The 55492-nt window shown below is 59.5% G+C and carries 55 protein-coding genes and 2 pseudogenes (1 of these 57 cut by a window edge); 29 read left to right on the top strand and 28 right to left on the bottom strand.

Annotated elements, in window-relative coordinates; genetic code table 11:
* The 7 genes and pseudogenes from ACK6BI_RS19115 to ACK6BI_RS19085 form a co-directional block, all read right to left on the bottom strand.
* Nucleotides 1–786, bottom strand: partial view of an efflux transporter outer membrane subunit gene (locus tag ACK6BI_RS19115; RefSeq protein WP_409318284.1) — the 5' portion only. 699 nt of this gene lie to the left of the window's left edge; only the first 786 of its 1485 coding nucleotides appear in the window; the start codon lies at nucleotides 784–786; its stop codon lies beyond the left edge, outside the window.
* Entirely contained in the window at nucleotides 786–1673 is an 888-nt protein-coding gene (locus ACK6BI_RS19110) for an efflux RND transporter periplasmic adaptor subunit (RefSeq protein ID WP_409318283.1), read from the bottom strand. Before ACK6BI_RS19110 ends, ACK6BI_RS19115 begins: the two co-directional genes overlap by 1 nt.
* Entirely contained in the window at nucleotides 1670–2302 is a 633-nt protein-coding gene (locus ACK6BI_RS19105) for an ABC transporter ATP-binding protein (RefSeq protein ID WP_409318282.1), read from the bottom strand. Before ACK6BI_RS19105 ends, ACK6BI_RS19110 begins: the two co-directional genes overlap by 4 nt.
* Before the next feature lie 65 nt (nucleotides 2303–2367).
* Nucleotides 2368–2622 (bottom strand): Lpp/OprI family alanine-zipper lipoprotein, encoded by a 255-nt coding sequence (locus tag ACK6BI_RS19100; protein WP_085702072.1) that lies wholly within the window; start codon nucleotides 2620–2622, stop codon nucleotides 2368–2370.
* 175 nt (nucleotides 2623–2797) lie between these two features.
* A complete protein-coding gene (locus tag ACK6BI_RS19095; protein ID WP_409318281.1) occupies nucleotides 2798–3358 on the bottom strand; it encodes a nitroreductase family protein in 561 nt (186 codons plus the stop codon).
* A gap of 36 nt (nucleotides 3359–3394) precedes the next feature.
* Nucleotides 3395–4282 (bottom strand): universal stress protein, encoded by an 888-nt coding sequence (locus tag ACK6BI_RS19090; RefSeq protein ID WP_409318280.1) that lies wholly within the window; start codon nucleotides 4280–4282, stop codon nucleotides 3395–3397.
* 37 nt (nucleotides 4283–4319) lie between these two features.
* A pseudogene (locus tag ACK6BI_RS19085) lies at nucleotides 4320–4535 on the bottom strand (TCP-1/cpn60 chaperonin family protein); the annotation flags it as partial.
* Between the two features lie 258 nt (nucleotides 4536–4793).
* Here ACK6BI_RS19085 and ACK6BI_RS19080 point away from each other — a divergent pair.
* Together ACK6BI_RS19080 and ACK6BI_RS19075 are read left to right on the top strand one after the other, a co-directional pair.
* Nucleotides 4794–5291, top strand: coding sequence for a BCAM0308 family protein (locus tag ACK6BI_RS19080; RefSeq protein WP_409318279.1), 498 nt, complete (start codon nucleotides 4794–4796; stop codon nucleotides 5289–5291).
* Between the two features lie 62 nt (nucleotides 5292–5353).
* On the top strand, nucleotides 5354–5584 hold the full coding sequence (locus ACK6BI_RS19075; RefSeq protein WP_409318278.1) for a hypothetical protein: 231 nt from the start codon (nucleotides 5354–5356) through the stop codon (nucleotides 5582–5584).
* A 342-nt stretch (nucleotides 5585–5926) separates the two neighbouring features.
* Here the strand turns inward: ACK6BI_RS19075 and polX are convergent, their stop codons facing one another.
* Nucleotides 5927–7882 carry a DNA polymerase/3'-5' exonuclease PolX gene (polX, locus tag ACK6BI_RS19070; RefSeq protein WP_409318277.1) on the bottom strand — a complete coding sequence of 652 codons (1956 nt, stop codon included), beginning with the start codon at nucleotides 7880–7882 and terminating at the stop codon, nucleotides 5927–5929.
* 103 nt (nucleotides 7883–7985) lie between these two features.
* Here polX and ACK6BI_RS19065 point away from each other — a divergent pair, with 103 nt between their 5' ends.
* Nucleotides 7986–9665, top strand: coding sequence for an HAD-IIB family hydrolase (locus tag ACK6BI_RS19065; RefSeq protein ID WP_409318276.1), 1680 nt, complete (start codon nucleotides 7986–7988; stop codon nucleotides 9663–9665).
* Nucleotides 9666–9927: 262 nt separating this feature from the next.
* A complete protein-coding gene (locus ACK6BI_RS19060; RefSeq protein ID WP_409318275.1) occupies nucleotides 9928–10575 on the top strand; it encodes a BON domain-containing protein in 648 nt (215 codons plus the stop codon).
* A gap of 45 nt (nucleotides 10576–10620) precedes the next feature.
* Here ACK6BI_RS19060 and ACK6BI_RS19055 read toward each other — a convergent pair whose 3' ends face one another.
* The gene (locus tag ACK6BI_RS19055) at nucleotides 10621–10899 is read right to left on the bottom strand and encodes a hypothetical protein (RefSeq protein ID WP_409318340.1); all 279 of its coding nucleotides are present in this window, start codon (nucleotides 10897–10899) and stop codon (nucleotides 10621–10623) included.
* On the opposite strand from ACK6BI_RS19055, the gene ACK6BI_RS19050 reads away from it, so the two are divergent.
* Nucleotides 10789–11268 (top strand): GNAT family N-acetyltransferase, encoded by a 480-nt coding sequence (locus ACK6BI_RS19050; protein ID WP_409318274.1) that lies wholly within the window; start codon nucleotides 10789–10791, stop codon nucleotides 11266–11268. The two genes, ACK6BI_RS19055 and ACK6BI_RS19050, sit on opposite strands and share 111 nt — an antisense overlap.
* Before the next feature lie 108 nt (nucleotides 11269–11376).
* Nucleotides 11377–12732, top strand: coding sequence for an erythromycin esterase family protein (locus ACK6BI_RS19045; protein WP_409318273.1), 1356 nt, complete (start codon nucleotides 11377–11379; stop codon nucleotides 12730–12732).
* A 103-nt stretch (nucleotides 12733–12835) separates the two neighbouring features.
* Here ACK6BI_RS19045 and ACK6BI_RS19040 read toward each other — a convergent pair whose 3' ends face one another.
* The 3 genes from ACK6BI_RS19040 to ACK6BI_RS19030 are packed head-to-tail and all read right to left on the bottom strand — an operon-like array spanning nucleotide 12836 to nucleotide 15120.
* Nucleotides 12836–13489, bottom strand: coding sequence for a dienelactone hydrolase family protein (locus ACK6BI_RS19040; RefSeq protein ID WP_409318272.1), 654 nt, complete (start codon nucleotides 13487–13489; stop codon nucleotides 12836–12838).
* The gene (locus ACK6BI_RS19035) at nucleotides 13482–14186 is read right to left on the bottom strand and encodes a phosphoribosyltransferase (RefSeq protein WP_409318271.1); all 705 of its coding nucleotides are present in this window, start codon (nucleotides 14184–14186) and stop codon (nucleotides 13482–13484) included. The genes ACK6BI_RS19040 and ACK6BI_RS19035 overlap by 8 nt, the downstream gene beginning before the upstream one ends.
* A 43-nt stretch (nucleotides 14187–14229) precedes the next feature.
* A complete protein-coding gene (locus ACK6BI_RS19030) occupies nucleotides 14230–15120 on the bottom strand; it encodes a universal stress protein (RefSeq protein ID WP_409318270.1) in 891 nt (296 codons plus the stop codon).
* Nucleotides 15121–15438: 318 nt separating this feature from the next.
* Here ACK6BI_RS19030 and ACK6BI_RS19025 point away from each other — a divergent pair, with 318 nt between their 5' ends.
* Entirely contained in the window at nucleotides 15439–16005 is a 567-nt protein-coding gene (locus tag ACK6BI_RS19025; RefSeq protein WP_409318269.1) for a phosphoribosyltransferase family protein, read from the top strand.
* Nucleotides 16006–16133: 128 nt separating this feature from the next.
* Here the strand turns inward: ACK6BI_RS19025 and mgtA are convergent, their stop codons facing one another.
* The 4 genes from mgtA to ACK6BI_RS19005 form a co-directional block, all read right to left on the bottom strand.
* Nucleotides 16134–19730, bottom strand: coding sequence for a magnesium-translocating P-type ATPase (gene mgtA, locus ACK6BI_RS19020; protein ID WP_409318268.1), 3597 nt, complete (start codon nucleotides 19728–19730; stop codon nucleotides 16134–16136).
* 46 nt (nucleotides 19731–19776) lie between these two features.
* Nucleotides 19777–21162, bottom strand: coding sequence for an MBL fold metallo-hydrolase RNA specificity domain-containing protein (locus ACK6BI_RS19015; RefSeq protein ID WP_409318267.1), 1386 nt, complete (start codon nucleotides 21160–21162; stop codon nucleotides 19777–19779).
* 97 nt (nucleotides 21163–21259) lie between these two features.
* Nucleotides 21260–22180: a universal stress protein gene (locus ACK6BI_RS19010; protein WP_409318266.1), complete on the bottom strand. Its 921-nt coding sequence runs from the start codon at nucleotides 22178–22180 to the stop codon at nucleotides 21260–21262.
* Between the two features lie 72 nt (nucleotides 22181–22252).
* Complete coding sequence (locus ACK6BI_RS19005; protein WP_409318265.1) at nucleotides 22253–22486, bottom strand: Lpp/OprI family alanine-zipper lipoprotein; 234 nt, start codon at nucleotides 22484–22486, stop codon at nucleotides 22253–22255.
* A gap of 221 nt (nucleotides 22487–22707) precedes the next feature.
* Here ACK6BI_RS19005 and ACK6BI_RS19000 point away from each other — a divergent pair, with 221 nt between their 5' ends.
* From ACK6BI_RS19000 to ACK6BI_RS18990, 3 genes are read left to right on the top strand one after another with little or no spacing between them, the layout of a single operon-like run.
* Nucleotides 22708–23355: a BON domain-containing protein gene (locus tag ACK6BI_RS19000; RefSeq protein ID WP_409318264.1), complete on the top strand. Its 648-nt coding sequence runs from the start codon at nucleotides 22708–22710 to the stop codon at nucleotides 23353–23355.
* Nucleotides 23356–23377: 22 nt separating this feature from the next.
* The gene (ftsH, locus tag ACK6BI_RS18995; protein ID WP_409318263.1) at nucleotides 23378–25219 is read left to right on the top strand and encodes an ATP-dependent zinc metalloprotease FtsH; all 1842 of its coding nucleotides are present in this window, start codon (nucleotides 23378–23380) and stop codon (nucleotides 25217–25219) included.
* A gap of 16 nt (nucleotides 25220–25235) precedes the next feature.
* Nucleotides 25236–25661: a potassium channel family protein gene (locus ACK6BI_RS18990; protein WP_409318262.1), complete on the top strand. Its 426-nt coding sequence runs from the start codon at nucleotides 25236–25238 to the stop codon at nucleotides 25659–25661.
* 4 nt (nucleotides 25662–25665) lie between these two features.
* On the opposite strand, the gene ACK6BI_RS18985 is transcribed toward ACK6BI_RS18990, so the two are convergent.
* Nucleotides 25666–28041 (bottom strand): phosphoketolase, encoded by a 2376-nt coding sequence (locus ACK6BI_RS18985; RefSeq protein WP_409318261.1) that lies wholly within the window; start codon nucleotides 28039–28041, stop codon nucleotides 25666–25668.
* Between the two features lie 245 nt (nucleotides 28042–28286).
* Between ACK6BI_RS18985 and fnr the strand changes: the two genes are divergently transcribed.
* Complete coding sequence (gene fnr, locus ACK6BI_RS18980) at nucleotides 28287–29033, top strand: fumarate/nitrate reduction transcriptional regulator Fnr (protein ID WP_409318260.1); 747 nt, start codon at nucleotides 28287–28289, stop codon at nucleotides 29031–29033.
* 24 nt (nucleotides 29034–29057) lie between these two features.
* A complete protein-coding gene (locus ACK6BI_RS18975; protein ID WP_409318259.1) occupies nucleotides 29058–30041 on the top strand; it encodes a zinc-dependent alcohol dehydrogenase family protein in 984 nt (327 codons plus the stop codon).
* Nucleotides 30042–30045: 4 nt separating this feature from the next.
* Here ACK6BI_RS18975 and ACK6BI_RS18970 read toward each other — a convergent pair whose 3' ends face one another.
* Nucleotides 30046–30942, bottom strand: a complete 897-nt coding sequence (locus ACK6BI_RS18970) for a universal stress protein (protein ID WP_409318258.1) — start codon at nucleotides 30940–30942, stop codon at nucleotides 30046–30048.
* A gap of 225 nt (nucleotides 30943–31167) precedes the next feature.
* Between ACK6BI_RS18970 and ACK6BI_RS18965 the strand changes: the two genes are divergently transcribed.
* Nucleotides 31168–31731 carry a GNAT family N-acetyltransferase gene (locus tag ACK6BI_RS18965; protein ID WP_409318257.1) on the top strand — a complete coding sequence of 188 codons (564 nt, stop codon included), beginning with the start codon at nucleotides 31168–31170 and terminating at the stop codon, nucleotides 31729–31731.
* A gap of 54 nt (nucleotides 31732–31785) precedes the next feature.
* Here ACK6BI_RS18965 and ACK6BI_RS18960 read toward each other — a convergent pair whose 3' ends face one another.
* From ACK6BI_RS18960 to ACK6BI_RS18945, 4 genes are all read right to left on the bottom strand, one after another.
* Nucleotides 31786–32709 (bottom strand): universal stress protein, encoded by a 924-nt coding sequence (locus ACK6BI_RS18960; RefSeq protein ID WP_409318256.1) that lies wholly within the window; start codon nucleotides 32707–32709, stop codon nucleotides 31786–31788.
* A gap of 121 nt (nucleotides 32710–32830) precedes the next feature.
* A complete protein-coding gene (locus ACK6BI_RS18955; protein ID WP_409318255.1) occupies nucleotides 32831–34069 on the bottom strand; it encodes an MgtC/SapB family protein in 1239 nt (412 codons plus the stop codon).
* A gap of 15 nt (nucleotides 34070–34084) precedes the next feature.
* A complete protein-coding gene (locus ACK6BI_RS18950; RefSeq protein ID WP_409318254.1) occupies nucleotides 34085–34300 on the bottom strand; it encodes a hypothetical protein in 216 nt (71 codons plus the stop codon).
* Nucleotides 34301–34324: 24 nt separating this feature from the next.
* Complete coding sequence (locus tag ACK6BI_RS18945) at nucleotides 34325–35398, bottom strand: NAD(P)-dependent alcohol dehydrogenase (RefSeq protein ID WP_409318253.1); 1074 nt, start codon at nucleotides 35396–35398, stop codon at nucleotides 34325–34327.
* Nucleotides 35399–35663: 265 nt separating this feature from the next.
* On the opposite strand from ACK6BI_RS18945, the gene ACK6BI_RS18940 reads away from it, so the two are divergent.
* A complete protein-coding gene (locus tag ACK6BI_RS18940; protein ID WP_409318252.1) occupies nucleotides 35664–36590 on the top strand; it encodes a universal stress protein in 927 nt (308 codons plus the stop codon).
* Nucleotides 36591–36689: 99 nt separating this feature from the next.
* On the opposite strand, the gene ACK6BI_RS18935 is transcribed toward ACK6BI_RS18940, so the two are convergent.
* Nucleotides 36690–37607: a LysR family transcriptional regulator gene (locus tag ACK6BI_RS18935; RefSeq protein ID WP_409318251.1), complete on the bottom strand. Its 918-nt coding sequence runs from the start codon at nucleotides 37605–37607 to the stop codon at nucleotides 36690–36692.
* A 66-nt stretch (nucleotides 37608–37673) separates the two neighbouring features.
* Here ACK6BI_RS18935 and ACK6BI_RS18930 point away from each other — a divergent pair, with 66 nt between their 5' ends.
* Both ACK6BI_RS18930 and ACK6BI_RS18925 read left to right on the top strand, forming a co-directional pair.
* Nucleotides 37674–38291, top strand: a complete 618-nt coding sequence (locus ACK6BI_RS18930) for a LysE family translocator (RefSeq protein ID WP_409318250.1) — start codon at nucleotides 37674–37676, stop codon at nucleotides 38289–38291.
* A gap of 127 nt (nucleotides 38292–38418) precedes the next feature.
* Complete coding sequence (locus ACK6BI_RS18925; protein WP_409318249.1) at nucleotides 38419–38838, top strand: organic hydroperoxide resistance protein; 420 nt, start codon at nucleotides 38419–38421, stop codon at nucleotides 38836–38838.
* Between the two features lie 18 nt (nucleotides 38839–38856).
* Here ACK6BI_RS18925 and ACK6BI_RS18920 read toward each other — a convergent pair whose 3' ends face one another.
* Nucleotides 38857–40284, bottom strand: coding sequence for an amino acid permease (locus ACK6BI_RS18920; RefSeq protein ID WP_409318248.1), 1428 nt, complete (start codon nucleotides 40282–40284; stop codon nucleotides 38857–38859).
* Nucleotides 40285–40557: 273 nt separating this feature from the next.
* Here ACK6BI_RS18920 and ACK6BI_RS18915 point away from each other — a divergent pair, with 273 nt between their 5' ends.
* Entirely contained in the window at nucleotides 40558–40719 is a 162-nt protein-coding gene (locus tag ACK6BI_RS18915; protein WP_409318247.1) for a hypothetical protein, read from the top strand.
* A 100-nt stretch (nucleotides 40720–40819) separates the two neighbouring features.
* On the opposite strand, the gene ACK6BI_RS18910 is transcribed toward ACK6BI_RS18915, so the two are convergent.
* Nucleotides 40820–41245: a cupin domain-containing protein gene (locus ACK6BI_RS18910; protein WP_409318246.1), complete on the bottom strand. Its 426-nt coding sequence runs from the start codon at nucleotides 41243–41245 to the stop codon at nucleotides 40820–40822.
* A gap of 131 nt (nucleotides 41246–41376) precedes the next feature.
* The gene (locus ACK6BI_RS18905) at nucleotides 41377–42264 is read right to left on the bottom strand and encodes a transcriptional regulator GcvA (RefSeq protein ID WP_409318245.1); all 888 of its coding nucleotides are present in this window, start codon (nucleotides 42262–42264) and stop codon (nucleotides 41377–41379) included.
* A gap of 107 nt (nucleotides 42265–42371) precedes the next feature.
* Between ACK6BI_RS18905 and gstA the strand changes: the two genes are divergently transcribed.
* From gstA to ACK6BI_RS18890, 3 genes are all read left to right on the top strand, one after another.
* Nucleotides 42372–42983 carry a glutathione transferase GstA gene (gstA, locus tag ACK6BI_RS18900; protein WP_409318244.1) on the top strand — a complete coding sequence of 204 codons (612 nt, stop codon included), beginning with the start codon at nucleotides 42372–42374 and terminating at the stop codon, nucleotides 42981–42983.
* Nucleotides 42984–43130: 147 nt separating this feature from the next.
* Nucleotides 43131–43727, top strand: a complete 597-nt coding sequence (locus ACK6BI_RS18895; protein WP_409318243.1) for a paraquat-inducible protein A — start codon at nucleotides 43131–43133, stop codon at nucleotides 43725–43727.
* On the top strand, nucleotides 43724–44395 hold the full coding sequence (locus ACK6BI_RS18890) for a paraquat-inducible protein A (RefSeq protein WP_409318242.1): 672 nt from the start codon (nucleotides 43724–43726) through the stop codon (nucleotides 44393–44395). The genes ACK6BI_RS18895 and ACK6BI_RS18890 overlap by 4 nt, the downstream gene beginning before the upstream one ends.
* A gap of 10 nt (nucleotides 44396–44405) precedes the next feature.
* Here the strand turns inward: ACK6BI_RS18890 and ACK6BI_RS18885 are convergent, their stop codons facing one another.
* The gene (locus ACK6BI_RS18885; RefSeq protein WP_065258990.1) at nucleotides 44406–45155 is read right to left on the bottom strand and encodes an SDR family NAD(P)-dependent oxidoreductase; all 750 of its coding nucleotides are present in this window, start codon (nucleotides 45153–45155) and stop codon (nucleotides 44406–44408) included.
* 165 nt (nucleotides 45156–45320) lie between these two features.
* On the opposite strand from ACK6BI_RS18885, the gene ACK6BI_RS18880 reads away from it, so the two are divergent.
* Nucleotides 45321–46217 carry a LysR family transcriptional regulator gene (locus ACK6BI_RS18880; RefSeq protein ID WP_409318241.1) on the top strand — a complete coding sequence of 299 codons (897 nt, stop codon included), beginning with the start codon at nucleotides 45321–45323 and terminating at the stop codon, nucleotides 46215–46217.
* 113 nt (nucleotides 46218–46330) lie between these two features.
* Entirely contained in the window at nucleotides 46331–47323 is a 993-nt protein-coding gene (locus ACK6BI_RS18875; protein ID WP_409318240.1) for a zinc-binding dehydrogenase, read from the top strand.
* Between the two features lie 6 nt (nucleotides 47324–47329).
* Here ACK6BI_RS18875 and ACK6BI_RS18870 read toward each other — a convergent pair whose 3' ends face one another.
* Complete coding sequence (locus tag ACK6BI_RS18870) at nucleotides 47330–48256, bottom strand: LysR family transcriptional regulator (protein ID WP_409318239.1); 927 nt, start codon at nucleotides 48254–48256, stop codon at nucleotides 47330–47332.
* 101 nt (nucleotides 48257–48357) lie between these two features.
* Here ACK6BI_RS18870 and ACK6BI_RS18865 point away from each other — a divergent pair, with 101 nt between their 5' ends.
* The 7 genes and pseudogenes from ACK6BI_RS18865 to ACK6BI_RS18835 all read left to right on the top strand — a co-directional run.
* Entirely contained in the window at nucleotides 48358–49197 is an 840-nt protein-coding gene (locus ACK6BI_RS18865; protein ID WP_409318238.1) for a type 1 glutamine amidotransferase domain-containing protein, read from the top strand.
* Nucleotides 49198–49442: 245 nt separating this feature from the next.
* Nucleotides 49443–50303, top strand: a complete 861-nt coding sequence (locus tag ACK6BI_RS18860) for a putative selenate ABC transporter substrate-binding protein (protein WP_085731801.1) — start codon at nucleotides 49443–49445, stop codon at nucleotides 50301–50303.
* Complete coding sequence (locus ACK6BI_RS18855; protein WP_409318237.1) at nucleotides 50300–51097, top strand: phosphonate ABC transporter ATP-binding protein; 798 nt, start codon at nucleotides 50300–50302, stop codon at nucleotides 51095–51097. Before ACK6BI_RS18860 ends, ACK6BI_RS18855 begins: the two co-directional genes overlap by 4 nt.
* Nucleotides 51091–51918, top strand: a complete 828-nt coding sequence (locus ACK6BI_RS18850; RefSeq protein ID WP_409318236.1) for a PhnE/PtxC family ABC transporter permease — start codon at nucleotides 51091–51093, stop codon at nucleotides 51916–51918. Before ACK6BI_RS18855 ends, ACK6BI_RS18850 begins: the two co-directional genes overlap by 7 nt.
* A complete protein-coding gene (phnE, locus tag ACK6BI_RS18845; RefSeq protein ID WP_409318235.1) occupies nucleotides 51915–52682 on the top strand; it encodes a phosphonate ABC transporter, permease protein PhnE in 768 nt (255 codons plus the stop codon). The genes ACK6BI_RS18850 and phnE overlap by 4 nt, the downstream gene beginning before the upstream one ends.
* A gap of 605 nt (nucleotides 52683–53287) precedes the next feature.
* Nucleotides 53288–55312, top strand: coding sequence for a phosphotransferase (locus ACK6BI_RS18840; protein WP_409318234.1), 2025 nt, complete (start codon nucleotides 53288–53290; stop codon nucleotides 55310–55312).
* Nucleotides 55293–55492, top strand: a pseudogene (locus tag ACK6BI_RS18835) (hypothetical protein); the annotation flags it as partial. The gene ACK6BI_RS18840 and the pseudogene ACK6BI_RS18835, both read left to right, overlap by 20 nt.

Raw genomic sequence — 55492 nt, 5'->3', positions numbered from 1 at the left:
GGACTCGCTTTGACTGACTTTCTGTTTCAACGCCGGCAACAAGGCTTCGTTGGCCGCGATCAGGCTCTGCAGGCTCAATGTCGCCGAATATGGCACGGTGCCGCTGCGCACCTGAACCTGGGTAGATTGCAATTGCTGGCGCTGTAAATCGATCAACTGCTCCGTTGCCTCGATCTGCGCGGCATAGGCTGCCCGGGCAATGGCCGTATTCACGACATTGGCTGTCAACGTGAGGTAGGTCGCCTGTGTCATCCAGATCTGGCGATCAACCTGAGCCTGCAAGTCCTCCACAGCACGTCGCTCGCCGCCAAAGACATCGAGGGTGTAGCTGATCGTGCCACTGAGCGTCATCACGTTGAAGATCGAGCCTGCCGTCGTCAGCCCCTGCTGGACCGGCGCACTGCGCTCACGGCTGGCGCCGAAGCGCGCATCGAGTTGCGGATAGAAGACCCCCTGCCCGGCCCTGAGCCTGTCCTGGCTCTCACGCAATCCGGCTTCAGCCGCCTGCACGGTCATGTTATGGGTGATCGCCTGGCGCACCAGTGCATCAAGCGCCGTCGAGTGGAAAAAACGCCACCAGTCCGGTGTGACCTCACCGCCGGGCACAAACTGTTGAACCTGGCCCTGCGCCGCGACAGTTTCCGGCAGCGGCTCGTTCAGATAACGTTCCGCCTCAGGCGCAGCCGGAGGTGAAAAATCCGGGCCGACCGTGCACCCGCAGCCCAGCATCAGGCTCAGTGCAAGGCAAAAACGCCCGGTGCAGTGAACCCCGCCTGCCCTGTTCATTATTTCTGACCTATGAACACATCCACCAACTGCCCCGGGTAGACGCTCGGTAAATCTTTTTTCTCGAAGCGGAAAATCACCGCCAGCACCCTCAGGTCGACTTTTTCCTGACGCTGATTGGACAGCTCGATTTTCGGCGATACGTAGGGCCTCACCCGCACGAAGACCAGCGGTACACGAATGTCTGTACCGTGAATCAGCATCTGCGCCTGCATATGCTCGGGTGCCGGCAATCGGGTGATCAGAATCTCATCCACATAACAGCGCACGGCCAGATGCGCCTGATCGGCGCTCATGACCAGCAGCGGCGCAAACCCTTGGGTGTAAACGTCATAAGCCCCCTGGGGCGATACATAACTGCCCACTGCGCTGTTGATGGCCATCACCACGCCGTCCGCCGGTGCCTTGATGACATATTGCGCGAGCACCGCCGCCGACGCCTTGAGCGCAGCCTGCGCCTGGGCCACAGTGTCGCGGGCAGTGTCCAGGCTGTCTTTGCTGATGGATTTCGGATCAAGGTTGTAAGAGACCAGGCGCTTGTTGTACTGATCCCGCGCCGTGGCCAGATTGGCCTGGGCCAGTTCGAAACTGGCGCGCGGTACCGCATCGTCAAGGGCCACAAGCGGTGCCCCGCGACTGACCGTTTGTCCTTCGTAAGCCCACACCTGAGCCACGGGTGCGGCTACCTGCGGATAGATCACGATATTGCTGCCACCGGGCTGCTCGCTTTCGATAATGCCGTTGGCGTAGATCGCTGTGGCATCACTGCTGCTCGCCGGAGCAAAGGCCGGAGGCAGGGTTGGCGGTGTCCGTCCGAACAGGTAGGCGGCGGTCAGACCACCGAGAACACCGAGCACCGCCAGCGCAAACAGCATGGACTTTTTCACGATAAGGCTTGCCCGGTGTCGCTGATTCGGCCGTCAGCCATGTAGATGATGCGGTCGGCGTACTCATTTATCCGTGCATCGTGAGTGACGATCAGGATGCAGCGTTGCCGATTGAGCACTCGCGCCTTGACGAAGGCGATGATCATTTTTCCCGTATCGCCATCCAGTGACGCCGTGGGCTCGTCCAGAATCAGAATCTGCGGCTCCCCCACGATAGCCCTGGCAATGGCAACGCGCTGTTGTTCTCCCCCGGAAAGTTTTACAGGCAAGATGTCCCCCCGATCCTTCAGCCCCACTACCTCCAGGCTATGGCGGGCCTTCGACAGCGCATCGCTCCATTCGTGATGCCGAAGGATCAAGGGGATGGCGACGTTCTCGGCCGCCGTCAACCGCGAGAACAAGTGATAGTCCTGGAACACGAACCCGATACGATTCAGGCGCAGTTCGGCCAATCCGTCGCTGCTCAGGCTCCAGATGTCCTGGCCATCGATCTGCACTGTTCCTGAGTCGGGTCGCAGGATGCCGGAGAGCATGCTCAACAGCGTGGTTTTACCGCTGCCCGAAGGGCCGACGATAAACACCATTTCGCCGAACTGCGCGATCAGTTCCACCTGATCGACCGCCTTCATGCGTGCATTCCCTTCGCCAAACCACTTGCACAACCCGCTCGCAACGATGGCCGGGTGGGGATCCATTATTTGCGGCTCGCCTTTTCAAGCATCCGGCTGGCACGCTCGTTGGCCTCATCGGCTGTGCGTTGCGCCTGACTGGCCGCGGCCTGCGCCTGTTCCGCTTTCGAATACGCGGCATCGGCTCTGGATTGCGCAGCCGCGGCAGCGCTTTGCGCCGAATCGATACGAGCATTCATTTCCTGCACATGCTTGTGACTGCACCCCGCCGTCATCGCCAGAAGGACACTCAGCACAACAACAGATAAACGCTTGTTCATGGTGGTTCTCCTCGGTTGAGTGGGCCGGGAACACGCCGGCCCCCTGAAAATATCCGGCGTCCCTGCTCCAGTGCTGTGATTTTTGTCAATGAATGGCCAACCCGGCGTGCAGGGCAATCACTCGTTGCAACAATGTTCGCGAACCCGCTCGCCCGGATGAATGCTCAGTGGTACATCAACCGACCCAGCGAATGTCCGGTGCCTGATGGGCAACCGGCGCCGGCGCGTGTTTCGGATGGCCAACGATGATCGGTGCCACCGCAACCCACGCCTGTGCCAGCTTCAGCGCCTGCTTGCCCTGCGGGGTATTGAGATACCGCTGGGCAAAACCGATCCAGCAAGTGCCGAGCCCTTCTGCACAGGCACTGAGCATCAGGTTCTCGGCCGCCAGTGCACAGTCTTCGACCACCCATTGCCCAGGCGCGTCAGCCGAGATCAGGATCAGCACCGGCGCGTGATAGAAAATCTGGAAGTGCTCATCGTCAAGCAACGCGTGAAAGCGCTCTGATTGTGATCCCGGTGCCAGTGTCTCGAGCATGCAGGCTTTCGCCTCGCGTGAAACCCTATCCAGCAATGCCTGGTCGCGAACCACAGTGAATCGCCAGGGTTGTTGGTTCATTGCACTCGGTGCCAGGGAGGCGGCATGGATCAGGCGCACGATGACCTCGTCGTCGACAGCCTGTGTCGTGTATTCCCGTGTCGAGTGCCGGCCAGAGATAGCCTGGTCGATATTCATGAAGTGTTCCTCCTTCAAGGGCCGGAGACGGTCGTACTACACCGCCAGTACATTGCAGGGGACCTGATACAGAATGTGTTCGGTGGTGCTGCCCAGCAGCTTGTCCAGACCGTGAAACTGCACACGGCCCATGACGATTACATCCACCTGATGCTCGTCTGCGAACTCGCTGAGCGCCGCAACAGGATGTCCCACCACAAAATGCCGGCGATCAGCCGGCACGCCATGCCGGTTGGCCCATTCCAGCCAGGTCTTTTCAAACTCCCGGCGCAGGCCTTTGGTCAGCTCGGCGACCTTGAGGCCGTCGCCCAGCTCTGCCAGGTATTCCTGCGAAACGTCATAGGCATACAACAGGTGCAATTCGGCATCGCACTGGATGGCCAGAGCGGTGGCCTGCTGGATGATGCGCTCGTTCAACCGGTCGTTCTGCGGACCGCTCGCCGAGGCATCGACCGCGGCCACGACCTTGCGCGGCAAGGCATGGGCCGCGCCACCCAACAGGTACACCGGCACCGGGCAGTGGCGTAACAGATACCAGTCCAGCGGGGTGAAGAACGCACGTCTGAGCAAGGATTCGTGCTGCACTTCCTTGATCAGCAAATCGGGATCGAGCTCCGTGACGTGATCGAGGATCCCCTGTTTCATGTCGTCCGCCCAGGCGACTTCGCAGGTTACCGTTACGCCTCGGCCGGACAGTTTCTCCGCCTGGTACGTCAACCAGTCGCGATGTTCCTGCAGATAGTTTTCCCGGGCCTGTTCCCGATTGCCCTCTTCAAGCAGCCACAGAATATCCAGCGACTTGACGAGGGCGACAATGTGCAACGTTGCTCCGCTGGCCCTGGCTAGCGCGCCGGCATGGGTGATCGCCGGGGAACCGCGCAGCACCGGGTTGATGACCAACAACAGGCGTTGATACTGGCTCATGATCTATCTCCCGTCAGGCAGGTCGCGAGACCTGCCTCTGCGTACCGATATTTCCTTCCGGATCCGGCAGGTCGATGCGCTTGGCGATCGTTACACCATCATTGCAGACCGTTGGATTGCCCCATTTACTCTGAATCAACACCGACTTGGACTTGGGGCCCAGCGTCAAGCGCACGGCATCCGCCAACTGAGTGGCACCGCTGAGAATTCTCCCGCGGGCGGCGCCGCGAAATACCGGTTTGCGGTGAGCCATCGGAACGCTCTGCTGCAAGTTCCACGTTCATGCAGAGTCTATTAACCACTCCCGGCGACGTTGACTTTTATCAACAAAGCCCTGCGCAGCCAGGCGCTCCTGTCGATTCATGCATAAACGCGGACCCTTGGCTCGAGCCGCCTTAAGCGCTTGCATCGCAGTTGATAAAAATCAACCTGCTCGAACCCGGATCGCGTCGAAATGAGCGGGTGCGCTTTACCAAGCGTCGGCTGTTCTGATCATCTCTGGAGGAACATCATGGACAAGTTTCAGCAAAGCCAAAAAAACAAACTGTTCAAGAACGCCTCGCATGACCCCTATAGCGCCCCACACACGGAGGGCCCTGCCGTTTGCCCGAAATGCGAAGCCGTGTATACCGCAGGAACCTGGAGCTGGAAACGCCAGGAAAACACCGTGGTTCACGGTGCGCAAACACTGATCTGTCCAGCCTGTCGGCGCATCGAAGACAACAGGCCTGCGGGTATCCTGACGCTCTCCGGCGGCTACTTGCACCTACACCGTGGAGAAATCGTCCAGCTGATTAAACACACTGAGGAAAAGGAAAAAGCCGAGCATCCGCTTGAGCGCATCATCAAGCTTGATGACGCGGCCGATGATCTGGTCGTGACCACTACCGGCATTCATCTTGCCAATCGTCTGGGGCACGCCCTGAAAGGCGCTTTCAAAGGCAACTCTGAATATCGCTACAGCGATAGCGAATATGGCATGAGCGTGCGCTGGTCCCGTGAGGAATAACCCGGACAGCGATGTTGTTGTATCCCCCGACCCGACTACCTGCCTGCTGAAGGTCGACGACCATGCCCATCAATGAATCAACGACGCCCTGTGTGGCCGAAAGCGACGCCATCAATCATTGCAAGGCACTGTTTCTTGAAGCTGATCGCCTCACCGATCAAGCCTACTCCATACTGGATGAACCCTTTTGCGCCCAGACCATGCTCAAGTTCTCGATCGCAAAAAAATGTGCGGATGAGAAATACCGGCAGGCTTGGCAAGCATGGCTGCTTGCAAGAGAACGCGCTCATTAGAGAGATGGTCTGCCACTCATTCAGTCACACGTTGCGATCCATCTCGAAACAAATCGGCGAATGCCGCTAGTTGAGCCTCAGCGGCTTCAAGCGCGCGTGATGAGCCTTCGAGCCAGGTTCTGTGCAAGGGGTGCAAATCAGACTCTACGAGCGCTTTTTGGCACCACTGGAATTGATCGCGCCACTCGCCCAAAGCGAACTGTAATGACTTGAGCGCTCCGGCGGCTTCGCAGGACAAAGGAGATAACCGTGGAAAGGCCTCATGATCGGTTTGCGCCTCCAGTCGTGCCATGGCCTGCTAGAGCCTTGCTTGCAAGGTCAGTACCTGCGCGACGATAGCGTCTACGGCTGACATAATCTTTGATCCCTTTCTGTTTGCCAGCCCCCGCCCCCGCGCAAAAACGACTTTAACGCTGGTAGTGACCTTGTGTTTAAAACGTTATGGGATTCCAGCCAGGCTCGACGTGCCTGTGCGACCCCGAAACGCAAGTGAGAGAAATCAGCTGCTTGATGCGCATCCGAATTGATGCTGACCAGTACCCCCTGATCCTTGGCGTATTGGCATTGCAGATCGGACAGGTCCATGCGTTGCGGTTGCGAATTGAGTTCCAGACAGCAACCTCGTTCAGCGGCGGCCTTGATGATGGCAAAGAGATCCAGATCTATGGGGTCGCGCTCATTGATCAACCGACAGAGCGGATGCGCCAGAATCGTGAAATGACGATGGTTCATGGCCCTGAGCACGCGGCGGGTCTGTTGGCGCCGAGTCAGATTGAAATGGCTGTGGACAGCGCCCACAACCAGATCAAGGCGCCCCAGAATATCGTCCGACAAATCCAGGCTACCGTCTTCGAGGATGTCGACCTCGACGCCCTTGAGCAAGGTTATACCCTGCAATCGATCATTGAGCGCATCGATCTGGTCCATCTGCTGCAGCAAACGGTCGCCGTCCAGACCATGGGCTACCCTGAGGGACTGGGAATGATCGGTGATTGCCAGATATTGCAACCCCGCTGCCTGCGCGGCGAGCGCCATATCTTCCAGGCTGTTGACGCCATCAGATTCACGGGTATGGGCATGCAAGTCACCTTTCAGATCGCATGACTCGATCAGTCTGGGCAAGCGATTGGCTAGCGCCGCTTCGATTTCACCGCGATTTTCGCGAAGCTCAGGCACTATCCAGGGCAGATCCAGCGCCCGATAAACATCGATTTCGGTGCTACTGGCCAACCGCTGACCACCTTTGAATACTCCATATTCACTGAGTTTGAGCCCCTTGCTCTGTGCTCTTTGGCGAATAGCGATGTTATGCGCCTTGCTGCCAGTGAAGTACACCAGGGCAGCCCCGTACACAGCCGGGTCAACGACCCGTAAATCGACTTGCATGCCTGAACTCAGAAGAACGCTGGTACGTGTCGGTCCTTGAACCAGCACAGTGGCAACATCCGGGTGCTTGATGAATTGCTGGCAGACATCAACGCCAGCAGCAACAAGGATATCTATATCGCCGACGGTGTCTCTCATGCGTCGCAGGCTTCCGGCCACAGTCGTTTGTTCGACACCCGGGATCTGCTCCAAATAGCGCGCCAACCGTTCTGCCAATGGCGCGACATGTGCGAGCGGGAAACGGCGATCTTTGCCGACGCTTCTCTGCGCTGCACTCAATAACCGGGCCTCCAACTTTTCACCGAAGCCTGGAAGATGGCGAATGCGCCCCTTTTCAGCAGCCAGGCATAACTGTTGTACGGTTTCGATACCAAGATCGTGATAGAGGTGCCTGACCCGCTTTGGTCCCAAACCGGCAATAGTCAGCAACTGGGCCAGTCCTTTTGGCGAAGTGCTCCGCAACCGTGAAAGCAAAGCACAATCGCCGGTGGTAACGATTTCGTTGATCTTGCCCGCCAGGTCGACACCGATCCCGGCCAGTTTTGGCAACGGCTCGCCACGCGCGATGATCTTCGCCAGATCGATTGTCAACGCCCTCAGCGTTCGCGAAGCATTACGATAAGCCCTGATCCGGAAAGGGTTGGCATCGTCCAGCTCCAGCAAATCGGCAATATCATCGAAAATCCTGGCAATCTGTTCATTCACTGTGCCCTGACCGAGCGATGAAGGCGGCAGGGTTGCCAATGGTGCGTGTGAGGCTTTGTCCGGCCGAGGCATGGAAAATCCCGCTGCTGTGGCTATCGATGTCGACAGCTTTGCCGATCCCGATGTCAGTTCCTTGATATAGATCAAATGCGCCAGTGCCTGGAAAAACCGGCTGTCAACGCTCGACTGACCCTTGATAAAAATCAATGTCGGCGCCAATAAGCTGCATCTCAATACAGTCGTGGAATCGGTCGATAGTCAGTTCCATTTGTCTTCCTCTGCCCTCAATTGAGTCTGATAGGGATCGAGCATGCACTTCCTTGCCTTGGCAGTAGACTACGACGGGACCATTGCCGAAAACGGAAGCGTTCCTCCCCAAGTCTGCGCATCGCTCAGCCAGGTGAAAAAAAGCGGTCGCAAGTTATTGCTGATTTCAGGCCGGGAATTGCAAGCGCTCAAGCATCATTTTCCGCATCTGGATCTTTTCGACAGGGTGGTTGCGGAAAATGGCGCGCTCTTGTACGACCCGAGTACTGATACCGAAGAGCTTATTGCTGATCCCGCTTCAACCGAGCTGGTCGGCCACCTGCGCGCCAAAGGGGTGTCACCGTTATCGATCGGGCAGTCGGTCATCGCTACTTGGCAGCCGTTCGAAAATGAGGTGATCAGTAGCATTCGCGAGTTGGGTCTTGAACTGCAGATAACCTTCAACAAGGACGCGATCATGATCTTGCCGCCGGGCGTGAACAAAGCGTCCGGTCTTGTCGCAGCGTTGCGAGATTTAGGCATATGCGAACTGAACGTGGTCGGAGTGGGCGATGCGGAAAACGACCACTCCTTTCTATCGATCTGCGGCTGTGCCGCAGCGGTCAGCAATGCCATAGCCTCCATAAAATCCAGCGCTGACCTGCGCCTGACGCTTGACCATGGTCAAGGTGTGTGCGAGCTGGTCGAGATGCTGCTGGAAAAAGATGCCGCACTGGTTGGCGTCGAACGCATCGGGGTTCAGTTGGGGCCGTCTACCGATGGGCACCCGTTATGGCTGCCTCCAGAATCGGTGATGTTGGTAGTCGGCAATTCCGGGGCCGGAAAATCCAGTTACGTTACCTGGCTGACAGAAAGAATGGTCCAGGTTCATCAGGGGTTCTGCATCATCGATCCAGAGGGCGACTACCTCACACTGGAAGACGCGGTGACCATCGGCGGCCTCACTGCGCCCCCGACGACAGAAGATGCTGTGCACTATCTTTTGCAGGCGCAGCTCAATGTGGTGGTCAATGCCCTTGCCCTGGATCTCTCGGCACGGGTGCAGTTGTTTGGCGAGCTGCTGCCTTTCCTCCAGCATTTGCGCAGCACTTCAGGTCGCCCCTACTGGTTGATCGTCGACGAAGCGCATTACATGCTTCCCCACTGTTCAAGTTGGCCGCCCGGCTTTCTCAAGGACATCGGTGCAATCATCGTTGCCCTCGACTTCGACCAGGTCTGCCCGGCGCTACTTGAGGGGGTCGACGTGCTGGTGACGCTTGGCAGTACCGCTCGGGAACTGGTCGAGCAATTCGCCGAGCGCATGCAGCGACCTTTCCCTCGGTTTCCGGAGCGAACGCCAGGCCTAGAGCATGCCTGTCTTTGGAGCTTGCACGACGACGACGAGGTATACCTGATCGACCAGATGCAGCCACATCAAAAGCACCATCGCCACAGCGGCAAGTATGTTGCGGGAAATGTAGGTGCATGGCGATCATTCCACTTTCCTGCTCTTGGCCGGAGTGCCGCCAACCTGACTGAGTTTTTATCCTGTTTAACGCAAATTGAAGAGCCCGCCCTTCGCGAGCATCTCGATGCCGGGGATTTCTCCAATTGGTTTCGCAAAGTGATCCGGGACGATGTACTTGCCAATAAGACCCGTCTTATCGAAATGGACAAAAGCATCGTCCTCAAAAAGGCAATGGAACAGATCAGGCGCATCGTCCAGTCACGCTATCACCTATGAATCATCAGGCCGGCTCGGCATTGAAATCACCACTCATGCGCGCCACATGAGTGGTGCGGCTTGGGCACGCCACAGCGCATGGTTTTGCCCAGACAAACCAAGGCAGGTAAATCCGTGCAGACCCCGCCCTCTGCCGGAGTACCGCATCAGGCAATTGTGGCCTTTTTGATTTAGCTCAATGTCTTTCTATCGCTCCAGCGTAAAAAAAAGACATGGGCTTTGCCGGCCCATGCACTTCAGTCATCTGGAAGAGGACAAGATCATGAACGACATCATCTTGCGCAATACCATTTTGGATGAGCTTGACTTTCAACCCAATATCGACGCCGCCCACATTGGCGTCAGCGTGGACAATGGCATCGTCACACTGTCCGGCCACGTGAAAAGCTACGCTCAAAAAGTCAGCGCCGAGCGCGCGGTCAAAGCAATCAAAGGAGTACGTGCCGTGGCTGAAGAAATCAAGGTTCGGCTGGATAAGGGCGCAGGTACGGACGATGACACCATCGCAAACCGTGCCGTCAATATCATCTCCTGGCGCTCCGACACACCCGCCGGCGACATCAAGGTCGTCGTGCAAAAAGGCTGGGTAACCCTGGACGGCCAGGTGGACTGGCAATATCAGAAAGAAGTCGCTGAAAGTGCGGTGCGCAAATTGTCAGGCGTTGTGGGCGTGGATAACCGGATCACCCTGCGCCCGAGAGTGAATGCCGTCGATATCCAACAGAGCATCGAAGAAGCACTCAAACGCAATGCCGAAGTGGATGCCAGGAGCATACGGATCAAGGTCGATGGCAGTGTTGTAAAACTCGAAGGCAGGGTGCACTTCTGGCGTGAGCGTGAAATCGCCGAACGAGCAGCGTGGTCGGTGCCGGGCGTCAGCAAAGTGGAAGACCAACTACTGATCGCCTGAATCATAGCCCCGGACACTCCGCCTCAGTCGGGTAATCGTGCGCGATCACGAAATGTTGATGAAGCTGGGCAACATGAATGAAAAATTGGCACCTGCGTGGGCCTGCGTTTTGAATCCCATATGCAGATCAAATCCGGTGACGGCCAACAGTGTAAGGACTTGAGCGCTTGGAATTTCTTCGCGTCGAGTGACCGCCGGATGGAGGGCTGAACGATGAACGGCTCTGAAAAATCCTGGATTGAGGTTCTCAGCAACGGTCGCCCGGTGTTGATCAGGTATGTAACGCAAGCAGATCAAGTTCGTGAATGCGCCCTGGTCCGGCATTCGGCGCCTCAGTCCCGGCATACGCTTTTACTCAGGCACCAGCACGAACACCGCCAGACCCAAGCCTGCATCGCTCTGGCCCACGAGAATGGCCGCTTGATCGAAATCGGCGCCAGCCGTTATGTCGCAATGGGGAAATACCAGTCCGAATGCGCCATGACCGTCTCCTCTGCCTGGAAACGCCTGGGTCTGGGAAGGTTATTGCTGGAGTACTTGATCGTCGCTGCCCGCAGCAATGGCGTCCACCATTTGTACTCGGTCAGCACTTCCAGCAACGCGCCCTTGCGTGAGTTGGCCAGGTTTCTGGGGTTTGAAGCCCACGACGACCCTTTCGACCCCCGTAAGGTCATTCATCGCCTGTACCTGTAAAGCCGGTGCAACATTTCAAGGGGGGGCGCATCAACTTCTGGTATGACCCGAGTGCCTTGCCGCCACCGGTTGCCCGCCATTCAGAGGACGACATTCATGAACGCTCATATGCACACATTGCTGGAACAATTAGTCGGCCAGCGACACTTCCATGACACATCGCACATACCGCCAGTATTGCGTCAATACGCCGAGCCGCTACCTGACCTCGATTCCCCCGCTTTTGGGGACCTGTTCGACCGATACGCCGACGCGCGGGTGGTGATGATCGGTGAAGCGAGCCATGGAACCGCCGATTTCTATCGAACCCGGGCAGTCATCACCCAAAGACTGATAGAGCGCCACGGTTTTAATATTGTCGCGGTGGAAGCCGACTGGCCAGACGCCGGCCACGTGGATCAGTATGTCCGAGGTCTGGCGCACACCGCGTGGACACGCCACATTTTCAGCCGTTTCCCCACCTGGATGTGGCGAAACGGCGAAGTAAAGGCCTTCGCTCACTGGCTACATCAATTCAACCATCAACAGAGTCCTGAACATCGCGTCGAGTTTCGCGGCCTGGATGTCTACAGCTTGCGCAACTCCATTCATGAGGTACTGAGTTATCTGGATCGGATCGACCCGCAATTGGCCAACGAAGCACGTCGACGCTATGGGTGTCTGACTCCATGGCAGGATGATCCTTCTCTGTATGGTCATTTCGTCGAGCGTGACGGCGTGATGCCCTGTGAACAACCGGTGATCGAGCAGCTCAATGCCATGCTGGCTGACCAACTGAGGGGGCTTATCAAAAACGACGAAGCATTCTTCAATGCGACGCAGAATGCCCGCGTAGTGATGGCGGCCGAGCAGTATTACCGCGCGATCTATCGAGGTTCGACAGCCTCCTGGAACCTGCGAGACCGGCACATGTTCGATACTTTGCGCGCAGTGCTGGAACACCGGGGCCCGCAGGCCAAGGCCGTGGTCTGGGCCCACAACTCCCACATCGGCAATGCAGCCGCCACGGAAATGGGCTGGAAGGGGCAGTTCAATATCGGCCAACTGTGCCGCAATGCCTTTGGACGTGATGTGGTACTGATTGGTATGGCCACCGACCGTGGTCAAGTCGCTGCAGCGGATGACTGGGACGGCGAGATGTTGATCAAGGACATCCGCCCTTCCCGACCAGACAGCTGGGAACATCAATTTCTCACGGCCGGGGTTGCAGCATCCTTGACAGACTGGCGTGATCCGCAACGAAAGGAGCTTCGCAGCGCTCTGTCCGCGGTCTTGCTGGGGCGCGCCATCGGGGTGATTTACCGTCCCGAAACCGAACGTTTCAGTCACTATTTCGAGTCGATGCTGGCGGAGCAATTCGATGCCATGATCTGGCTCGAGCAAACCAGACCGGTCACCGCGCTGCCGATGCCGAAAAACCAGCGACTGGAAGCGGAAGACGAAACCTATCCGTTTGGCGTGTGAAAATGCTTGCGATGAACCTGAGTGCCGATGTCCAGTGTCATCGTTGACGTCCATTGCGAGCAATCGAGCGTTGACAGTCTGCTCTTACAGTAAGGGCGCCACACTAAGTCGTCCGCAGATGTTGTTCAAACCAGTCGCCGGCGAGCCTGGCGACTTCCTCCAGCGTGCCAGGCTCTTCAAAAAGATGCGTGGCACGCTCCACGACTTCCAGCCGTTGCTCACACCGCAGGAATTGTTTGCTCTGGCGACTCAAGCCCAGTATCACAGGATCTTGTGCGCCAACAATCTGCAAGGTTGGCGCTTTCACCCGGGTCAGGGCCGGCCCGGCCAGATCAGTTCGCCCACCCCGGCTGACCACAGCCCGTATCACCGACGCTCGCTCGGCGGCAGCCACCATTGCTGCCGCCGCACCGGTACTGGCGCCGAACAGACCAATGGGCAGAGCACCCAATTTACGGTCCCGGCCGACCCAGTCGATCACATCGATCAACCGTCCAGCCAGCAGGGAAATATCGAAGCGCAAGACCCCGCTAAGATTATCCAGGCGCTGCTCCGGCTCCGTCAGCAAGTCGAACAGCAGCGAAGCCAGGCCCCGAACGGCTAATTCATCGGCCACATATTGATTGCGCGGGCTCAATCGACCACTCCCACTGCCGTGTACGAAGATCACCAGGGCGCACGCGTTCGCCGGCAGACGCAAATCGGCGGACAATTCAACGTCAGGCAGGTCCAGGCGTCTAAATTCAACTTCAAGCATCGCGATGTTCCGTGCAGGAGACGCTCGACAGTTCTCGCTCCCAGGCTCGCTGCATGAGATCGATGACTTCTTCGTCCGAGGTCTGGGAAAAATCCAGATACCAGTAGCCGATCGACATCATCCAGTCAGGAACGAGCGGACAGATCACTTCGTCCACTTGCATCGATAGATCCTCGACTGTTTCCCGAGGAGCAACCGGTACCGCGACGATGATGCGCTCCGGCGCCTGCATCTTTACCGCCTGGATCGCAGCCATCATCGAAGCACCTGTGGCAAGGCCGTCGTCGATGAGGATGACCACCTGCCCCTTTACTTTCGGTGGCGGACGGGTTCCCCGATACGCTTTTTCACGTCGCGACAGCTCTTGCGCCTCCCGGGCGACCACCGCCTCGAAACTGGCTCGATCGATCGGGTGCGCCCGTAGCGCGTCATCATTGAGGATTTGTACACCGCCGCTGGCTATGGCACCCATGGCGTATTCCGGGTGCGAAGGGATGCCGAGCTTGCGTACCAGCATCAGGTCCAGCCGCACATGCAGGGCGGTGGCAACTTCGTAAGCCACAGGGACACCGCCACGGGGCAAGGCCAGAATGATCACCTCAGGCCTGTTGGCGTATTTGAGCAAGGGGTCGACCAGGCGCCGACCGGCTTCGGCACGGTCAGGCAAGGTGGTTTGTAATGAGGGACTGTGGATCACGTTAACCTCCCGGGAAGCTGAAGAATGGCGATTCATGACCGCACTAAACGGCCAGGATGCTGCACGTCACCTGGTACAGGGTATGTTCGGTGGTGCTGCCCAACAGTTTGTCCAGGCCATGGGACTCGACTCTGCCCATCACAATCACGTCCATCTCTTGCTCATCGGCGAACGCATGCAGCACGGCTACGGGATGCCCCTCGATGAAATGTCGCCGTTCAGCCGGCACGCCATACCGGGCAGCCAGGTCGAGGAAGGATTTTTCATGGCCTCGGCGCAACTGACTGTAGAGATCCGCGAGGGTCAAACCCCCGCCGCCCACATCACCCAGGAACTGCGCAGATGCGTCGCAGGCATACACCAGATGCAACTCGGCCTGACACTGGATAGCCAGGCCGGACGCTTGCTGGATGATCCGCTCATTGAGCTCGTTCTCCTGTGCCAGGGTATTGGCCACATCGACCGCTGCCACTACCTTGCGCGGCAAAGGATGATCAGCTTCGCCAGGCAGGTACACCGGTACCGGACAATGACGCAGCAGACGCCAGTCCAGTGGGGTAAAGAAACCGCGCATGAGCGCCGGTTCGCGTTGTACCTGCTTGATCAACAGGTCGGGCTGCATTTGCGCGACATAATCGAGAACGTCTTGCTGCAGGTCATCGGCCCATTTCGCCTCGGCGGTCACCTCAAGCCCCCTGTTGCGCAGATGATCGGCGTGGTATGTGAGCCAGTTGCGCTGATCCTGCAGGTACTCTTCGCGAGCCTTTTCCCGATCGCCTTCTTCGAGTAGCGACAAGAGCTTCCAGGATGGGATCAAGGCGGCGATGTGCAGCCTGGCACCGCTGGCCTCGGCCAGCGCGGCGGCATGATCCATGGCTTTGGACTGGCGCAGGGCCGGATTGATGATCAGCAATAACCGTTGATACTGGCTCATGACCGGACTCCCCGAAGCTCGCTTGCTTGTCGCTGCCCGCCACCCTGAACCGCCTGATATCCGGTGACCAGGCACCTGTATGGATTTCAGAATCCTCCGTGAAGGCGGCCTTGACGTTGATTTATGTCAAGTGCCTGCGCCAGCAGGGAAGTTCCTCTGAACCGCTGGTCCCAGGCGCGTCACCAGACGGGTAGTCGAAGGCTGAAAAGACCGACTTTTGATTTGATCGCGACTGATCAATATCAATCGCGCCAGGGCCAACCGGACTACATTGACCGAAAACGCACGGGCCTCATGGTTCGCAGACAGGAGGAGGCAATGATGATCCTGTTGGCAAGTCAGCGGTTGCGCCTGTATGAACGCAATGAACTCGATGACGTGCTGCAGACGATGGCACGCCAGGCCGCCAGCCTGCTGCCACCGGCGCATGCCGCCCTGATTGGTATCAAGCGCCGGGGTGAGCCACTGGCCCAACGATTGCGCGAGCACATTGCACACCAGACCGGCCAACCGGAACTTCCTCTTTATCCACTTGAGGTCAAGCGCTATGCCGACAATCTGCAAGTGCTGCATGCCCTCACACAATTGACCGAAAACCCTCTGCTGAACAAACTGGATCTCGCCAATACAACCTTGCTGGTCGTTGATGATGTTTTGTTCGAAGGCCATTCGCTGCTACGTACCTGCGCTTACCTGGCACAACTGGGAGCTCGTCGGGTCTACACGGCGGTATTGGTCGACCGGCACATCTGCCAGCAGCCGATCCGGGCCGACATTGTCGGCGTACACCTGCAAGTTGCCGCTTCGGACATTGTCGAATGCAATGTGCCGCCCTTCGAGCCGGACTTTTGCATAGAGGTCGTGCGCCACGGTACCGCTCGCTGACGGCAATGACGTCAAGCGCTGGCGGATCCAGGCGCACACCCAGGTCATTGCCACCTCATACGCAACCGGAACTCCGCCACATATAAATATCAAACGCGGCGGCGCTCATGGACGTCAATCTGCCGAGGTCAACCGAAGACCGCGCCCGCCCCCGCGCAGCGCTGTAGTGATCGTTGGCGGTGATAGAACAAGCGCTTCACGCCTTCGGCGCACACCGTGTACAGCAGACTGATCGCCAGCACCGACGCCAGGATCGGAAACTGCAAAGGCGCCAACCCCAGCGAAGCAGCCATCGGGCTGTACGGTAGCCCGACGGCCAGCAGCCCGACTGCCAGGGCACTGACCATCAGCAGCGTCGCCGGTCGACTGCGATAGAACGGTTTATAGGTGCGCACAATGAAAATCGTCAGCAACTGGGTCAGCAGCGACTCCACGAACCAGCCGCTTCGAAACACCTCGGGCACCATCTGTGACAGCAGGTACAACGCAGCGAATGTCATGATGTCGAACAACGAACTCACCAGCCCGAAGACCACCATGAAATTGCGGATCTGATTGATGTCCCAACGATGCGGAGTACTTTGCCATTCCCGGTCAACGTTATCGCTGGCGATGCCCATGGAGGGAATGTCCGACAAGAAGTTGTTGAGCAGGATCTGCTTGGCGAGCAACGGCAGAAAGGGCAGCGCCAGCGACGCGAGGGCCATGCTGATCATGTTGCCGAAGTTGGCGCTGGAGACGATGGAAATGTACTTCAAGGTGTTGGCAAACGTGTGCCGCCCCTCTTCGATGCCCTCGCGCAGCACATCCAGATCGTGCTTCAACAACACAAAGTCGGCGGCCTGCTTGGCCACGTCGGCAGCGTTGTCCACGGATATCCCGATGTCTGCCACTTGCAGCGCCGGGGCATCGTTGATTCCGTCGCCCATGTAACCGACCACATGGCCGGTCTTCTGCAGGGCGCGGATGATGCGCTCCTTCTGATTGGGGTCGACTTCGGCGAACAGGGTCGTACGCGCTGCCAGGTGCATAAGTGCCTCGTCCTTCATCGCAACCAGGTCGGCGCCGGTGATGATGCGCTCCACAGGCAGGCCGACAGCCCTGCCGACATGCCGCACCACCAGGTGGTTGTCGCCGCTGATGATTTTCACCTGTACGCCGAGCCTGCCGAGGGTGGCAATGGTTTCCCTGACGCCCGGCTCCGGCGGATCAAAGAACAACAGGAAACCGCGAAAGCTCATGTTTCGCTCATCCTCGCGGCCATAGTGCGTCTGCTCCGGCAGCTCACGCGTGGCAATTCCCAGGACGCGGAAGCCCTGCTCGCTCCACTCGCCAAAGCGCTGAGCGATCAGAGCCCGCTCAGCTGTGTCCAGTGCCTTGCTCCGGTCTCCACGCCGCACATGCGTACAGACTTGCAACACGTTGTCCAGCGCCCCTTTGGTGATCATCAATCGGGGAGCGGGCGATCTCTGGCTGACCACCACACTCAAGCGCTTGCGCACGAAGTCATAAGGAATTTCATCGATTTTCTGCACCCCGTCGTCCGTCGCCAGGACCTTGCCCGCCAGGGTGATGGCATCGTCCATGGCATTGCGCATGCCGGTCTGCAGGCTCGCGTTGAGCGTTGCCAGTTGCAGAACGCCCGGTGCCGCGATGCCCTCGACATCCAGCGCTGCGTCCAGAACCACAACCCCCCGGGTCAGGGTTCCGGTCTTGTCGGTGCACAGAATGTCGATGGCCCCGAGATTTTCGATGGCATTGAGGTGACGCACGATCACTCCCTTGCCGGCCATGCGCTGCGCACCTTTGGCCAAGGTGATACTGAGAATCGCCGGCAACAGTTCCGGCGACAGTCCGATGGACAGGGCAATCGCAAACATCAACGTGTCGAGGGGTGGACGATGCAGCAGGATGTTGATGCCGAACACCACGATGGTGATCACCAGCATCACGCGCAGCAGCAGGCCGCCAAAGTGTCGCAGGCCTCGCTCAAACTCCGTTTCCGGAGGGCGTAACGCCAGGGTGCTGGCGATATGACTGATTTCACTATCCTGGCCGTAGCGGGTCACCAGGACTTCGGCCGAACCGCTGCGCACCGAAGTGCCCATGAACACACAGTTGTGACGCTGCACGAGGGTGGCATCCGGGGCGCAATCCCCCGGTACTTTCTCCACCGGGTAGGTTTCGCCGGTCAGCAAGCCCTCGCCGATGAAACAATCAAGTGCTTGCAGGATACGGCCGTCGGCGGCAATCAGGCTGCCGGCGCTGAGCACCAGAATGTCCCCGGGCACCACATCGCTGGCGGCGACATTCAGCAAGTGACCTTCTCGCCGCACGGTCGCACGCAAGGCAATCTTGCTGCGCAATTGCTCAACCGCATGGCTGGCACGATTCTCGTACCACGCGCTGAGTACCGCGCTGATCAGCACTATGCACCCGACGATTGCCGCATCCAGCCAGTCCCCCACCCACACGGCAATACCGGCGCCGGCGATCAGAATCAGTACCAGCGGCGTGCGCATCTGCTCCAGTACCAGCCTGCCCAGTCCTTTGGGTCGATCCTTGATTTGTGTGGGGGCTCGACGCCGTCGTGCCCTGGCTTGAGCGTGACTCAATCCCGCTGGCCCACTGTGCAAGGTACTGAACAATTGACTGATGGCCGGACTCCAGTAATCCGCGGTTGCCGCAGGGTCGTGCCCGTGGGCAGTGGAATGCCATTCCCGATGGGCCAACCAAAGGCCGGGAAGCATCGGAAGCCAGAACGTCAGGCCACGAAACAGCAAAGTCGCGGAGAGCGCCACTGCCAAGTCGATGCCGACCCAGTGCATCGTGACGACGGCAGCCGCCTCGAACGCGCCGAGGCCACCCGGCACGATGCCTATACTGCGCAGGACGCTGGCCAGCATGAAGCCGGCAAACAGGCCCAGGGGGGATGCCGACACACCCAGCGAGCGCAACAGAAACCACAGGGTCGTACTGTCCAGAACGATGATTGCCAGTTCCAGCAAGGTTATGCGCGACAGCAGAAGACGACTGCGTACCAGACTCCGGTCCGCACCGGTCAGCAAGGCGAGGCTTCTGGCAACGATCGCCAGCCGCTGGCCTGGCACATGCGTCGCCAGTCGTGCATTGCCCGCAAGACCCGGAGTGACAACCGCCAGCAGCAAGCTGAATGCGACGAAGATCACGCAGATGATCAGAACGGCCGTCGTGCCGTGCCCCTGAAGAATGATGACCGGCAACGCCAGGCCCACTGACAAAGCATAGGCCAGAAAATACCCCGACAGATCGAGTACCAGACACGCCAGCACCGCAGGCCTGACGAAACCCAGACGAACGAACGAGGCAACGACTGCTAACGCTCCGCTGATCCCCGAGGAGGGTAGCGCCTGGTCGACAAACAGCTTCATCACACTGAGCCTGGCCGCGACCCACAGGGACAGGTCCTGGCCTGCGGCCTTGAGCACTATGCGAAACACTTGGCCTTGGGCAACGTATGTCAGGGCCTGCAGAACGAAGGCCACGATGAGCCATTGTGGCTGCGCCTGCGTCAGCAAGCGGCTGAAGGATTCGACATCGGTAAAGTGCAGAGCAACGCCTACCACCGTTGCAAACATCGCGGCGCCCAGCAGCCAGGTCAGCCACAGGGCGGACCGGCTGTAATGCCGGTCACGCGCCAGTGCAAGCCGCCGGTTGATCTCTGAAACGGGCGCATTGAACGACATGGCTTGCCCCTGCGCAGTCATTTGCGTAACGGTTTGCGTCTGCCCGTCAGGCCTTGCCTGGCGTTTTATCGACAGCGGCCAGATCGACACTGTCGCGATACTCCGGCACCGACACCGGCCAGCCCAGTTCCAGACTGATGCGCCGGCGCAGTACGTCCGATGCATTGGGCTCGCCGTGTACCACGAAGGTGTGTTTCGGAGGACGTTTGAAGCCACGCAGCCATTGCATGATCTCATCGGCATCGGCATGCGCCGACAAGGTCTGCATCGGTATCACGTCGGCGCGGATCGGTACTTCCTGACCATGAATGCGCACCGAAGGAGCTCCTGCCACAATCTGCGCGCCACGGGTGCCTCCGGCCTGAAAACCCGGCATCAGCAGCGTGTTCAACGGGTTCGGCGCCAGCGACTTGAGGTGGTGCAGCACACGCCCGCCCGTGGCCATTCCGCTGGCAGCGATAATCACCGCCGGTGTGCGCAGCCGTTCCAGTTCGATCGACTCGTCGATCGAACGCACAAAATGCGTCCCGCGGCACATCCCTTCGCAATTGTCCGGTGACAGCCGGTGTTCGCTGCAAAAACGCTGATACAAGCGCGTGACATCCGTCGCCATCGGGCTGTTGAGATAGATCGGCAGATCGGGGATCGCATGCTGTTGCTTGAGGCGATACAAGTGGTACATCAACAATTGTGCCCGGCCCACCGCAAATGAAGGCACCAGGGTAATACCGTGACGCAACGCCGTACGATTGATCACATCCGCCAACTGTCGCTGCGGGTCCTCGTCCGGATGCCTGCGGTCGCCGTAGGTCGATTCCACCAGCAGATAATCCGTCTGCTCGATGGTTTCAGGGGCAAACATCAACGGGTCATCGGGGCGCCCGAGATCGCCGGAACACACCAGCGTCACGCCATCGGCGAGCACTTCCACGGTGCCGGCCCCCAGAATGTGCCCGGCGCCGCGTAGCAGGACGCTCAGGCCAGGGACGATCTCGACCCGCTGATGCCACTCGATCGGGTGCAACAGTTTCAAGGTCTGTTCGGCATCCTGCTCGGTGTATAGCGGCAATGCCGGCGAATGTTTGGAGAAACCGTGCCGGTTGGCGAAAGCCGCTTCCTCTTCCTGCAACCGGCCGCTGTCGAGCAAAAGAATCTTCACCAGTTCACAGGTCGCCTCTGTCGCATAAATCGGCCCGCGATAACCGTCGCGCACCAGAACCGGCAGGTAGCCGCTGTGATCGAGATGGGCATGGGTCAGGACGATTGCAGCCAGATCCTGCACAGGCAGCGGAAAAGGATCCCGGTTGTGCAGACGCAGTTGCTTGTAACCCTGAAACAGGCCGCAGTCGATCAATACGTGCCGGTCCCTGTGATCCAGCAAATACTTGCTGCCGGTCACCGTGCCCGCCGCACCCAGAAATGTGATTCGCATGGCCTTATCTCCAGCCTCGACAAGAGCATCATTGATCGCTCTTTTGGTCTCGTTGCCCTTTGATATTTATCAATCGGCAACCTGACGGGCGCTGCCATCAGTCGCAACAGGACGCGGGCTTGACGATCATCAGGCTGCACGGTGCCCGGTTCGTCAACGTTTCGACCGTACTGCCGACAAAACCATGGACATCGCGCTGATAGGCCGAGCCCAGCACCAGCATGTCGAAAGCATTCTGGCGAGCGAACAGCTCGATCACCTTGTGGGGAATGCCGGTCAGTTGATGCCGCCGGGGCTTGTCAATGCCGTAGCGTTCGGCGAGCGCATCGAATGCCTCTTGTTGGGTATCGGTAATCGCCTCGCACAAGCTGCGGTCCAGACTTGGCGTCGGCACACTCATCGCAGCGTCCCCCAGCACCGACCAGTTACAGACGTTCAACAGCTGCAACGTCGCGCCGGTTGCGTCCGCCAGGGTTGTGGCCAGATCGAGAATCCGGTCGTTGAGGCCCTGGGTCAGTTCTTCCAGATGAGAAAGGTCGATGGCGGCAAGAATCTTCGTTGGCACAGACTGTGCGTTTTCGCTCACCAGATGCAGGTGAGCCGGGCAATCGCGCAGCAATACCCAGTCCAGCGGCCGATGAAAGGCGCGCTCGAGTGCCGGTACATCGTGCATGTCCTTGATCACCAGATCGGCCCGGAAGTCATTGATGTATTCGAGCACATGAGCCGATGTGGTCCTGGCCCACACCACTTCAGTGCTGACCGGCAACCGGGCACTTCGCTGAAACCGCGCCTGCTGCTCCAGCCACTGTCGATGCACCTGCAGGTAACCCTCCCGCGCCTGCGCCATCGCATCCGGGTCAAAGAGCCCGGCCATCGCCAATGCCGGAACATAATCGAACGCCACGATGTGCAAAAGCGCTCCGGTCGCCCGGGCCAGCGCTTCGGCACGTTCGAAGGCCGGCGAACGATTCATCTCGGGGGGTGCGATCAACAAAATGCGTTTGAGCTTGAGCATCACTGTTCTCCGGCAATGCCTGGCTGGTCCTGCCAGCCTGACGTCCCTGTTGCGACTCACGATTGATCTCGATTACTTGCGTGCCGCTTTTTCAGCCATGCGATTTGCGCGTTCATACGCCTCTTGCGCAGCTCGCTGCGCCTGCTCCGCCTTGAGCAACGCCTCATCGGCCCGAAGCCTGGCGGTCGCGGCATTGTCCTCGGCGGACTCCAGCCGGGCGTCGAACTCTTCGGTCTGGCGATGACCGCAACCGCCAGTCGCCGCCACCAGCGCACTGAGCAAAACGATGACCAAGCGCCTGTTCATGGTTCTCTCCTCCGATGGATCAACGCTGAAGACCGCATGATTCGAGTATCTGGCGCTGGCTGCCGCCGGCTCTGATCTTTGTCAAACAAATCGCTCGCTTGCGACCGCTGCGGCCCCGACAGCCATTGTTGATATTCCTCAACGAAATTTTGTCGTCCGGGCGTAGAAAAAACACCAGGCAGCTGTTCCCTGCCCTCTCACATCGAAACCAGGAGACCGTCATGAACGACTTGAGCCTGCGCAAATGCATTCTGGAGGAACTCGAATTCCAGCCTGAAATCGACGCCGCCAACATTGGTGTCTCGGTGGAGGACGGCGTTGTCACGCTTACGGGACACGTCAAGAGCTACGCTCAGAAAATCAGCGCCGAACGTGCGGTAAAACGGGTCAAGGGCGTGCGTGCGCTGGCCGAAGAAATCCAGGTCAGGCTTGAGAGAAATGCCGGCACCGCAGACGACACCATCGCCAGCCGTGCCTTGAAAATCATCCACTGGAGTTGCGACGTACCCGAGGGCGATATCAAGGTCATCGTGCAGGGTGGCCGGATCACGCTGGAAGGCGAAGTCGACTGGCAATACCAGAAGGAAACCGCCGAGCACTCGGTACGCAAGCTCACGGGCGTCACCGGCGTGAACAATCGCCTGACCCTGCGTCCGCGACTGGACGTCTTCGACATCCAGCAACGCATCGAAGCCGCTCTCAAACGCAATGCCGAAGTCGAAGCCAAGGATATTCGCGTCAAGGTCGAAGGCGACGTGGTGACGCTCGAAGGCCGGGTTCACCTGTGGCGCGAGCGGCAGATCGCCGAGCGTGCCGCCTGGTCGGTGCCCGGCGTCAGTCGGGTCGAGGACCATCTGCTGCTGGCATAAACCTCCTCGTCGAGTCATGAGCATGAAGAACAATCATCCCTGGACCGTCTCGTATTTCCTGATCGCTTTTGTGGCTCTTGCCCTTGTGCAGTTTCTGTTCGCCGAACGCCATGCCGTGCAAAACATTGCGTACAGTCAGTTCCTGCAATTGGTGAACGAGCAAAAGGTCAGTGATCTGCAGGTCGAGAAAGAACAGATCAGCGGCAGGTTGCTGGAACCCATTGATGGCCGTGAACTGTTCACCACGGTGCGGGTGGATCCGGCGCTGGCCTCGGACCTGGTGCGCTCGGGGGTGAAGTTCAGCGGCGTCAACGAGCATACCTTGCTCGACGGGCTGCTGGGCTGGTTGTTGCCACTGATACTGATCATGGTGGTCTGGCACTTTGCGTTGCGCGGCTTCGCTGAAAAACAGGGACTGGGGGGCCTGATGAACATCGGGAAATCCCGGGCCAAAGTGTTTGTCGAACGGGATACCGGCGTCACTTTCGCCGACGTTGCCGGAATTGAGGAAGCCAAGCTCGAACTGATGGAGATCGTTTCGTTCCTGAAGGACAAGGCCCGTTATGCCCGTCTCGGCGCGCATGTTCCCAAGGGTACGCTGCTGGTCGGTCCACCGGGCACCGGCAAGACGCTGGTGGCCAAAGCCATTGCCGGTGAAGCCGGCGTACCGTTTTTCTCGATTTCCGGTTCCGAGTTCGTGGAGATGTTCGTCGGCGTCGGTGCGGCGCGGGTCCACGATCTGTTCGAGCAGGCACGCCAGGCTGCGCCGTGCATCATCTTCATCGATGAGCTGGATGCGCTGGGCAAGATGCGCGGCGTCGGTGCGTTCGGTGGCAATGACGAAAAGGAGCAGACACTCAATCAACTGCTCTCGGAGCTGGATGGTTTCGATCCTCGGGAAGGCGTGGTGCTTCTGGCGGCAACCAATCGGCCGGAGATTCTCGATCCGGCGCTGTTGCGTGCCGGGCGAATCGACCGGCAAGTGCTGATCGATCGCCCGGACCGCAAAGGTCGGCAGGCGATCCTCAAGGTACACCTGCAGAAGATCACCGTGGCACCGGGTATCGATAGCGAACGTATCGCCGAGATCACCACCGGTTTCACCGGCGCGGATCTGGCAAACCTGGTGAACGAGGCGGCCATTGTCGCAACCCGACGTGGCGCCGACGTGGTCGACATTGTCGACTTCACCGCCGCCGTGGAGCGGCTGATCGCCGGCGTCGAGCGCAAAAGCAGCGTGCTGCGCCCTGAAGAACGTCGAGTAGTGGCTTATCACGAAATGGGCCACGCGCTGGCCGCCAGCCATTTGCCGGCGATGGACCCGGTACACAAAGTCTCGATCGTGCCACGCGCCATTGGCTCTCTGGGGTATACCTTGCAGCGACCGACCGAAGACCGCTTTCTGATCAGTTGCCAGATGCTCAAGGACCGGATGGTCGTGCTGATGGCAGGACGGGCAGCGGAATTCCTCGTGATCGGAGAGATTTCCACGGGTGCTGCCGATGACCTGACCCACGCCACGGACATCGCCCGTCAGTTGGTCACCCGCTTTGGCATGAGCCGCGAACTTGGGCAGGCGGTTCTGGAACGGCGCAACGCGACCTGGCTTGGCGAGCGGTTACCGGAAACCGGCGAAAAGGATTATTCGGAACAGACCGCGCGGGAAATCGACCTGGCCATTCGTGCGTTGCTGGACGAAGCGTGGCAACGGGCCAACGCCTTGCTCGAAAGGTTGCGTCCGGACCTGGATGCCGGCGCCTGCCTCTTGCAGCAAAAGGAAACACTGACCCCCGAGGAGTTCGCCCCGCTTAGGCCCCTGCAGGCCGCTGCGCAACCTGCGCGTACCGACACGGCTGCGTCCTGATCCGGGAGGCTGGTGAATGTTGGCTGTCACGCTGATCAACACGCTGACGGTGGTCGTTGCCGTGCTGATTCACTACGAATGCCTGCTGCGTCTGAACGACTTCCTGCCGCGCCTGAAACTGTGGCGCCGATTCAGGATTGTCGTCGGCGTGTTTGGCAGTCTGCTGGCCCATGCCTTCGAAGTCTGGGCATTTGCCCTGGCTTACTACCTGATGGCGCACTCCGGCCAATGGGGCTATCTGACAGGCAACTTCGACGGCACGTTCATGGACTGCGTGTACTTCTCTTTCACCACCTACACGACCATCGGCTTCGGTGACATTTCCCCGGTCGGCCATCTCAAGTACCTGACCGGCCTGGAAGCGCTGACCGGTCTGGTGCTCATCACGTGGACCGCCTCGTTTCTGTTCCTCGAAATGCAGAAATACTGGAAGAGCAAATAGCCGCTCACGGGACTGGTGGAGGCGTCCATTGCCAGTTGCGCACCTCCGGCAGGTCCTCGCCATGCTCGATGAGATGAAGCTTGTGCCGCTCCATTTGCGACCAGTAGCGCGTCCGCGCCTCATGCACCTGGCTCTGCAACCGCGGCACGTGTTCGAACACATCGAGCATCAACCGATAGCGATCAAGACTATTGATCACGGCCATGTCGAACGGCGTGGTGGTCGCGCCCTCTTCCTTGAAACCACGGACATGGAAGTTGTCATGACTGGCGCGTTTATAGAGCAACCGGTGAACCAGTGCCGGGTAACCGTGGAAGGCGAAGATCACTGGTTTGTCGATGGTAAACAGCGTGTCGAATGCGCTGTCCGACAAGCCGTGGGAATGCTGATACGACGGTTGCAGCACCATCAGGTCCACGACATTGATCACCCGCACCCGCAGGTCCGGCACACAGTCGCGCAACAAGGTCACCGCTGCGAGGGTTTCCAGGGTCGGTACGTCTCCGGCGCAAGCCATGACGACGTCCGGTGCCTCGTCATCGCGGCAGGCCCAGGCCCAACGGCCGATACCGGCCTGGCAATGGCGTTGCGCCGCGTCGATGTCCAGCCACTGCCATTCCGGTTGCTTGCCGGCCACGATGACGTTGATGTAATGGCGGCTGCGCAGGCAATGGTCGGCGACCGACAGCAGGCAATTGGCGTCCGGCGGCAAGTAGATACGCGCGATGTCGGACTTTTTGTTCGCCAACAGATCGATGAACCCCGGGTCCTGATGCGAAAAGCCGTTGTGATCCTGGCGCCAGACATGGGAAGTGAGCAGAAAGTTGAGCGACGCCACCGGTTTGCGCCACGGAACTTCGGCAGCCGTCTTGAGCCACTTGGCGTGCTGGTTGACCATCGAGTCGACGATATGGATGAACGCCTCGTAACACGACAGCAGACCGTGGCGACCGGTCAGCAGATAACCTTCCAGCCAGCCTTCGCATACCTGCTCGCTGAGTATCTCCATCACCCGGCCATCGGCGCTCAGGTTCAAATCCTCATGCTCCAGCGGATCGAGCCAGGTCTTGCCGGTGACTTCATACACCGCATCGAGACGATTGGAAGCGGTTTCATCCGGACCGAACAGGCGAAAATTGCGGGAAGCCAGGTTGTTTTTCATCACCTCGCGCAGGTATTTGCCCAGTACCCGCGTGGCCTCGGCACGCACAGAGCCGGGCGTGTCGAGCGGTATCGCGAAATCGGCAAACCGGGGCAGATCCAGTGGCTGCAGCAACAGCCCGCCATTAGCGTGGGGGTTGGCGCTCATGCGCCGATGCCCGGTAGGCGCCAGCGCCGCGATCTCCGGCATCAGCATCCCCTTCGCGTCAAACAGCTCTTCGGGACGATAACTGCTCAACCACGCTTCCAGCTGTTGCAGATGAATCGGCTGGCTGAAGTCGGCCAGCGGCACCTGATGGGCGCGCCAGGTGCCTTCGACCCGGTGGCCATCGACAAATTGTGGCCCGGTCCAGCCCTTGGGCGTGCGCAATACCAGCATCGGCCAGACGGGCCGATGCGCCACGGCATGAGCCGGTTGCCGACGCGCGTCACGCTGAATCCGGCGAATCTTCAACAGCATCGTATCCAGCGTCTGCGCCAGCACTTGATGCACCTGCATCGGATCATCGCCTTCGACGAAGTACGGATCGTAGCCATAGCCGCGCATCAGCGCCGACAGTTCGTCCTCGGGAATTCGAGACAACACCGTGGGGTTGGCGATCTTGTAGCCATTGAGGTGCAGGATCGGCAGCACCGCCCCGTCGCGTACAGGATTGAGAAACTTGTTCGAATGCCAGCTGGCGGCCAGCGTACCGGTTTCCGCCTCACCGTCGCCGATCACGCACGCGACGATCAGGTCAGGGTTGTCGAACGCTGCCCCATAGGCGTGCGCCAGGCTGTAGCCAAGTTCACCACCTTCGTGGATAGAGCCGGGAATCTGCGCCGACACATGGCTGGAGAGGCCGTACGGCCAGGAAAACTGCCGAAACAGACGCAACAGGCCATTGGCGTTGCGCTCGACCGTCGGACAGACTTCGGTGTAAGTGCCTTCCAGATACGTCTGCGCCACCACCGCCGGGCCGCCGTGGCCAGGGCCCGCAACAAAGAGCATGCTCAGGTCGTAGCTATTGATCAGCCGATTGAGATGGGTATAGATCAGGTTCAGTCCCGGCGTCGTCCCCCAGTGTCCCAACAAACGCGGTTTGATATGGCTGCGACGCAGCGGCATCGCGAGCAGCGGGTTGTCCTTGAGGTAAATCTGCCCGACGGCCAGGTAATTGCTCGCTCGCCAGTAAGCATCCAGCCCTTCCACTTGCTCTGCACTGAGAAACCCGCTCATGAGATTGCCCGCCGAGGCCGTTCACCACCAGTTCATCGATTCTGGAGGTCTGCCCTCGCCAGGACTTGATTTAAATCAAGCGTCACCCTCAGCGAAAACGCTCAATTGCCCACTCGACCGCAAGCGAAAATAGATGATGATTGACATATTCCATTGGTTGTTTTTTCGCTTTGCCGACGCCGGTTTGAGTGCCCCGGAAAGACTGGCGACTATGATTAAAGAATCATGTGATGGGGATCACATTCATGCCCGACACCAAAGCACTGCCATTTCGTCAACTCAAGTCGGCCTGCTCCAACTGCAGTGTGCTGGAGCTGTGCCTGCCGATCGGCCTGTCCGGGCCGGAGGTAGAGCGTCTGGATGCGCTCATTGTCCAGCGTTTCAAGGTCAGGAAAGGCGCAGCACTTTATCGCGAGGGTGATCCGCTGCGATCCCTGTATGCCGTGCGCCTGGGGTCATTCAAGACCAACGTGCTTTCCCTCGACGGGCGTGAACAGGTCACCGGTTTTCAAATGCCGGGAGAAATGCTCGGCCTGGACGCCATCAGCACCGACTCGCATGCCTGCAACGCCTTCGCACTGGAAGACAGTGAAGTCTGCCCGATCCATTTCGCCCATCTGGAAAAACTGGCGCAGCAACTGCCCTCGCTGCAGCACAACCTGACCAAACTGCTGAGCCGGGAAATCGTGCGCGACCACGACATGCTCATGTTGCTCGGTACGATGAACTCCGATGAGCGCCTGGCGGCCTTCCTGCTGAACCTGTCGCAACGCTTGAACCAGCGCGGTTACTCGGCGAAAAACTTCGTACTGAAAATGCGCCGTGAAGAAATCGGCTCGTACCTGGGTTTGCGCCTGGAAACCATTTGCCGGGGCATCGCGCACCTGCGCGATCAGGGCCTGGTGGAAATCTCCGGGCGTGACGTAAAAGTCCTCGACCTGGAAGGGCTCAAGCAGATGATTGCCGGTTGCAATCGCCCTGTCGGGCATTGATCTCGTCCAGTCTGGAGCCTGTCTGTGCGCGCCATGGTTCTGCACTCGCCCGGAGAGCCGCTGCAACGGGAAGAACGTCCGGTTCCCGTGCCCGGCGAACGGCAACTGTTGATCAAGGTCCTGGCCTGCGGTGTGTGCCGTACCGATTTGCACCTGCTGGACGGCGAACTGCCGCAAGCCGTGCTGCCTCGGGTGCCGGGGCACGAAATCGTCGGTGAAGTCACTGCCGTGGGTGGCGATGTCGCCCGTGAGTGGATCGGACGACGGGTCGGTGTTCCCTGGCTGGGCTGGACCTGTGGCGAATGCTCGTTCTGTCGCTCGGGCCGGGAAAACCTCTGCGATCAGGCGCAGTTCACCGGCTGCCAACTGGACGGTGGCTACGCCGAGTACACCGTTGCCGATCCGCGATTCTGCTTCCCGATCCCCGATGCCTTGAGCGACCTGCAAGCCGCTCCCCTGCTGTGTGCCGGACTGATCGGCTTTCGTGCGTTGCAAATGGCCCGTGACGCCCGCCACCTCGGCCTGTACGGTTTTGGTGCCGCTGCTCACCTGGCGATCCAGATCGCCCGAAGTCGCCACCAGGTTGTGTACGCCTTCACTCGGCCAGAGGATCACGAGAGCCAGGCCTATGCCCGCACGCTGGGGGCCGTATGGGCCGGTCCTTCGGACCAACTCCCACCTCATCCGCTGGATGCCGGCCTGATTTTCGCGCCGGTCGGTACGCTGGTGCCTATGGCGCTCTCGGCGACGGTCAAGGGAGGCTGCGTGATCTGCGCCGGAATTCACATGAGTGACATCCCCGCTTTTCCCTATCGTCTGCTCTGGGGCGAACGCAGCCTGCGCTCGGTAGCCAACCTGACCCGTGAAGACGGCACTGCGTTTTTCGCCGAGCTGCAACACACGCCAGTGCGCTGCGACGTCACCCGGTTTGCGCTGGATGAGGCCAATCAGGCCCTGGCCTGTTTGCGCAGTGGTCGGTTCAATGGCGCCATCGTGCTCACCCCCTGATGCTTTACCGCACCGCGAGAATACTGCCCGGCACGCTGTACAACGCCCGCTCGGTGTTGCTGCCGATCAAGCGATCGATACCCACCCGGTGCACGGTCCCCATCACCACCACATCCGCCTGATACTGTTCGACAAACTCGCTGATTACCGGCACCGGAAGTCCCATGATGAAGTGCCGGCGCTCCGCAGGCACGCCATAACGGTCGGCCAGGCTGACGAAAGCCATGTGCAGCGCCTGCCGCAACTCTTCGACAAAATCCACGCTCCAGCCGCCACCGACCAGTGGTGCGTCCCCATTGAACGCAGCCGACAAGTCGTAGGCATACAGCAGGTGCAGCGGTGCATCGCACTGCAAGGCCATGGCACTGGCCGATCGGATGATGGTGTCGTTCAGACCGCTGATTTGCGTTGCCGGATCGAACGGATCGACCGCAGCCACCACACGGTGCGGCACCCCATAACGCGCCTGGTTCACCAGGTGCACCGGCACGGCGCACTCACGCAGCAAGTGGCAATCCAGCGGCGTGATGAACACGCGCTTGAGCGCCGGTTCCAGGGTGACGTCCTTGATCAGCAGATCCGGCTTCAGGTCTTCGACGGCGCGCAGGATGTCCGGCAGCGGGTGCGTGGTGAATACCACCTCGACCGTGGCCTCGATGCCCAGGTCACCCAGACGCTGTTCTTCATCCGCCACCCAACGGCGGTAACGACGCAAATAGCGCTGGTAACTGGCGTCGTCGGTTTTCTCTTCCCATACGTGCACCACTGGCACGGGATCGGCAAACACTCGCACATGCAGCACCGCGCCGCACGTCCTGGCCAGCGCCTCGGCCCGTGTCATCGCCGGTGACGGATGCAGGTTCCGGTCGGCGATCAGCAATAAACGTTGATATTGGCCCATCACACACCTCGATTCGAACCGGTTTGAGCGTGCCGGCCCGATCAAGACTGCGCTTGCCGAGGCCCGGGTCGGGTTGATTTACATCAGAAAAGCGCGATTGAGCGCGACACATCGACGGTCTCTGATCCAGATCAGATTCCGGTCGCGCCATCGGCGTAGAAAGGACTCGACCGCGAGGTTCATCAACCCGCACCGACCCGAAAAAAGCGCAAGGAGGACCACCCCATGCTCACTGTCAAAGACCACAACGAACGGGCCGCTGCGGCGTATGCGGCGGTGTCCGGGCAATACTGGATCGAAGCGCTCAAGGATGGTCGCCACATTCTGATCCGCCCTTTGGCGCAGAAGGATCGCGAGCGCGAATACGCCTTTATCAAGCGGCTCTCCCCCGAGTCCCGGCACATGCGTTTTCTCGCTCAGATCAACGAGCCGGGCAAGACAATGCTTGACCAGTTGATGGATACCGATAACCACAAACGCATGGCTTATATCGCGCTGGTACACGAAGACGGCCAGCTCATCGAAATCGGCGTCAGCCGCTATGCGGCCACTGGCGAACACGAATGTGAATGCGCCGTGACTGTCGCCGATGAATGGCAGCACCTGGGGCTGGGGACCTTGTTGATGGAACACCTGATCAAGGCCGCCCGCCGTAACGGTTTCCATCGGATGTATTCGATGGATGCATCCAGCAATGCGCCCATGCGCGACCTGGCCAGAGCGCTGGGTTTCGAGACGCACCATGACCCCGAAAGCAGCAATCAGGTGATTCACAGTCTCTCTCTGTAAAAGAATCATCCCGCGATGTTCAGGCCAACGGCTCATCGCGGGATGATCCCGGCTTCAGCGCTGCGACTGCCCGTCCGGCTTGATCGCAAGCACACTGCAGGGTGCACGATGCAGGAGTTGCTCGGCGGTCGTGCCCAATAACTTGTTCAAGCCATTGTGCTGCACGGTGCCCATGACGATCACATCCGTGTCATGTTCGCCGGCCAATTCACAAATGCTCGGCACGGGTATCCCCTCGATGAAATGGCGCCGCTGCACCTCCACCCCGTGACGCTCGGCCAGTGCGGCGAAGGCCTCGTGCTGAGCTTCACCCAAGGCTTCATAGAGCCCGGTTGCCAGTGGCAGGGCTCCCACGCCCATGTCCTGTGCGTAGACGGCGGCCCAGTCATACACATGGACCAGCTCCAGGCCGGCACCGCACTGTTCGGCGAGCTTCACCGCCGCATCGATGATCCGGTCGTTGAACACCTGATCCTGCTCCTCGCTGCGCAGCACATCGACAATGACCATGATCTGGCGCGGCCGTGGATGGCGGTCATTGGTCACCAGATGCACCGGCACCGGGCAATCGCGCAGCAACTGCCAGTCCAGCGGCGTGAAGAACACGCGTTTGAGGGCCGACTCTTCGTGGGCGTCCTTGATGATCAGCGCCAACGACTGTTCATGGACAAAATGCAGGATTTCCTCATAAGGGTGCTGCACCCAGAGCACCTCGCTGGTGACCTCGATACCGTGCCTGCCCAAGTGCGCAGCCTGTTCCGCGAGCCAATCGCGATGACGCTGCAGATAACTTTCCCGGGCCACGCTGATCTGTTCGGCATCGAACATCCCCGCCACCGCCAGGGCCTGCACGTAATCGAACGCGACGATGTGCAACGGCAATTGCATGGCCTGCGCCAATGCGCCGGCGCGTTCGAACGCCGGAGTGCGCGTCATGGCGGGAGGAGCGATTAATAACAAGCGCTGAGTCTGTGACATGGGACACCTCGACAGGCGATTATCTGAAAGAACACCTGTCCAGATTGAGCCATGCAGCCGAAAGCCATTTGATCTTTGTCAGCTTTGGCATCTCTGCAGAACAAACCCGTTGAGTTCCACCTCAATGCAGCCAGGTGCCCGCCCACATGGCCAGCGTCAGCAAGAGCTGGCCGGGTATGACATACGCCGCAAACCGCCGGCCGCCGCTGACCCAGGCCACCAGACACTTGCTCAACGAATTGCTGCTGACGGCAATCAGCGCCGGCGGGACGATGGCATCGACGGGCAACAGCCCGGCCTTGGCCAGAGACGCGATGGATGCAATGGAAGAATGCGCATCGGCAAACCCGCTGAAGGTGGCGGTCAACATCACCCCGACCTGGCCAAAGTAGTTGAGCATGACCGATGAAACGAGCGTGATGGCGGTCATGGTCAACGCCACGACCACAGCGAGCTTGAGGTCGAACGCCCCGCCCTCCTCACGGGTTTCGCCGGCACCTCGCAGCGAGCCGGGAAACATCAGGCACAGGCCATAAAACGCCGTGGTCGCCAGCCCGCAGCCCAGCGGCACCCACAGGCTGCGCAGCAGCGCGGTGTCCACGGTGCCGACGATCAACGCCACCTGAACCACGGTGGCCAGATTGGACAGGATTGCGGCCGCCGCCAGGGTTCGTATCTGTGCAGGCTCCGTGGCAGCGCGTTGCCCCATGGAAGCGATGGTCACGGTGCCGGAAACAAAACCTGAGGCAATGGCGCTGATGGCGTAGCCATAACGACTGCCCAGGATTCGCACGGCGACATGTCCGACGGCCCCCACCAGCATCAGCAATACCGTCAGTGTGCAGAGGGTCCTGAGGTTGATCGCGTGAAAAGGCCCGATGTAGCGATCCGGCGCCAGCGGCAGGATCACCAGCGCCGCCACCAGCAGGACCAGAGCGTCGCGCATTTCGGTCCGGGTCAGCTGGCTGATGGCGAAATCATGCAGTTTTTCCCGTAAGGCCAGCAGCCCCGCCACCACCACGCCTGTCGCCACCGCCAGCCCTGCAGCAGACCCGCACCAGGCGCCGAGCAGCAATACCGTGAGCAATGCCACCTCGCTGGTGATACCCGGGTCGTCGCTCAGGCTTCGCCAATATGCCACAGTGATCAGCGCGGTCAGGCCGAGCGCCACAATCCCCAGCAGCAACGCGCCGCCGACCTGCATTGCCACGTACCCCAGCAGTGCAGTGATGGCGAAGGTCCGCAAGCCCGCACTGTCCCGGGTACTGCCGGTGCCTTTGTGACGTTCGCGCTCCAGACCGATGAGCAAACCGATGCCCAGCGCGGCGGCCGCACCTGCCAGGTCAAGGGACTCATTCACGCTCTACCCACCCCGTCAGTCAACGCTTGCCACCAACGGTCGTGCGGCACCCGTCCGGACTTTCTTCTGCCGCGCCGCCGGCTGCGGCCAGGGGTGCGGGGCGTTGATTCGGGCCTGAAGCCGATCGACGAACGCCCGTGCCTGCTCCAGGCTGTTGAAGTTCACTTGCAGCCGATCCATGTGCACGACCCAGCCAGGAGCGCTGCGCCTCTCGATGATCTCAATGTTCATGGACAGTCTCCGCAAACCGCACATTCAAGGGGTGATCGCGACCTTCATTACGCCGTCGCGCTGATGGGCAAACAGCTCGTAGGCCGCCTCGATGTCATCGAGCCTGAAACGGTGGGTGACCAGCGGCGACAGATCCACCGCCCCGCTCTGCACCACCGCCATCAACCGGCGCATCCGCTCCTTGCCGCCCGGACACAGGGTGGACACGATGCTGTAGTCGCCCAGGCCGGCGGCGAAGGCGTCGAGCGGAATGCGCAGGTCGCTGGAATACACCCCGAGGCTGGACAAGCGCCCGCCGGGCCGCAGCACCCGCAACGCCGATTCGAAAGTGCCCTGGGTGCCCAGCGCCTCGATGGACACGTCAACGCCACGGCCATCGGTCAATGCCATGATCTGCTCGATCACATTGCCGTCCTTGAAGTTGATCACGTCGGTCGCCCCGAGGCGTCGGGCGACACTCATGCGTTCGGCCACCGCATCGACACCGATGATGGTGGTGGCGCCCTTGAGGCGCGCACCGGCCACGGCACACAGGCCGATCGGCCCCAGGGCGAAGACCGCGACGGTGTCGCCGATGCCGATCTCGCCGCGCTCGGCCCCGGAGAATCCGGTGGACATGATGTCCGGGCACATCAGCACCTGTTCATCCGTCAGGCCGTCGGGAATCGGGCACAGATTGGCCAGTGCGTCCGGCACCAGCACGTATTCGGCCTGACAGCCGTCAAGCGTGTTGCCGAACTTCCAGCCACCGATGGCCTTGAAGCCGTGCCGGGTGTCAGGACCGTCCTGGGAGCCGCAACCACACAGGCACGCGTAGCTTTGCCCGCTGGGGGTGATTGCCCCGGCGATCACCCGTTGCCCTTCGACGAACCCGCGCACCTGCGAGCCCAGGCGCTCGATGATGCCTACCGGTTCATGGCCGACCGTCAGCCCTTTGGACACCGGGTACTCGCCGCGCAGGATATGCACGTCAGTGCCACAGATAGTCGTGGTGGTGATGCGGATCAATGCATCCAGCGGGCCGACTTCGGGGATCGGCTTGTCTTCCAGCACGATGCGGTTCTTTTCAACGAAAACTGCTGCTTTCATGGTCGCCATGGTCGCTCCCCTGCGCTGTCGTGAACGTGGGTTCAGCACTGGGCCCAGACTGCGCCCGAGCGACACGGCAAAGTTTGATAATGGTCAACAATCAGTGGATCAGTCCTCGACTCACCGCCGATCCGGTCGACTCGTCGTCCACCTGCCGGGTTGACAAAAATCAAGGCCCTCCCGGCCGACCGCAGCAAGATAGAAACCCAGTGATACGGTTCGGGCACGTTGTCGCCCACGAGTCGTTCTTGTACTGGCCCACGGGAGATCTGCCATGTCTGAGCAAACACGCTTCATGCTCGTCGTCTCGCCCCTGATGAAAAACAACCCGGCGTTCGACCGTGCAGCGGCACTGGCCAAAGCTGCCGACGCCGCGCTGCACATCGTTGCTTTCGATTATCTGGAAGGTCTGGCGACTGCCGGCCTGGTCAACGAGCAGGCGCTGGAACAGATGCGCGTGGGCTATGTCGAGCGCCATCGGCAATGGCTGGAGGATCAGGCTCGCCCCTTGCGCAAACTCGGCGTACACGTGACGACGGAGGTGGTGTGGGTGGCCAACCCGCTCAAAGAGATCCTCATTCATCTCAAGGAACAGCCGATGGCGGCCATGATCAAAGCCCTGGAGCACGAATCAGCCTTGTCGCGCCTGATGTTCACTCCGCTTGACGTTCATCTGCTGCGCGAATGCCCGGTACCGCTGCACTTCGTCAGCCACGTGCTGCATGCGCTGCCGCGCCGTATCGTTGCGGCGGTCGACCCGTTCCATCGCGATGGCCGCTACACTGGCCTCAATGACCGGATTCTGCGCGAAGCGACCAAACTCGCGAGCATCTGCAACGCTCAACTCGACGTGATCTATGCCCACGACCTGTCCTCGATAGGCGCGGCAGAATTCGGCTTCGACAACGCCTCGGCGTTCTTTTCCTCGAATGCCGCCAAAAAGCTGTTCGATGCCCAGGGCGAGGCGTTCCGTGATCTGACTGAACGCAATAACATCCCCGCCGAGAATCAACACATGATCCTCGGCGACCCGGCCAAAGTGCTGTCCAGCTATGCCGATGCGTATGACGTCGATCTCATCGTCATGGGCCGCGTGGCCCACCGCGGGATCGGACGGCTGGTCGGCAGCACCGTCGAACACCTGCTCTACAAAATGCCTTGCAGCGTATGGGTGATCGCGCCGGAAAACCTTTCGGAATGAGCCTGCGCCGGCTCACGCCGTGCTGTCGTCACCGTTCGCAGCTGCATGGTGGCCCGCAAACACAAGTGCGCGGGCTGCCTGCCAGGCTGCTCGATACGATCAATCCACCGCCCGCAACCATTCCAGCAGTTCCATTTCCAGACTGCCCGGTCCGGGAGGCGTTGGAGACAGCAAGCAGTAATGCGAGCCGTCTTCAACGAATCCCGAAGGCGCAACCAGCACCCCGCTCTGGATATCGTCACGAACCAGATGCCACGGCCCCATGGCCACCCCCAGCCCGGCGACAGCGGCCTGAATGCTGAAATAGAAGTGCTCGAAAGACTGCATCTGCGTCGCAGGAACCGCATGGCCCGATGCGTTGGCCCATTCTTGCCAGGCCGTGGGACGGCTGTTGGTCTGCAACAGAGAAGCCCTGGCGCGCAAGCATTGGCCGCGTTCATCGAACCATTGGCCGACCTTGTCCGGCCGACACACAGGCCCGACCTTTTCGGCAAACAACCGCTCGGCGTGATACCCCGCAGGTCGGGGGAAATCGTCGCGCCGAATGGCCAGGTCGATTCCCTGTTCAAATGAAAACAGACCGCCGCCGGCCACGAGATGAATGTCCGGGCCGTGATGTCGTGCCTGGAAATCACTCCAGCGCGGGATCAGCCAGCGCATCAACAGTGTCGGCTCGCACGACAGGACCAGCCGTCGCGTACGGCGCGCCTCGCTGCGAATTTCGCGAACGGCATGGTTCATCAACCCCAGCCCTTCACTCACCGCTTTGAGCAGTCGTCTTCCCGGGTCCGTCAGAAACACCCTGCGCTTGCGCCGCTCGAACAGATCGACACCCAGATCCTCCTCCAGCAGGCGCACTGCCCGACTGATGGCGCCCGGCGTCAGATGCAGCTCGTCCGCCGCACGGGCGAAGTTCTCGAACCGGCCAGCGGATTCAAAGCAGCGCAGCGCCAGCAGAGACGGCATTCGCCCTACTGAAAATGGTGATTCAGAGTCACCTTTCTGTTCAGAAATCATCGTTAGTCCCGGCGCCTGGTCTTTGCAAACATGGCTTTCTATCAGCAACCCACTCAAGGTTCCACCATGAACGAATGGATAGTCGTAATCACCATCACGCTGCTTGCATGCCTCAGTCCCGGGCCGGACTTCGCGATGGTCTCGCGCAACGGCTTGCTGCTTTCTCGACGCGCCGGCGTACTCACGGCGGCGGGCATTGGTCTGGGGGTGCTGGTGCATGTCGGCTACACCCTGCTCGGGCTGGGCTGGGTGCTTCAGCAAACACCGTGGCTGTTCAATGCGTTGAAGCTCGCGGGGGCTGCGTATCTCGTCTATCTGGGCATAAAAATGCTTCGCTCCAGACCTGACGCTCAGCAGCCGGATGCTGCGTCACCTGCCCTGTCCGATCTGGCCGCACTGCGCACTGGTTTACTCACCAACGCACTGAACCCGAAAACCTCGATTTTCATCGTCAGCCTGTTCATGGGTGTCGTCCGACCGGACACCGGACTGCCTTTGCAAATCGCCTATGGACTGTTCATTGCCGGAGCGCATGTGGTGTGGTTCAGCCTGGTGGCGCTGTGCTTTTCCTCCGGGCGGGTGCGCGAGAAACTGCTGGCGGCACGGCAGTGGATTGACCGGGCGTTCGGCGGTCTGCTGGTGGGATTCGGGCTGTTGCTGACGCTCTCTCAGCGCTCATCCTGATCCGGCGTCGCTACACAGCGATACATAACCCCCCGTTGCACGACACATCCCCGGTACATGCCGATGCAAAAGTGTGGGCCATCGGAGCCTGGCTCCGACTCCACAACCCACACAGGCAGGTACTCTCATGATCAATCAAATCGACAACGTGCTGTACACCGGCAAGACCCGCACCACCGGCGGACGCGATGGCGCCTCGCGCAGTTCCGACGGCAATCTGGACGTCAAACTGTCGCCACCCGGCTCCAACGGCAGCGGCACCAACCCGGAACAACTGCTGGCGGCCGGCTGGTCGGCCTGTTTCATCGGCGCCATGGGCAAAGCGGCGGCAGCGCTGAAAATCAGGCTGCCGGCGGATGTGGCGGTGGAAACCGAAATCGATCTGGGCAAGACCGGCGATGCGTTTTTCCTGCAGGCCCGTTTGAATGTCAGCCTGCCGGGGCTGGAGCCTTCGGTCGCCCAGTCGCTGATGGAAGCCGCGCACCAGACCTGCCCTTACTCCAAGGCCACACGCGGCAATATCGACGTGACCCTGCGCCTGATCTGAAACCGGCTCGCGACGACTTCAACCTCGAACGCCCGAAGCACCGCTTCGGGCGTTTTGTGTTGCCGCGTTCGCCGGCCCATGCTGACGCGTGGTCACCAGTCCGATGAAGGAAATCGCCAGTGCGAGGCAGAGGGTCGATGTCACTTCCAGACGATGCTCCGGCGTCAGCATCATCACCGCGAGCGCGGCGCAGATGAAGGCCATCACCAGATACGTCAGCCAGGGAAACAGCCACATGCGGAAAGTCAGCTCGACATTCTGCCGCAGCAGCATCCGGCGCATGCGCAGCTGAGACACCGCAATCACCAGATACACCAACAACGCAATGGCGCCGGAACTGGCGAGCAGGAACTGAAACAGGCCGGCGGGCATGAAGTAGCTGAGCAGTGTCACCCCGGCGCCGATGACGCTGCTGGCAATCACCGCAGTCCTCGGCACGCCTGCAGCGGAAGTCACTTTCAACGCGTGCGGTGCATCGCCGCGAAGTCCCAGTGAAAACAGCATGCGTGAAGCGATATAGATCGACGAGTTCATGCAACTGGCCACGGCGATCAACACCACCACATCGACCATGAATTTGGCGTGGGGAATGTTCATCAACTCCAGTGCGCGCTGATAGGAACCGACGGACGCCAGCAGCGGATCGTTCCAGGGCACCACGGAAATCACCACAAAGATCGACAACAGGTAAAACACACCGATGCGCCAGATCACCGAGCGCGTGGCCTTGGCGATGTTCTGCGCCGGATGGTCCGATTCGGCGGCAGCGATGGTCACGGCCTCAGTGCCGATGAAACTGAACATGATGGTGATGAAGGCGCCGACCACCGCCGACAGGCCGTTGGGCGCGAACCCGCCGTGCTCCTCCATCAAGCGGCTCAGGCCGCTGGCTTCACGCTCGGGAATCCAGCCCATCAATACGGCAAAACCCACGCCGATGAAACCGATGATCGCCACGACCTTGGCCATGGCGAACCAGAATTCGAACTCGCCGTACTTGGAGACACTGAACAGATTGGTGATGACCAGCAGGATGATCGACATCAGCGCAAACAGCCACGCATCGACCTGGGGAAACCATTGATTCAGAACATGCCCGGCGGCCAGTGCCTCGATGGGGATGACCAGCACCCAGAACCACCAGTAGAGCCAGCCAATGGTGAAGCCGGCCCAGCGACCAATGGCCTGATCGGCATAGGTGGAAAACGACCCGGTGTCCGGTCGGGCCACCGCCATCTCTCCCAGCATGCGCATGACCAGTACCACCAGCAGGCCGGAAAACAGATACGCCAGCAACACCGCCGGCCCCGCCGCCGCGATGGCGTGCCCGGAGCCGACAAACAACCCCGCGCCGATGATTCCTGCGATTGACAACATGGTCACATGGCGCGGCTTGAAGCCCTGCGCCAGCTGACCGCTCGATTCCTTCGAATTCAGGCTGTTCATCGTTTTTGTTGTTCTCTGAGGGACGCCCCACCTTACGTGGCCGGTGTTGAGCGCAAATAGCCCGTGTGCGGCATGTCGATGCCTGATTTCGACATGTACGGGTGCCCATCGGTGAGAAAGACATGCCTTCGAACGGCTCATGAAAGCGGAGCCGATCCCGAATCTTCCGTAGCACAATCCACGCTTTCGAAGATGAACATACCTTCACCAAAAACATCGTCGGATGCGTCTAGTCTGCGGGTTCCAACATAGTGACTACAGGAGTTGCCCACCATGTTCTCGCACGAAAGCATCCCGCTGATCATCCTTTTCGTCATCTTGCTGCTGGGCGTGCTGACGGCCGTTCTGCATCCGGTGCATGCGTTTTTCAGCTGGCTCAAGAGGCGCAAGCAAAGGGCATCTGCCGGGGTTGTGAAAGAGGTGGATGCGCGCTGACGTTCTTTCAGGTTGAGTCGGGCGGCGTTAGCGTGCGTTGAGTCCGCCGACAACAAAAAAAGGCCTGCCACATGGGCAGGCCTTTGCAGTGTCCCGGTCGTTATTGCTTGAGGATCAACAACGGCTCGCCCTTCTTGACGATGTAAGTCGCCAGTTCCGAACCCTTGTCATTGCCGACGTTCTTCGCGATGTGCGCCACGCCTTCCGGGATGAACAGCGAATCGCCCGCTTTCAGCGTCACCGGCGCCCGGCCTTCGAGCTGGTATTCGAACGTCCCGCTGACCACATAGGCGACTTCGACGCCCGGGTGTGCATGCCGGGGCGAAGTGATGCCCGGTTCGAAATCGACCCGCGCCTGAATCACTTCACGGTCCGCCGCGCCCAGGTCCTGATGGACCAGATCGGTGCGGCTCAGGCCTTGTTGCCAGCGCTTGGCGGGGGCCGCCGTTTGAGCCTCGGCGGCGTTTGCCAGGCCGGTCATTGAAACCAGTACGGCGGCTGCGGTCATCAGGAGTGTGCGGCGCATGGTGTTGCCCTCTTGGAAGTCGTGAAGTGACGGTCCTACTTTGAAGAGGGCATGTAGCGCAGATGTGTCCAGATGCCGGCGCTTGTTAACTCACTGTGTACGAGGGCGGGATTGATACACGTGCATACAACTCACACCACCTGCGACAGCCATTGCCTGAAGGCGATGATCTTTTTCGAACCCGCGTTTTCATGGGGTGTGACGAAGTAGAACCCCGAATCCGATTTCAGCCGCAAATCAAACGGCGCCACCAGCCTCCCCGCGCGTAAATCGTCCTCGACGTAGGTCGATCGCCCGATGCACACGCCCTGCCCGTCAATCGCCGACTGTACCGCCATCATGGCCAGATCGAAGGTCAGGCGCGGGCCTTTGGCCGGTGGTGGCGGTTGACCTGCGGCGTTCAGCCAGTCGCTCCAGTCATCGGCAGTCTGCCCGCTGACGTGCAGCAAGGTGTGCCGGGCCAGATCGGCCGGCGTTTTGATCGGGTCCGGTCCGGCGAGCAGACGCGGGCTGCACACCGGGAATATCTCGTCGGCCATCAGCCAGTCGGCGCGCAGTCCCGGCCAGTTTCCGTCGCCGTAGCGGATCGCGGCATCGATGCCACCCTTGCGAAAGTCCACCAATTCCGTGGACGCACTGATGCGCACATCAATCTCGGGAAACGCCTCGCGAAAGGACGGCAGGCGCGGTAACAGCCATTTCGACGCCACGGACACCAACGTGCTGATGGTCAGGACACTCTGATTGTCCGCCTCCAGCAAGCGCTCGGTCGAATAGCGCAGTTCCATGAACGCCGAACGTACACCGGGGAAATAAGCGCTGCCCTCTTCCGTGAGCGCCAATCCGTCCTTCAAGCGCATGAACAGGCGCACGCCAAGTTCATCTTCAAGACGACGGATCTGATGGCTGATCGCAGTTTGCGTAACGTTCAGCTCTTCGGCGGCGCGGGTGAAACTCAGGTGTCGGGCCGCGCATTCGAAGGCTCGCAATCCGTTGAGCGAGGGCAGTCGGGTGAGCATGGGGTTTCTTCAGTCCATGAGATTTTGTCATACGCTAGCACTGCAGATGTCCTTTGCGAAGCGTCTCCAAAATCCCGGATTCTGGGCTCTCACTTGAAGGAGAACCCATGAAACTGTACTTCGCACCCATGACCTGCTCGCTGGCCCCGCACATTGTGCTGCGAGAACTGGCGCTGCCGTTCGAGCTGATCAGGGTCAACAACCAGACCAAGCGCACCGCCGATGGCAGGGACTTTCACGAGATCAATCCGAAGGGTTACGTGGCCGCACTGATGCTCGATAACAGCGAGGTGCTGACCGAAGGCCCGGCGATTCTGCAATACCTCGCCGACCTTGACCCTGCACAGAGGCTGGCCCCGGCCAATGGCACCTGGGAGCGCTCGCGTCTGCAGGAGCACCTGAATTTCATCAGTTCGGAAATTCATGGCGGCAGCGCGCCGTTGTTCAGCAGCGAAATCCCGGAATCCACTAAAACGCTCTTCAAACACAAACTCTTCAAACGTCTGGATTACCTGAATCGAATCCTTGCGACCCAACCCTTTCTGATGCAGGCGTTCGGCGTGGCGGATGCCTACTTGTTCACGGTGCTGAAGTGGTTGCCGACATTCGGCATCGCCATCGAAGACTGGCCAGCGCTGGCAAATTACATGGCACGCATCGCCGAGCGGCCCGGCGTGCGAACTGCAATCGCAGCAGAGGAAGCCACGCAACCGGTGTGAATTGCCCGGTTGCGTGGTCATTGCCCGGGGCCAGATTCGGCGCGGCGCAGCGGCAAACCAAAGGTGCGTTTCGGGAGGTGACAGTTGTCGGATGCCCTAACGCGCCTATATTGAAGAAGGTTCCAGCCGTCCCCCACCGAGTGCCCCATGGCCACGACCGAGCACCTGATCATCTGCGAGCATTGCGACTGCGTGTATGAAAAGTCCACGCTCGCCGCTCATCAGAAAACCCTCTGCGCTCGCTGCGGCGGCGTGCTTCAGCGTCATAACAACCTGAGCGTGGAGCAACGCCTGGCCCTGAGTTTCACCGCCGCCATGCTGTGGCTGTTCGCCAATTTCTACCCGGTGATGAGCATCAGCATGAAAGGCCTGAAAAACAGCGCGACCCTGTGGGATTCGGTGCTGGCCCTGAGTCAGGGGCCGATCACCTTCATGGCGATGGTCGCGGCGATCTCGATCATCATCGCCCCGGCCTTTCAATTGGCGTTATTGATCTGGGTGCTGAGCTTCGCCCTCGCCTCGCGCCGTTCGCCGGCCTTCAAACTGTGCATGCGCTGGCTGGAAACCCTGCGGCCCTGGAGCATGCTGGAAGTGTGTCTGCTCGGGGCGATGGTGGCGGTGTTCAAACTGGCGGGCATGCTCGATGTGATCCCCGGCATCGGCCTGTTTGCGCTGGCCGTGCTCAGCCTGTTGCTGATCCGCATCGCCGGACGCGACATACGCGATTTGTGGGACCTGCCATGAAACGCCCGCCGACCGCCAGCGAACTCAACCTCTGCCTGTGTCACAGCTGCGGGCTGGCCTGCGACATGACCGACGAGCCGCACCACTGCCCGCGCTGCGACGCGCCGCTGCACCGGCGCAAGATCAATTCTCTCGCCCGCACCTGGGCCTACATGTTCGCCGCCCTGGCGTTCTACGTGCCGGCGAACCTGCTGCCGGTGATGAACACCGTCATGCTCGGCAACGGCGCCGACAGCACCATCATGAGCGGCGTGCTGGACTTCTGGGCACACGGCGCGTGGGACATCGCGCTGATCATCTTCATTGCCAGCATCGCGGTGCCGGGGATCAAGTTCATCGCCCTGACGCTGCTGCTGATCACCGTGCAACGGGACAGCCACTGGGCGCGCCGGGAACGTTCGAAGCTGTATCGATTCGTCGAGCTGATCGGCTATTGGTCGATGCTCGATGTGCTAGTGGTCGCGCTGGTGGCGGCGCTGGTGAAATTCCAAGCGCTGGGGGATATCGAGCCGCGACCGGGGATTCTGTTTTTCGGCCTGGTGGTGGTGTTCACCATGCTCTCGGCCATGAGCTTCGACCCGCGCCTGATCTGGGACAAGGCGCCGGCCGAGGAAACAGATGAAACAGACGAGCCCCGACACTCGAACGAACAAGTGCCGGGGCATTGATTGAAGCCAATCAGATCTGCGCAGTGCCGCCGTCGACGAACAGTTCGATGCCGTTGACGAAACTGCTGTCATCCGAGGCCAGGAACAATGCAGCCTTGGCGATCTCGCTCGGCTCGCCCAGACGCCCGATCGGCACCACCGACGCCAGTTGATCGAACAGCCCTTGAGTGTGTTCTGCCGGTACCAGACCTGCCAGACCCGGGGTGCGCACCGGGCCGGGGCTGATGGCGTTGACGCGGATGCGCCGCGGTTTCAAATCCAGCAACCAGGAGCGGGCGAAGTTGCGCACCGCGGCTTTGCTTGCACTGTAGACGCTGAAGTTTTCCGTGCCCTGCACCGAGGTGGTCGACGACGTCAGCAGGATCGAGGCGCCATCGCGCAGAAGCGGCAATGCCTTTTGTACGGTGAACAGCGTGCCCTTCACGTTGGCGTCGAAAATCCGGTCGAAATGCTCTTCGGTGATCGCCCCCAGCGGCAGCATGTCACCGCCCCCGGCGTTGGCGAACAGGATGTCGAGGTGCCCGGCCTTCTCGGCGATTTCGCGGTAGACGCGATCCAGGTCTTCCAGCTTCGCCACGTCGCCCTGAATGCCGATGGCACGCGGGCCGATGGCGGCCACCGCTTTGTCCAGTTCGGCCTGACGACGGCCAGTGATGAATACGGTGGCGCCCTGGGCGACGAATTCCTGCGCCGAGGCCAGGCCGATGCCGGTGGTGCCGCCGGTGATCAATGCGATTTTGCCTTCAAGTCTGTTGCTCATGATGAATCTCCAGTAACCGTGTTGAGGAAGGTGACGGGTCGTAGGTGAGCCGTTGAAAGCGACTTTAGGCCGATGGATTGATTTGAAAAATCCGCAAAATCGGTTTTGTTTGTACACAGACATGCACAATACTCAGCACCGACTTCAATCCTTGAGCGCAGCCCGATGAATCAGTTACTGGCAATCCGCGTGTTCGCCCGCGTGGTAGAAAGCGGCTCGTTCACCAAAGCCGCCGACTCGTTGAACCAGCCGAAAACCACGGTCAGCAAACTGATCGGGCAACTGGAAAGCCACCTCGGCGTGCGCCTGCTGCAACGCACCACCCGGCGCCTGACCGTCACTGCCGACGGCGCCTCCTATTACCAGCTGACCCAACAACTGCTGCATCAACTGGACGACATCGATCAAGGTTTCAGCCAGGCTCAGGGCCTGCCCCGAGGCCGGATCCGCGTGGACATCGGCGGCTCTACGGCGACCATGCTGGTGATTCCCGAACTGCCGAAGTTCTTCGAGCGCTACCCGGACATTCAGGTGGACCTGGGCGTCAGCGACCGCCCGGTGGACCTCATCAGCGAGCGCGTCGACTGCGTGATCCGCGGCGGCCCGCTGACCGAACAGGCCCTCGCCGTGCGCCGCCTCGGCGAAGTCTCCTGGACCACCTGCGCCACGCCCGACTATCTGGAGCGCCACGGCACGCCGATGCATCCGCTGGAACTGGCCCGGCATCAAATGATCGCCTATCGCTCGGCCTCCACCGGGCGCATCCTGCCGGCGAACTTCCAGCGCAACGGCGAACGCCATCAGATCGAAGGCAAAGGCCTGGTCAGCGTCAACGAAAGCAACGCGCATCTGGCGGCCGGGCTCGCCGGGCTGGGGATCATCCACACCTTCAGCTACACCGTCAGGTCGGCCATCGAGCGTGGCGAACTGGTGCCGATCCTCACCGACTGGCGCCCGCCGGCCTACCCGTTCCACCTGCTGTACCCGCCGAACCGGCATTTGAGCAACCGCGTGCGGGTGTTTATCGATTGGTTGGTTGAGCGATTTGCGCAGGTTGATTAAGGCGTTGCGGGGCATTGCTGATTTTTACGCAAAACACCTTTGACCCAGGGCCGGTTCTTCTCATTTCCGCAGACCGGGATACTGACGGCCATCGAAATCATGGGAACCGCACAATGCAAACCGATTACGCAGCTTGGGCCTGGACTTCCGGCCAAGGGCTGGATGGCCTGACACTGACCCGCAAAACCCTCGTGCAACCCGGCCCCGGCCAGGTGCTGGTGGCCAATCGCGCCATCGCCCTGAACCCGGTGGACTGGAAAATCATCGAGTGGGGCCATCCCGCATGGAGCACCGGGCGTGTGCCGGGTGTCGACGGCATGGGCGTAGTGGTCGCGGCCGGCGCCGGTGTGACGCTGCAACCCGGCAGTCGCGTGGCGTATCACCAATCATTGGCGAGCGATGGCAGCTTCGCCGAGTACTGCCTGCTGGACGCCGCCACCGTACTGTCGGTGCCCGCCGCGCTCGATGATGCAAGTGCCGCATCGCTGCCCTGCCCCGGATTGACCGCATGGCAAGCCGTGGAGAAAGTCCCTGCCAGCGAGGCCGCTGATGTGCTGGTGATCGGCGCCGGCGGCGCGGTTGGTCTGCTGCTGGTGCAACTGGCGGTGCAACGCGGCTGGCGGGTCTGGGCGACCGCGTCCGGCGCGCATCATGCAAAACTCAAATCCTTGGGGGTGGTCGGCGTATTCGATTACCGCGAACCGGGCTGGAAAACCGCACTCACCGCCAGTCTCGGCGAACGCCGTTTGCACGCCGTGTTCGACACGGTCAGCGGCGCTCACGCAGCAGAAATGGCCAGCATGCTGGGCTACAACGGTCATCTGGTGTGCATCCAGGATCGTCAGGAAACCGCGCCGGTTCCGGCGTTCAGCTCTGCGATTTCGTTGCATGAAGTCGCGTTGAACAGCTACCACACCCACGCCAGCCTGCAGGATCGCCAGACGCTGCGCCGCAACGGCGAACAGCTGCTGCAAGCCCTGCTCGACGGCAGTCTGATCGGCCCGGCGCTGCAAACGTTCGACTTCCGCGAACTGCCCCAGGCTCTGCGCGCCTTGGAGGACGGCGCCGGTGGCGGGAAATGGGTGGCGCGCCTTCCCTCCGTTTGAAGCGCGTCAGTCGAGGCCTTCCCTTGCGCCTTGACTGACCTCCCGGGTCAGACAATCAATCAACGCCCGCGCCGATGCCGACAGTTGCCGATGTGGCGGGTAGATCACCGAGAACGGTCGGGAGCGCCCGCCCGACTGTTCAAGCAATCGCACCAGCCGCCCGCTTTCGATCCGCTCGCGGACGATGAAGTCGTAGGTCTGGCAGATGCCCAGCCCCTGTTCCGCCAGCGACACGATGCCCAATACATCGTCGGACACTTGGATATTGGCGCTGGGCAGCCATTCGCGATCTTCGTTCTGTTCACGAAACAGCCACGGCCCGACGCGGCCGGTGCTGGGCATCAAGAACGGCAGGCACGCATGCCGCTGCAGATCGTCGACACATTGCGGCGTCCCGGCCCGTTGCAGATAATCCGGCGCGGCAACCACACACAAACGCGCATCTTCCAGCTTGCGCCCGATCAATCCGCTGTCCGGCAGCGCGCCCAACCGAATAGCCAGGTCGTACCCTTCGGCCACCAGATCGACGTTGCGATTGCTGATACTCAACTCAACACGCACTTGCGGATATTGCCGGGTGAATCGGCCAAGCATGGCCGGCAAACGATAGTGACCGTAAGTGGTCGGCACGCTCAGGCGCACACGGCCACTGAGTTCACCGTCCTGCCCCTGAATCGTGCGCTCTGCATCATCGATCAGGCCGAATGCGGCTCGCGATTGTTCCAGATACAACACACCGGCATCGGTCAGGCTCAAGCGCCGAGTAGTGCGCCGCAGCAACTGCACGCCCAGACGCGCTTCAAGTCGCGAAATTGCCCGGCTGACCACCGACGGCGTGGTTGCGAGAAACACCGCACCGGCGCTAAGCGAACCCTTTTCCACCACCGTAACGAACACTTCGACGTCAGCCAGATAATCGAATCGGCGGCTCATCTTGATCTCCAGAGAACAAATGCTTTGCTGTGGCGAGAGTTTATCGCCGCCATGAGCATCAATACAGTGAGCCGCACTTTCCTCCACGTACTGGAATCGCCATGCGCTCATACACTCGTCTTGCTTTCGCCTTGTCTCTCTCCGTTGCGGCGTTGAACGCCCAAGCCGCCAATGTGCTGGTGGTTCTGTCGGATTCCGATCATCTCGATCTGAAAGACGGCAAGGTATTCAGCACCGGTTTCTACCTCAACGAACTGATGCAACCGGTCAAGCTGCTGCTCGATGCGGGCCACACCGTGACCTTCGCCACCCCGACCGGCAAGGCGCCGACGCTGGACCGGTCCTCCGACGACAAGATGTATTTCAACAATGACGTCGCGGCCCTGCAGACCCACAAAGCGCTGCTGGAACAACTGAAGATCACCTCGCCCGGCGAATCGCCGGTCATCAGCCTCTCGCGGGTCGAGCAAGTCGGCTACGACCATTTCGATGCCGTCTACATTCCGGGTGGCCACGCACCGATGCAGGATCTGTTGCACAGCCAGGCGCTGGGCAAATTGCTGAGCAACTTCCATCAAAAAGGCAAATCCACAGCGCTGGTTTGCCACGGCCCGATTGCGCTGCTGTCGACCCTGACGGATCCGACCGCATTCACCCGGCAACTGGAAACCGGCAAAGCCACAACGGCGAACAATTGGACGTATGCCGGCTATAAGTTCACGGTCATCAGCAATCAGGAAGAAGAGATCGCCAAAGGACTGCTGAACGGCGGCACGATGAAGTTCTACCCGCAGACCGCGCTTGAAAAAGCCGGTGGTGTATTCAGCAGCAACACTTCGGCGTGGGCCAGTCATGTAGTGGTTGATCGTGAACTGATAACCGGACAAAACCCGGCGTCTGCATTGGGTGTCGGCAAGACGCTTGTTGAACGGTTGAAGTGATTGCCGGCTCCGAACCCGACACTGGTCGGGTTTGTCCGGACTGACGTCATCGTGAGCCGGCTCGCTCTCACACTGGAACGCGTACTGCTGTGGGACCGAGCATGCTCGCGAAGGTGAAGGTTCAAACACTGCAAACTCATGGACATCCCCAACAAGTCCCCCGTTTCGGCTAACCTGACGTTGCACACGATGACCTTTGCCCCAGTCGGCGCATCGTTCCTGAAGCCCACGAAACGGAGAATTCCATGCTCAAGCGAACCCTGGCACTGACCGCAGGCCTGGCCCTGTCCTTTACCGCGGTGCTGGCGCAAGCCGCCGATGTGTTGAAGGTCAGCGCAATCCCCGATGAAGCCCCGACCGAACTGCTGCGCAAGTTCGAACCGCTGGGGGCTTATCTCGAGCAGCAACTGGGCATGAAAGTGCAGTTCGTTCCCGTGGCCGACTACCCTGCGGTGGTTGAAGCCCTGGCCACCGACCGCCTCGACATGGCCTGGCTGGGCGGTTTCACCTTCGTCCAGGCGCGGCTGAAAACCGATGCCACCACCCCGGTGATCCCGCTGGTGCAGCGTGAACAGGACGCGCAGTTCACCAGCAAATTCATCACCGCCGACCCGAACGTGAAAAGCCTCACCGACCTCAAGGGCAAGACCTTTGCCTTCGGTTCGGTGTCGTCCACCTCCGGCAGCCTGATGCCGCGCTACTTCATGCTCAAGGACGGCATCAAGCCCGAAACCTACTTCAGCCGCGTCGGCTACTCCGGCGCCCACGACGCCACCGTCGCCTGGGTGCAGGCCGGCAAGGTCGATGCCGGTGTGCTGAACGCCAGCGTCTGGCAGAAACTGGTGGACGCCGGCAAGGTCGACACCAACAAGGTCAAGGTCTTCGCCACCACCCCGGCTTACTTCGATTACAACTGGACCGTGCGCGGCACCCTCGACCCGGCGCTGGCAGCGAAGATCAAAAAAGCCTTCCTGGCCCTCGACCCGGCCAACCCCGAGCAGAAGAAAATCCTCGACCTGCAGGCTGCCAGTCGCTTCATCGAAACCAGCCCTGACAACTACAAAGGCATCGAAGAAGCCGCCCGCGCCGCCGAACTGCTGAAATGACCCTGAGCCTCAAGCAAGTCGTCCTGCACCACGCCAACGGCGTCGAAGCCCTGCGTGGTGTGGATTTGCAGATCAACAGCGGCGAGCAGGTGGCGATCATCGGCCCGTCCGGCGCCGGTAAATCGAGCCTGCTCAACCTGTTGGCCACCGCCATTCGGCCAAGCCGTGGCGACATCGACGTGCTGGGCCAGCGGGCCTGGCATTTGTCCGCCCGCCAGCGCCAACGCCTGCGCGCCAGAATCGGCCTGGTGCATCAGGCACCGCCCCTGCCGCCCCGGCAACGGGTGGTGACGGCTGTGCTGGCCGGCAAGCTCGGGCAATGGAGCCTGGGCAAAAGCCTGATCAATCTGCTGCACCCGCTGGACATCCCCGGCGCCCGCGCCGCATTGGCGCGGCTGGATCTGGCGGACAAACTCTTCAGCCAGTGCCAGCAGCTTTCCGGCGGCCAGTTGCAGCGCGTGGGCATCGCTCGCGTGCTGTATCAGGCGCCGGACGTCTTGCTGGCGGACGAACCGGTGTCCGCCATGGACCCGGTCCTCGCCGGGCACACCCTGAGCGTCCTGTCGCGCCATGCCCGGGAGCACAACGTCACCCTGGTGGCGAGCCTGCACGCGGTGGAACTGGCGCTGGCGCACTTTCCGCGCATCATCGGTTTGCGCGAAGGGAAGATCCTGTTCGATTGCCCGTCCGATCACGTCAGCCACGACATGCTCGACAGCCTGTACGCCAACGAACAACTGCAGTCCCCGGCGCCGACCGTGACGCCGCTGATTGTGCAGATTCCACGATGCTGAATACCGACACCCGCGACCCCGCCGCCTGGCCGCGCCTGCTGCTGACCCTGCTGGCGATTGCGCTGTTGTGGCCGGGCATTCAACTCAGCGAACTCGACCTCGGCGTGTTGCTGCACGCCGACAGTCAGAGCGAAATGGGCCGCTTCGTCGCGACCTTCTGGCCGCCGGCCCATGACCGGGACTTTTTGCAACTGCTGCTCAAGGCCACCCTGCAAACCCTGGCCATCGCCACGGCGGGCATGGCCTTGGCTCTGGTGTTGGCGATCCCCGCCGGGCTGCTTGCCAGCCGCGCCTTGTCGCTGTCCGCCGCGTCCCACGGTGGCCGCCCTAGCCTGTTGGGCCGGTTGCTGCGCTGGCCGGTGCGGGGCTTGCTGATCTTCCTGCGCAGCGTGCCGGAAATCGTCTGGGCGCTGCTGTTCGTGCGCGCCGTGGGCCTCGGCCCGGCGGCGGGCGTGCTGGCGATCGCCATCACCTACAGCGGCATGCTCGGCAAGGTCTACGCCGAAATCTTCGAATCCACCGACCAGCGCCCGGCCCACGCCTTGTTCCAGGCCGGCAGCGGACGCCTGGCGAGTTTCGCCTACGGCGTGCTGCCCAACGTGGCGGCGGAACTGCTCTCCTACACCGTGTACCGCTGGGAATGCGCGATCCGCGCCTCGGTGGTGATGGGCTTCGTCGGCGCCGGCGGCCTCGGCCAACAGATCGACCTGTCGATCCGCATGTTCGCCGGCGGCGAAGTCGCCAGCATGCTCCTGACCTTCCTGCTGCTGGTGCTCGGCGCCGACCAACTCAGCCGCCTGCTGCGCTGGAGACTGACATGAAGCGCCTGATCAACACGGCGCTGATCCTCGCCATCGTCTTCGCCGTCATCGCCTCGTTCGCCTACCTGGGCCTCGACCTCGAAGCCCTCGGCAGCGCCGACAGCCTGAAACAGATGGGCAGCTACGCCCAACGCTTCCTCAGCCCCGACCTCAGCGCCGGTTACCTCAACGCCATCCTCCACGGCGCCCTGGAAACCCTCGCCATGTCCGCCCTCGGCACGCTCCTCGCCGCCGTGCTGGGCCTGTTACTGGCACTCCCCGCCGCCGGCCGCTTCGGCTGGCCATTACAAAGCGCCGCCCGCCTGCTGCTCAACGGCCTGCGCGCCATCCCGGAACTGGTCTGGGCCGCCCTGATGGTCTTCGCCGCCGGCCTCGGCCCCAACGCCGGCACCCTGGCCCTCGCCCTGCACACCACCGGAGTACTCGGTCGCCTGTTCGCCGAAGCCCTGGAAAACACCCCGCCAGAACCGGCGGAGGCGATTCGGTTGCAAGGGGGGAACCCGGTAGTCGCCTTCTGCTACGGAACCCTGCCAAACCTCGCACCGCAGTTGCTCGCGTACTGTTTGTATCGGTGGGAGAACAACATCCGGATGGCCAGCGTGCTGGGGTTTGTCGGCGCTGGAGGGCTGGGGCAGATGTTGTATGTGAGCTTGAGTTTGTTTCAGGAGGCGCAGGCGGGGACGGTGATATTGGCTATGCTGGGTTTGGTGTTGGGGGTGGATTGGTTGAGTGCGTGGAGTCGGGGGCGGTGGGTTAAGGCTTAGGGCATCTTAAGGCTGGTAAAGCAGTAATTTACCGAGGTCAGCTTTCGGCCAGAAGCGGGTATTGGCACGCGACTGCTGACGGCCAAAAGCGGACTTTGCGAACAGTTTAAATAAATCTGTGCCGTTATCGCTGTTTCGACATCGACGCTCGAACGGTTAGCAAACTGCCTAGGGCGCACCTGCTCGTCGTGTTTACGCAGCGCCTCGGTATCGAACTTAGCCGTCCGGGCATTGACACGTTGATTTGACTCCATCTGCTCAGCTACGTGATATAGCCACCGACGGCATTCCTGCCCCGGCGAGCATCGCCCTCTCCAGGTAACGATATTCCCAGCCTTGCAATGAACTCTCGAAGGCCTGTCCCTAGATCTGGCTTCATCTCATCACCTTATCCATGGCAAAAGTGAATTCGCGTCCTTCACGCATTATTCGTTTTTTGAGAGTTCTACTAGACAACCAGCATTCACCCATCTAGCTTCTAGGTAGTGGCTTTTTGCCAAAAAACAAATTTGCTACAAAGGCATTTGATTAATCGAATTAAGTGCCTCAATTTCAGATGATAGAGGCATTTCACAAGCTGGATTTTTTTATTTGAGGAGCGAAGATTGAAGAAAATTGACCTCCATATGCATACCATCCCCACAATCAGCGACTCATACTTCGAATTCTCACTAGAGAAACTTAAAGAATATGTTGAGATAGCAGAGTTAGATGCTATCGCCATAACGAATCATGATATTTTTGACCTTGCTCAGTTTAATGAAATTTGTGAAGCACTAAACTGCGCTGTCTTTCCCGGCATTGAGATAAACTTAGATGCCGGGCACCTCCTTCTAATTTCAGAAAACCATGACCTTGAAAGCTTTCAACTTAAGGCGTATGAAGTAGCCAAAAACGTGGTAGCAATTGGCGACTCAATCAATGTCGATGATTTGATACGAATTTTTGGTAATCTTAACAATTATTTGCTGATCCCTCATTATGAAAAGAAGCCAAGTCTTCACGCAGAAACTATTAAAAGACTTAAGGATGTAATCTCTGCGGGCGAGGTCGACAGCCCTAAAAAATTTGTTCGCATGTCAAAAGATGAAACTGAACTTACACCAGTAATCTTCAGCGACATGCGATTTTACGTGGGGATGACTAAATTCCCAACAAGGCAGACTTACATAGATTGCGGGGATATATCATTAAAATCGTTGAAGTTTGCCTTGCGCGACAGGAGTAAGGTATCTCTTTCAAAGCTTGATGGTAATTCAATCTTCCAAATATTCGAGGATGGGCAATGTCTCTCAACTGGCCTAAATGTAATTCTTGGGGCTAGATCCTCGGGAAAAACAGAAACCTTAACCCAGATAAATAATAGCTGCGAAAACGTAAAATACATCCCTCAATTCTCTCTTGTACAAAGAGACGATGCCAACTATGAAAAAGAATTCAATGCAGATGTAACGCGCAAGAAAAGTATTTTTTCAGACAAGCACCTAGCTCCCTTCAAAACGGTATTGGACGATGTATTGAGTATCGATACTGAAACCAACAAACGAAGAGTCGCAGATTACTTAGACACTCTAATGAAATCAGCCGAAGAGGCACAGAAATTTGATTCATTTTCCAAAGCTTCGTTATTCAATGAAACCTTATTCGATTTAGGTGAACACACATCGCTCAACGAGCTTGTCGGCTCAGTAAGGCAGCTGATAGAAAATATTGAATTTAGAGATGTCATAGACAGGTATATCGATACAAACGCCCTAAAGGCACTGGCCTGCGAATTAATAGCCATCTTGTGGTCCAGAGCCTACGAGAGAAAAAAGAAAAGTTTGGTGAATGACATTATTCGCGATATTAAAAGCAAACTTCAACTAAAGACCTCAGCAACTCAAATAAAAGATGTTGACCTTTATCGAGTCATGTTCGAGCACAAGAAACTTCTGAAGTTTAGCGAAATCGCCAAGCTACTTCAGGAAGAGAAAACAATATATCAAGAAAGTTTTCAAGGGTTTAAGATCGTCTGTAAACAACGTGCGTTTCAAGGTCCAGGTGAAATCAAAAATGTTAGCGGCCAAAAGGTTGCTTTTAGTGATGCGTTCAGAGATTACGCACATCCGGCAAAATACCTCTCCACCTTGAAAGCAAACGAAGCATTCACTCCCTCAGAATTTTATAAATATTTTGCATGCATTGAGTATGAAATCTTGAATAAAGATGGCTTTAAGGTTTCTGGCGGAGAGCGTTCTGAATTTAGACTATTGCAAGAAATAAAGAATGCTCAAAATTTTGACTATTTACTTATCGACGAGCCAGAGTCTTCATTTGACAATCTCTTCCTAAAGAGTGAAGTCAATCAGATGCTCAAAGAAATATCAAAAAGCATGCCGGTAGTTATTGTAACTCATAATAGTGTCGTAGGTGCATCCATCAAAGCCGACTACACAATCTATACTGCCAAAGAACTTGAAGGGGAAAAGATAATATACAGAAGATATTCTGGACATCCTTCCAGCAGAGAATTAATTTCAACCGACGGTAAAAAAATTAATAACTTTAAAGTGACCATGGACTCTCTGGAAGCAGGTGAATCCGCTTACATGGAAAGGAAGGCAGGATATGAAAATATTAAAAATTGAAAAAAGCCAAGGGTACTATCTAGACGCCGAAGGAAGTTACGAAACCATTGATAAAATTGATAAGTCTGTCTTATTATCACTCGTCAATCTAGCTCTTTCCGACGACTTTGAAATTGATGAGTACAATGAAGAAAATCTAAAAAACCAAGCTCACCAAATAATTTACAAAAGCATTAGCAG

The sequence above is a fragment of the Pseudomonas sp. KCJK9016 genome (assembly GCF_046231795.1).
In the GTDB taxonomy this organism is placed as follows: Bacteria; Pseudomonadota; Gammaproteobacteria; order Pseudomonadales; family Pseudomonadaceae; genus Aquipseudomonas; species Aquipseudomonas bananamidigenes.
This window is presented reverse-complemented; position numbering and strand designations above follow the sequence as displayed.

Excerpts from the sequence above, each read along its gene's own strand:
- ACK6BI_RS18940 (WP_409318252.1), top strand. The coding sequence starts at position 35,664 with ATGTCTGAGCAAACACGCTTCATGCTCGTCGTCTCGCCCCTGATGAAA.
- ACK6BI_RS18985 (WP_409318261.1), bottom strand. The coding sequence starts at position 28,041 with ATGAGCGGGTTTCTCAGTGCAGAGCAAGTGGAAGGGCTGGATGCTTAC.
- ACK6BI_RS19065 (WP_409318276.1), top strand. The coding sequence starts at position 7,986 with ATGCACTTCCTTGCCTTGGCAGTAGACTACGACGGGACCATTGCCGAA.
- ACK6BI_RS19045 (WP_409318273.1), top strand. The coding sequence starts at position 11,377 with ATGCACACATTGCTGGAACAATTAGTCGGCCAGCGACACTTCCATGAC.
- ACK6BI_RS18885 (WP_065258990.1), bottom strand. The coding sequence starts at position 45,155 with ATGAGCAACAGACTTGAAGGCAAAATCGCATTGATCACCGGCGGCACC.
- ACK6BI_RS18875 (WP_409318240.1), top strand. The coding sequence starts at position 46,331 with ATGCAAACCGATTACGCAGCTTGGGCCTGGACTTCCGGCCAAGGGCTG.
- ACK6BI_RS19090 (WP_409318280.1), bottom strand. The coding sequence starts at position 4,282 with ATGAGCCAGTATCAACGCCTGTTGTTGGTCATCAACCCGGTGCTGCGC.
- ACK6BI_RS18990 (WP_409318262.1), top strand. The coding sequence starts at position 25,236 with ATGTTGGCTGTCACGCTGATCAACACGCTGACGGTGGTCGTTGCCGTG.
- ACK6BI_RS18860 (WP_085731801.1), top strand. The coding sequence starts at position 49,443 with ATGCTCAAGCGAACCCTGGCACTGACCGCAGGCCTGGCCCTGTCCTTT.
- ACK6BI_RS18895 (WP_409318243.1), top strand. The coding sequence starts at position 43,131 with ATGGCCACGACCGAGCACCTGATCATCTGCGAGCATTGCGACTGCGTG.
- ACK6BI_RS18935 (WP_409318251.1), bottom strand. The coding sequence starts at position 37,607 with ATGATTTCTGAACAGAAAGGTGACTCTGAATCACCATTTTCAGTAGGG.
- ACK6BI_RS18945 (WP_409318253.1), bottom strand. The coding sequence starts at position 35,398 with ATGGCGACCATGAAAGCAGCAGTTTTCGTTGAAAAGAACCGCATCGTG.
- mgtA (WP_409318268.1), bottom strand. The coding sequence starts at position 19,730 with ATGTCGTTCAATGCGCCCGTTTCAGAGATCAACCGGCGGCTTGCACTG.
- ACK6BI_RS18890 (WP_409318242.1), top strand. The coding sequence starts at position 43,724 with ATGAAACGCCCGCCGACCGCCAGCGAACTCAACCTCTGCCTGTGTCAC.
- ACK6BI_RS19050 (WP_409318274.1), top strand. The coding sequence starts at position 10,789 with ATGAACGGCTCTGAAAAATCCTGGATTGAGGTTCTCAGCAACGGTCGC.
- ACK6BI_RS18905 (WP_409318245.1), bottom strand. The coding sequence starts at position 42,264 with ATGCTCACCCGACTGCCCTCGCTCAACGGATTGCGAGCCTTCGAATGC.
- ACK6BI_RS19075 (WP_409318278.1), top strand. The coding sequence starts at position 5,354 with ATGCCCATCAATGAATCAACGACGCCCTGTGTGGCCGAAAGCGACGCC.
- ACK6BI_RS19010 (WP_409318266.1), bottom strand. The coding sequence starts at position 22,180 with ATGCTCAAGCTCAAACGCATTTTGTTGATCGCACCCCCCGAGATGAAT.
- ACK6BI_RS19105 (WP_409318282.1), bottom strand. The coding sequence starts at position 2,302 with ATGAAGGCGGTCGATCAGGTGGAACTGATCGCGCAGTTCGGCGAAATG.
- ACK6BI_RS18965 (WP_409318257.1), top strand. The coding sequence starts at position 31,168 with ATGCTCACTGTCAAAGACCACAACGAACGGGCCGCTGCGGCGTATGCG.
- ACK6BI_RS18925 (WP_409318249.1), top strand. The coding sequence starts at position 38,419 with ATGATCAATCAAATCGACAACGTGCTGTACACCGGCAAGACCCGCACC.
- ACK6BI_RS19030 (WP_409318270.1), bottom strand. The coding sequence starts at position 15,120 with ATGAGCCAGTATCAACGGTTATTGCTGATCATCAATCCGGCCCTGCGC.
- ACK6BI_RS18870 (WP_409318239.1), bottom strand. The coding sequence starts at position 48,256 with ATGAGCCGCCGATTCGATTATCTGGCTGACGTCGAAGTGTTCGTTACG.
- phnE (WP_409318235.1), top strand. The coding sequence starts at position 51,915 with ATGAAGCGCCTGATCAACACGGCGCTGATCCTCGCCATCGTCTTCGCC.
- ACK6BI_RS19025 (WP_409318269.1), top strand. The coding sequence starts at position 15,439 with ATGATGATCCTGTTGGCAAGTCAGCGGTTGCGCCTGTATGAACGCAAT.
- ACK6BI_RS18950 (WP_409318254.1), bottom strand. The coding sequence starts at position 34,300 with ATGAACATTGAGATCATCGAGAGGCGCAGCGCTCCTGGCTGGGTCGTG.
- ACK6BI_RS19095 (WP_409318281.1), bottom strand. The coding sequence starts at position 3,358 with ATGAATATCGACCAGGCTATCTCTGGCCGGCACTCGACACGGGAATAC.
- ACK6BI_RS18850 (WP_409318236.1), top strand. The coding sequence starts at position 51,091 with ATGCTGAATACCGACACCCGCGACCCCGCCGCCTGGCCGCGCCTGCTG.
- gstA (WP_409318244.1), top strand. The coding sequence starts at position 42,372 with ATGAAACTGTACTTCGCACCCATGACCTGCTCGCTGGCCCCGCACATT.
- ACK6BI_RS19060 (WP_409318275.1), top strand. The coding sequence starts at position 9,928 with ATGAACGACATCATCTTGCGCAATACCATTTTGGATGAGCTTGACTTT.
- ftsH (WP_409318263.1), top strand. The coding sequence starts at position 23,378 with ATGAAGAACAATCATCCCTGGACCGTCTCGTATTTCCTGATCGCTTTT.
- ACK6BI_RS18960 (WP_409318256.1), bottom strand. The coding sequence starts at position 32,709 with ATGTCACAGACTCAGCGCTTGTTATTAATCGCTCCTCCCGCCATGACG.
- fnr (WP_409318260.1), top strand. The coding sequence starts at position 28,287 with ATGCCCGACACCAAAGCACTGCCATTTCGTCAACTCAAGTCGGCCTGC.
- ACK6BI_RS18930 (WP_409318250.1), top strand. The coding sequence starts at position 37,674 with ATGAACGAATGGATAGTCGTAATCACCATCACGCTGCTTGCATGCCTC.
- ACK6BI_RS19100 (WP_085702072.1), bottom strand. The coding sequence starts at position 2,622 with ATGAACAAGCGTTTATCTGTTGTTGTGCTGAGTGTCCTTCTGGCGATG.
- ACK6BI_RS19055 (WP_409318340.1), bottom strand. The coding sequence starts at position 10,899 with ATGCCGGACCAGGGCGCATTCACGAACTTGATCTGCTTGCGTTACATA.
- ACK6BI_RS18910 (WP_409318246.1), bottom strand. The coding sequence starts at position 41,245 with ATGCGCCGCACACTCCTGATGACCGCAGCCGCCGTACTGGTTTCAATG.
- ACK6BI_RS18970 (WP_409318258.1), bottom strand. The coding sequence starts at position 30,942 with ATGGGCCAATATCAACGTTTATTGCTGATCGCCGACCGGAACCTGCAT.
- ACK6BI_RS19005 (WP_409318265.1), bottom strand. The coding sequence starts at position 22,486 with ATGAACAGGCGCTTGGTCATCGTTTTGCTCAGTGCGCTGGTGGCGGCG.
- ACK6BI_RS19080 (WP_409318279.1), top strand. The coding sequence starts at position 4,794 with ATGGACAAGTTTCAGCAAAGCCAAAAAAACAAACTGTTCAAGAACGCC.
- ACK6BI_RS18915 (WP_409318247.1), top strand. The coding sequence starts at position 40,558 with ATGTTCTCGCACGAAAGCATCCCGCTGATCATCCTTTTCGTCATCTTG.
- ACK6BI_RS19040 (WP_409318272.1), bottom strand. The coding sequence starts at position 13,489 with ATGCTTGAAGTTGAATTTAGACGCCTGGACCTGCCTGACGTTGAATTG.
- ACK6BI_RS18855 (WP_409318237.1), top strand. The coding sequence starts at position 50,300 with ATGACCCTGAGCCTCAAGCAAGTCGTCCTGCACCACGCCAACGGCGTC.
- ACK6BI_RS19015 (WP_409318267.1), bottom strand. The coding sequence starts at position 21,162 with ATGCGAATCACATTTCTGGGTGCGGCGGGCACGGTGACCGGCAGCAAG.
- ACK6BI_RS18865 (WP_409318238.1), top strand. The coding sequence starts at position 48,358 with ATGCGCTCATACACTCGTCTTGCTTTCGCCTTGTCTCTCTCCGTTGCG.
- ACK6BI_RS18920 (WP_409318248.1), bottom strand. The coding sequence starts at position 40,284 with ATGAACAGCCTGAATTCGAAGGAATCGAGCGGTCAGCTGGCGCAGGGC.
- ACK6BI_RS18880 (WP_409318241.1), top strand. The coding sequence starts at position 45,321 with ATGAATCAGTTACTGGCAATCCGCGTGTTCGCCCGCGTGGTAGAAAGC.
- ACK6BI_RS19000 (WP_409318264.1), top strand. The coding sequence starts at position 22,708 with ATGAACGACTTGAGCCTGCGCAAATGCATTCTGGAGGAACTCGAATTC.